A 57,671-nucleotide genomic window follows, 5' to 3' on the forward strand; every position below is an offset into this window, starting at 1 on the left:
TCGCCCATAAAATTCTGCTGTAGATTTGTTGCTGTGTTTACAGAGTTTTGTAGAGAAACATTTCGTTCCAGCATTTCATCTGATGTGGCACCACGGATAAACTGGTATTGGTAAAAGCCATCTGATTTACGTGTATTGCTGGAATAGATGGTTTGCGAGGTCCATTGATCTGATATCTTATAAGTAATTTGTCCCCTTACATTTACAGTTGGGTTCTTCATGACGATGTCATTGGCGGTGAACGAGCGATTCCAGTCGAAGTTCAATTCTTTGGGGGTGGTAGCTATAAATCCACGTACGCGATTTAAGAAAATTGAAGGGGAACTGGTACCTTCTAATTCGTAAAAGCTGGCATTCAAACTCAGTGTCAATTTCTCATTTGCCCTGTATTCAAATGAAGGGGCTGCAATGATTGACTTTCTAAAGCCCGCATCCTGAAAACTATTCTGATTCTGATAAGCTGCATTCATCCGGAATAATAGCTTTTTGCTTTTATTAACCGGGCCGTATACATCTGCAGAAAGACGGTTCAATCCATAACTGCCGGTGGTATAATTCAGCTCACCACCCAGCGTATCTACCGGTTTTTTTGTGACGATATTGATCAGACCGCCAAAGGAAACTACTGCACCACCAAAGAGGGTACCAGAAGGTCCTTTAACCAGTTCTACACGTTCTATATTTACAGGATCAATTTCACCATTGGTTTGAGAAGGTACACCATCCATCAATGCTGCTTCTGTTCTGAAACCGCGCATGCTGTAAAAAGAAGCACCATCAGCATTGATTCCTCTGCTGCCCTGGATTTTGTATACACCCGGAGAGTTTTTAAGTGCCATGCTAAACTCTGTGACCATCTGTTCCGTCAGCAAAGTTTTAGGAATGGTAGTATAGATTTGCGGGTTCTCCAGGTTGCCCAATGGCATTTTCGCTGATGTAGTAGTTCTCTTTACTGCAAACTTATTGGTGCTGCCACCATTGATCACCACTTCTTCCAGCTGCTCATTGTTTTCTACCAAAACAAAATCAACAGAAATCGTTTCTCCTGCAATTACTGTAACCTGCTTTTGCTGAACACCAAGTCCAATAAAACTTGCAATAAGTGTGTATGTTCCAGGTTCAAGGTCTTTAATCAGGTAATTTCCACGGGCATCAACCTGTGCGCTTTTCTTGCCTTTAATACCTATGGTAACAAACTCGGCAGGTTTACCATCACTGGTTTTTACAGTACCTTTAATACTGCCTTTATCGGCAAGAATCCGGGTTATAAATTTTTCTTCCAGACGGCTCTCCCCAGCTGCATAGCTGCTAAAGGCAAGCAACAAAATGGCACCTGTTGAAAGCAGGGAATTCAGAATTTGTCTTGTGTGAGTAAGTTTTTTGTACATGCAAATAAATTTGCGGCAAAGCTAATTAATTACTTGGAATCAATCTAAATAAACGCAATTTATTTTATCAGGAGGTATTAGCTTGATAACTACCGGTTTGAGTTTATTCTGCAAGTTATTAAGTCTTCAGGACGAAATGATATTACATAAAAAAGGAGAGACCTCTTGAACTATTCTCAAGAGATCTCCCATAAAGCCAGTACCAAACCGGCAAATTATTTAGTTAGACAAATCAAATCTGTCGGCATTCATTACTTTATTCCAGACTGCGACAAAGTCGTTCACAAATTTGTCCTGGGCATCGGTACTGCCATAAACTTCAGCGATTGCCCTCAATTCTGAGTTCGAACCGAATACAAGATCCGCACGGGTAGCTGTCCACTTTACCGCTCCGGTGCTGCGATCAGTACCTTCATATAGCTCCTTGTCATCAGATACTGCTTTCCAGGCGGTACTCATGTCGAGCAGATTTACGAAGAAATCGTTGGTCAGCTGCCCGGTACGTGAAGTGAAAATACCGTGTTTAGAACCATCGAAATTTGTATTCAAAACACGCATCCCACCCAGCAAAACAGTCAACTCAGGAGCAGTAAGGTTTAGTAAGTGTGCTTTATCAATCAGCAATTCCTCTGTAGATACAGGGATTTTTGATTTACGGTAATTGCGGAACCCGTCGGCAATAGGTTCCAGGTAACCTACCGACTCCACATCAGTTTGTTCCTGCGAAGCATCTGTACGTCCCGGGGTAAAAGGAACAGTCGTCGATTTTCCTGCATCCTGTGCGGCTTTTTCAATACCTGCGCAACCGGCAAGCACAATCAGATCTGCTATAGAAACTTTTTTGCCTTCTGACTGCGAAGCGTTAAAATCTTTCTGAATACTTTCCAGAATATCCAGCACCTTTTGCAATTGTGTGGAGTTATTTACCTGCCAATATCTTTGAGGAGCAAGGCGGATACGGGCACCGTTGGCGCCTCCGCGCTTGTCTGAACCACGGAAGGTAGAAGCTGAAGCCCATGCGGTAGAAACCAGTTCTGATACTGTAAGTCCTGATGACAATACCTTTGCCTTCAATGCACTGATATCATTCTCGTCTATTAATTTGTGATCCACTGCAGGAACTGGATCTTGCCAGATCAATTCTTCGGAGGGAACATCAGCACCTAAATAGCGGGCACGCGGACCCATGTCACGATGTGTCAATTTAAACCAGGCTCGTGCAAATGCATCAGCAAAGGCATCTGGGTTTTCCAGAAAACGTCTCGATATCTTTTCATAAGCAGGGTCAAATCTTAAAGCAAGATCTGTAGTCAGCATGGTTGGCAAATGTTTTTTTGAATTGTCAAATGCATCTGGAATGATATCTCCTGCATTTTTTGCTACCCATTGGTGTGCTCCGGCCGGACTTTTAGAAAGCTGCCATTCAAATCCAAATAGGTTTTCAAAGAAGTTATTGCTCCATTGTGTGGGTGTTTTCGTCCAGATTACCTCTAGTCCGCTGGTGATCGTGTCTGCACCTTTACCGGAACCGTAACTGTTTTTCCAGCCAAAGCCCTGCATTTCCAGGTCGACAGCCTCAGGCTCTTTGCCTACATGATCTGAAGAGGCCGCTCCATGTGTCTTACCAAAACTGTGTCCGCCTGCGATAAGCGCTACTGTTTCTTCATCGTCCATTGCCATCCTGCCAAAGGTATCGCGAATGTCTTTAGCAGCAGCAATAGGGTCAGGATTGCCATCCGGACCTTCGGGGTTTACATAGATCAGCCCCATTTGAACTGCGGCAAGTGGTTTCTCTAATTTGCGGGAGTGCATGTCACCATCTGCATTATCATCAGACACCAGTACAGCATGTTTGGCTACGCCTTCTGAACCATGTGCATAACGAAGGTCGCCACCCAGCCATTTGGTTTCTGAACCCCAGTATACTGATTCATCCGCTTCCCATACATCTGCACGTCCGCCGGCAAAACCAAAAGTTTTAAAACCCATTGATTCAAGTGCGATATTTCCGGTAAGGATCATCAGATCGGCCCATGAAATCTTGCGTCCATATTTTTGTTTAATGGGCCAAAGCAACCTGCGTGCCTTATCCAGACTCACGTTATCAGGCCAGCTGTTCAGCGGAGCAAAACGCTGCAATCCGGCGCCTGCACCACCACGGCCATCGCCTACACGATAGGTGCCTGCACTGTGCCAGGCCATACGGATAAACAAAGGACCGTAATGCCCGAAATCTGCCGGCCACCAGTCCTGTGAGTCGGTCATCAGTGCATGAAGGTCTCTTTTTACCGCTTCCAGGTCCAGGCTTTTAAAAGCTTCAGCATAATCGAAATCTTCGCCCATAGGATTTGATAATGAGGAATGCTGACGCAGGATGCCTAGTTTTAGCTGGTTTGGCCACCAGTCGTTATTTCTGGTACCGCCACCACCGGTATTGTGTTTCATACTGCCATTGTGAAAAGGGCATTTACTGATATCGTTTGATTCTTTTTCCATATTATAAATACATAAGGTTAAACTTGGCTGTCAGTGCTGTACTAACTTTTATAAATTTAAGGTATTTGAAGAACTAATCACAATCACTTAATTCTATGTTTCCATAGTTATAATCTATTTAGTTTTTCTAAGGATTTATCACAGGATAGTCCACCAAATTAGTTGTATTATCCATTTTTAATGGAACTCAATTGCCGTATTTTATGCTAGATAATAAGGTTGTGTGATAAAGAATAATTTGCCTTTTTTAATAACCAGCCTAAAAAAACCAAATATTGTTGTATGCATCGTAAACTATTTTGTTTATCGCTGGGGTTAGCGGCTATCGTATATGCAATACAGGCATGTAATAGTTCCTCTAAGACCGCTGTTTCCGAAGAGAAATTACCGGACAGCATCAGCTATAATTTTCACGTAAGGCCGATCCTGTCTGATAAGTGTTTCATCTGTCATGGTCCTGATGCCAACAAACGTGAGGCAGATTTGCGGTTAGATATTGCGGAGGAAGCTTATAAAGCATTAAAAGAACATCCTTCAGCCCACGCTATAGTGCCATTTAAGCCAAATGCTTCCGAAGTATTTTTACGTATTTCCTCGCAGGATTCTGCAGTGATGATGCCTCCTAAATCTTCTAACCTGAAACTGACGGCAAATGAGATTTCAATTATCGAAAAATGGATTAAACAGGGGGGTAAATATGAAAAACACTGGGCATTTATTCCACCAAAAAAACCGGAATTACCAAAAGTAGAACATTCAGCCTGGGTTAAAAATGAGATTGATTATTTCATTTTGAATAAGCTGGAACAAAAAGGATTGGAGCCAAACGAAGAGGCGGATAAGGAAAGGTTATTGAAAAGAGCCAGTCTGGACATTACAGGTCTGCCTCCTGATCTTCAAATGATGGACAGGTTTATGGCAGATAAAAGTAGCAATGCCTATGGAAAGATGCTGGAGTCTTTGCTTCAGAGTAAGGCATATGGCGAAAAGATGGCTTTGCACTGGCTGGATGTAGCGCGATATGCAGATTCGCATGGCTATCAGGATGACAATTACCGGTCACAGTGGCCATGGCGCGATTGGGTAATCCACGCTTTTAACGAAAATATGCCTTATAATCAGTTTATTTCCTGGCAACTCGCCGGTGATCTGATGCCAAACGCAACCAAAGAACAGTTGCTGGCAACCGGCTTCAATAGAAATCATAAGATTACTGAAGAGGGAGGAGTGATTGATGAAGAATACAGGGTAGAATATGTGACCGACCGTACCAATACCTTTGGAAAGGCACTAATCGGGGTTACTTTAGAATGTGCACACTGTCACGACCATAAATATGACCCTTTTTCACAGAAAGAATATTACCAGGTTTTTGCCTTCTTTAATAACGTAAAAGAGGTGGGATTGGAATCTTCAGTTGGCGGTCCAGAGACCTATGCCAAGAAGCCTCTGATGGAGATCAGCAATAAAGATGTAAAAGAGATACTCAAATTTGTAAACAAACAGGATACCGGTAAACTGATCGTATCGGTGATGGGGGATGCCGACACGCTTAGAAAAACATATATACTCAACCGTGGGGTCTATGATTCGCATGGTACAGAAGTCGAGGCAGGAACTCCAAAATCAATCCTGTCATTTGCTGATGGTTATCCGAAAAACAGATTGGGATTAACGCAGTGGCTGTTCAATAAACAAAACCCGCTCACCGCCAGGGTTTTCGTAAATCAGGTTTGGCAGGAATTTTTCGGACGGGGTATTGTTAAAACCTCCGGAGATTTTGGAATGCAGGGTGAGCTCCCTTCTCATCCTGAATTGCTGGACTGGCTGGCTGTGGATTTTATGGAACATGGCTGGAACATCAAACGACTGGTTAAACAGATCGTATCGTCTGCTACTTACAGGCAATCGGCTGTCATTAGTAAGGAAAAACTGAAGACGGATCCAGAGAATGTGCTGCTTGCCCGTGCGCCGAGGTACCGTATCCCGGCAGAAATGGTCAGGGATGTGGTAATGGCCAGCAGTGGCCTGCTGGTTAAAACCATAGGCGGTCCAAGCGTAAAACCTTACCAGCCGGCAGGGCTGTGGGAGAGTGCTACCTCAGGGAGGGGCATACTGGCCAGCTACAAGCAGGATCATAAAGAGAGCCTTTACAGACGGGGCATGTACACTTTTATTAAACGTACGGTTCCCCCACCGGCAATGGGCATTTTTGATGCGAGTAATCGTGACCAGTGCGAAGTAAAGCGTTTAAAAACGAATACACCGCTTCAGGCATTGGTGATGATGAATGATCCTTCAGTATTGGAAGCTTCACGCGTTTTGGCGGCCCGTTTACTTGGTGGAAATGGAACAGTGGAAGAAAAGGTAACCAAGGCTTTCAGGCTGATTGTATGCAGAAAGCCGACGGATAAGGAGGTTAAGCTGCTGAGTGCTTACTACAGCGATCAGCAGAAGGTATTTAAAAAAGAGTCGGACGCACTTAAAGTACTCAGCGTGGGTGAATACCCGCTGGCGGCTAACATCAATAAGATCAATATGGCGGCATTGATGGGGACTATTACGATCATTTATAATTTAGAAGAAACCATCACAAAATCTTGAGAAATGGAAAAGGATTTTTTAGAGCACGGTTTAAATTTTAACAGGCGCCGCTTTTTATCAAAGCTAAGCCTCGGGCTCGGAAGTGTTGCATTGGGCTCTCTGTTGATTCCCGACTTGTTTACCGGCGGATCGGGCGATGAGGCCGGACTTCCTCCGGGCATTCCTGATTTTGCACCTAAAGCAAAGCGGGTGATTTACTTGTTTCAGAACGGCGCACCATCACAACTGGAGTCCTTTGATTATAAGCCTAAACTTAGGGAAATGATGGGGCAGGAGCTCCCTCCTTCTATAAGAGCAGGGCAGCGCCTTACAGGAATGACAGCCAATCAGGCTTCTTTTCCTTTAGTCGGATCTTATTACGATTTTAAGCAGTACGGTAATTCACAGGCATGGATCAGCGACCTGTTTCCGCATACAGCTAAAGTGGTGGACGATATTTGTATCATCAAATCAATGTACACTGAAGCCATCAACCATGATCCGGCGCTGACGTTTTTTCAGACTGGTGCGCAACAAGGCAACCGTCCAAGTATGGGCGCCTGGTTGAGCTATGGCCTGGGTAGTGAAAATAAAAACCTGCCGGCCTATACTGTATTGCTTTCCAGGGGAAAGGGGAATGGACAGGGGGTGTATTCCAAACTGTGGACGAATGGATTCCTGGATTCTACACACCAGGGGGTGCAGTTTAGCAGTGGCGAAGACCCGGTACTTTACCTCAAAGATCCTGATGGACTCAACAGATTTGAAAGAAGGAAAATGCTGGATAAACTTGCAGAGATGAATGACATCTCTTATAAGGAATTTGGTGATCCGGAGATCAATGCCAAGATTCAGCAGTATGAAATGGCCTATAGAATGCAAACTGCAGTTCCGGAAATCACAGATCTTTCTAAGGAACCGGACGATATTATAAAATTGTATGGGCCAGATTGTCTTGTTCCGGGGACTTTTGCCGCCAATTGCCTGCTCGCCCGTAAACTGAGCGAGAATGGTGTCCGTTTTGTACAACTGTACCATCAGGGCTGGGACCAGCATGGCGAGTTGCCTAGGGAAATGGCAGGACAGGCAAAGGACGTAGATCAGGCTTCTGCAGCGCTGATCACCGACCTGAAGCAAAGGGGCTTACTGGACGAAACCCTCGTGATTTGGGGAGGTGAGTTTGGGAGAACAAATTATAGTCAGGGTAAAATGACTGTAGACAATTACGGGCGCGACCATCATCCAAGATGTTTTAGCATCTGGATGGCCGGCGGAGGCGTAAAACCAGGGATAGTATATGGAGAATCAGACGAGTTTGGCTATAACATCGTAAAAGACCCTGTGCATGTTCATGATTTTCAGGCAACGGTGTTACACCAGTTGGGCCTCAATCATGAGAAACTGATATTCAAGCATCTTGGACGGCGTTACAGGCTGACCGATGTTTCCGGTAAAGTAGTAAAAGACATTTTAATTTAACATTTCAATAACCAACGCTGCTTCTGGCAGTTAAAAACAAAATATACAGATGAACCGAAGTACATTTTTAAAACATACAGCAATTGTCTCCGCAAGTTTTTTTATCACCAAAGACCTGCTGGCCAAACCCAAAGGTCCTGTTTACGGACATAATAAAATGAAATATACCCTGGATACCAAATGGGGGCAACTTAACCCGGAAAAAAATCCGGTAAATGATTGTCATGAAATGGTACAGGATGCAAAGGGAAGGATTTTATTGCTGACCAATGAAACTAAAAACAATGTGCTGATCTATAATAAATCAGGTAAGCTGCTGGACAGCTGGGGACATGAATTTCCCGGAGCACATGGGCTTACACTTGCCAATGAAAACAACAAACAGTTTCTCTTCATCACAGACACAAACAGGCACCAGGTATACAAAACTACTTTGGACGGGAAGGTCTTAATGACCATCGATTGTCCGATGGAAACCGGCCTGTATAAAAAGAAAGAAGAATTTGTACCTACTGAAGTCGCAGTAGCTGATGACGGAAGCTTTTTCATAGCGGATGGTTACGGACTGCAGTACGTACTTCACTACGATCATAAAGGTAAATTGCTGTCATACTTTGGTGGAAGGGGCACGGAAACGAAACACCTGGACAATGCGCATGGTGTATGCATAGACAGGCGACACGGCAGTCCTACGTTGCTGGTCACCGACCGCACGAGGAACTGCTTCAAGCGATTTGACCTGCAGGGAAATTTAAAAGAGGTAATACAATTGCCGGGAGCATGTGTATGCCGACCTGTGATTCACAAAGACTACTTGTACGCCGCGGTATTGCGCTCTCCGAATCTGGATAAAGAAGGAAGTGGTTTTGCGACGATCTTGGATAAGAACAATAAAGTAGTATCCAATATTGGAGGCACGGCGCCGGTATATCTTGATGGAATACTGCAACCTATGGCACAGGCCGAAAAGATTTTGCTGAATCCGCACGATGTGTGTATAGACGACGATGAAAATCTATATGTTGCGCAATGGGCGTCAGGTAAAGTTTATCCCTATAAATTTACCCGCGTATAATTGAAGTTTATGAAATTTACCCTTAAAGGTTTTGCCGGGAATTTACTTTTTGCTGCAAATGTCTTTATCCTGTTTATGTTGTTATTTGGGAAGGAGATCATCGTTCCCTATTGGCTGCAACCTATAGGAAGACTGCATCCTATGGTATTGCATTTTCCTATTGTGATACTGATGCTGGCCATGTTGCTGGAGTTTTTCCGCTTTAAGGAAAATTATGCAACAGAACGGTTTTACCAGAACTTTGTTTCCTGGTTATTGCTGGTTGGTGCGCTTTTCTCAGCCGTAACGGTAATCATGGGTTTGTTTCTTTCGAAGGAAGAAGGATATACAGGATCTGTATTGCAATGGCACAAGTGGACGGGCGTTAGTATTGTATTTATTGCTTCATTGATCTACTGGTGCCGGGATTTTTCCTGGTACAAACTTGGGGTATCCAGGGTGGGTGCGATTGTGATCGTATCGTGCCTGTTGGCCACCGGTCATTTTGGGGCTACATTGACACACGGAGAAAACTTTGTACTCGGACCTGTAACTTCTGCCGAGGAGACTGTAAAAGTTCCTGTAGAACAAGCCCTGGTTTTTAAGGATGTGGTGATGCCCATATTTACCCAGAAATGCCTGAACTGTCATAATCTGGAAAAGGCAAAAGGAAGCCTGATCATGACGGATTCCGCAGGGCTGTTTAAAGGAGGGAAAAGCGGAAAGCTGTTCGTGCCGGGCAAACCGGAAATTAGTCTGTTGTTGGAACGCATACACTTGCCAGAGGATGAAAAGAAACACATGCCGCCAAAAGGAAAACCGCAGTTAACTGCTGAAGAAGTGGCCATCCTTAAGCTTTGGGTTAAAGGAAATGCTAAGCTGAAAGGTAAAGTAACCGAGCTTGCACAAGGCGATTCTTTAAGAGTGCTCGCCACTGCATTTTTAGCCCCCGAACAATCTGCGGAGGAGAAATTTGATTTCGCCATGGCTGATGAACAGGCTGTCAGCAAATTGAACAACAATTACCGCGTAGTGTATCCAATTGCGAAGGAATCTCCGGCATTAGCCGTAAATATTTATAATAAGGACTTGTATAAACCTGAAATGCTGAAAGAACTGACTTCAGTGAAGCAGCAAATCATTTCTTTAAACCTGAACGGATTGCCGGTAAAAGATGCCGACTTGAAGATCATCGGCCAGTTTACAAACTTGCGTAAACTGAATCTGAATTTTACAGCATTGAATGGAGAAGGGCTGAAAGAGCTTAAACCACTCAAACATTTAAGTGGACTATCTCTTTCGGGTACATCGGTGAACTATGCTGCTGTCAAACAAATTGCAACTATGCCTGAACTTAAACAACTGGCGCTTTGGAATACACAGATAACACCGGCTGAAATAGAACAATTGCAAAAACTAAATGGCAACCTGGAGGTTATAAAAGGTTTTAAAGATGATGGTAAGAGTCCGGCTAAATTAAACCTACCCCGGATAGGCAATGAAAAATCTGTTTTTAGTAAATCTATAAATCTGGATATCAAACATGCAATTAATGGAGTCCAGATCAGGTATACTACAGATGGTTCTGAACCCGACAGTATTAAATCTTTGCTTTATAAAAAAGGGGTAGTCATCACACAAAATACTACAATAAAAGCAAAAGCTTATAAGAAGGGCTGGTTTGGTAGTGATGCTGTCAGCTTTACTTTTTACAGAAGTACTTTTAAGCCTGATAGCATTGTCTTTTTAACCTCGGCCAACGAGAAGTACAGGGCAAGTGGCCCGGAAGCATTGACCGACAGTCAAATGGGAACTTATGACATCAATGCAGGAAGCTGGATTGGTTTCCGTGAGCACAATATGGAGGCATTAATGTTTTTTAACCAGCCTGTAAATATTAGCGCAGTAAGCTTAAACGTCATGCAGCAATTGCCGGTTTATGTACTTCCTCCGGAAGAAGTTGAAATTTGGGGAGGCCCTGATAAAAACAAGTTGGTATTATTGGGTAAAACGAGAAGCAGACCGCCACTGCCTGCGGATGAGAAAGCCCTGCTGAATGTAGAAACAAAGTTTAGTCCGCAAAAGATTAGCTGCTTAAAGATTGTCGCCAAAAACCTGAAGAAACTACCGAAATGGCATCCGGGTAAGGGTGAGCCTGCATGGATTTTTATTGATGAGGTGTTTTTGAATTAAGTACTGGGATTCACTTTAGTTAAAGTTCAGTGATTCTGAAGTTTCTAAAGTGAATCTCTGCTCCTTCAGATTCCAGGCATAGATAACCTTTTTTTACGCTAGACTTACTGATGCCATTTACAAATTTTCCATTTACTGATAACTTGATGGTTCCATCCACACAAATCACCTCATAATAGTTCCATTCCCCTTTTCCCTTGCATCGGTTTTCTACCGATTTACTTCTTTCGCCTCTGGGGTTGTCCGGAATAGTGGTTACCCCTCCAACTCCGAAAAGTTCTCCGTGGACATAGGCTATAGGAGGTGTTACACCATTGGTAATATTTTGGTTTACCCAATCCAGCTCGAGCATCTGCACTTCTACGCCGCCTGGCAGACGGTTTTTCTCTCCTGGTTTGGCATCACTCCATACAAAGACCCCAGAATTGCCGCCGGCTTCCATATGTTTCCACTCGACCTGTAAGATGAAATTCTCATACATTTTTTCTGAGCGCATCACGCCAATCGGCTTACCTGAACAGATCAATAGATCTTTGCTTCTTTTCCAGGTATCCGGATCTGTATTTACATTGATCCAGTTAATGGCCTTACCCTTCGATTTTTGAGAAATTTCATTCAGCGTCCTTTCTGTTCCAAATTGAAGGGGTTTAACCTGCCCCCGGGCGGTCGAAATGTAAACAGATATGGCCAGACAAGCCATACCAATCTTTAGCGCTTTTTTCATAAGATCAACCCGCATTTCCAGGGTAAGCTTTAAATAGATCCAGTAAATGACTTTTCTGCTGTTCAAATTTTGCATCGTCGAATAGATTGACACGTTCTGAAGGATCCCATGATACATTGAAAAGTTCATAGAGGGATTCTTTATCTTTTTTAGTTACCCGTAGCTTCCAGTCCCCGTCTTTAACACCCTCCAAAACATAGTTATAATAATATATAGGTTTGTGCGGTTTACGATAGTCGTTATTGGTCAGCCAGCCCGTCATGGATTCCCCATCCAGCACCCTGTCAGGTAAGCTGGTCTTTGTCCAGTCTGCAAGCGTAGGCAAGATGTCTATATTGGCCAGAGGCGATGTAATTACTTTGTTTTTTAAGGTGTGGCCTTTCCAGTAAATGATGAACGGGACGCGGTGCCCACCTTCGTATGAAACAGCTTTTGAACCCCTGAATATCCCTGCTGATCCCACATGATAAGGTCTTGTAAAGCCATCTTCATACATGCGTTTTGGCGCATTGGTCCAGGGACCATTATCACTGGTAAATATAAATATGGTGTTATTTTCTTCGCCGGCTTTAACAACGGCTTCCCATACTTTAGCCAATCCTTTATCCAGGTCTTCAATCACGTCTCCCAGTTCGCCCCCCGCAGAGGTAGTGCTTCTACTCTTTTTTGCAGCAAAAGCTATAGGCAAATGCGGCATGTTGTGTGCAAGATATAGGAAAAATGGTTGTTTTGCTTTAGCTGATTTTTTGATGAACTCAATGGATTCATGCGTATAGTTTGTATTTAAAATACTGTCATTTGGCTGATAAATTTCAGGTTTGGTATTTCTGAAGATCTTAATTACCGTATCTGTTTTGACATAGGGGAACCTATAGTCATGACTATACAACATGCCGTAAAAAGAATCAAAACCCTGTTTATTTGGCAAGCCGGTTCCGTAATCACCGATGTGCCATTTGCCCACACAGGCAGTTGAATAGCCATTGGTTTTAAGCATCTCAGCAATGGTTACCTCTTCATTGGGAATTGCTGTTTTATCGCCGGGACTGAGTACATAATTTAAATTAGAGCGACTGCAGTACCTGCCTGTCAGTAAGGACACTCTTGAGGGGGAGCAGGTAGGAGAGGTAGTCACGAAATTTGTTCCCATAACCCCTGCATGTGCCATTCTATCTAAAAATTCAGTTCTGATCAGCGGATTGCCAAAACAGGAAATGTCGCTATAGCCCATGTCATCTGTCAATACCAGGATGATGTTTGGTTTTTTCTGGGCATAACTAAAGCTGGAACAAATTAGAGATAAGAGCAGAAGAACTGAAGTCTTTTTTATTAGGTTCATTTAGTCACTGAATTTGAGATATTGATGTATATGGTTTACAGTTACTAAAAGTATAAATTATTTGGATGATTTTTTACGACACTGTTGGTTTACACGCAGAAAATGGATTATGCACCGTCTATCAGTCTGAAAAGTATTATTTAGAATAATTCAAAATAATTTGTTGGTATCAGAATTAATACATTCTTTTGCATCAAATTAGAATTAATCTAAATAACAGATGAAAAGAACTCTACAAACTCAATTATTAATGCTGCTCTGCTTATTGACAAGTACTTTTGCTTATGCTCAGCAAAATGGGACTATCAAAGGGAAAGTATTAACTTCGGATGGCAATCCTGCCGCTTTTATCTCCATCGTATTATCCGGTACCAATCAGGGAGCGATAACCAATAACAAAGGGGAATATAAAATCAATAATGTAAAACAGGGCAGTTATACCCTCAGAGCCACAGCAGTAGGCGCTTCTCAGCAAGAGGAATCTGTCACTGTAAAAACAGGTGAAACTGTAACAGCCAATTTCAGCATCAGTTACAATTCCGCAGAACTTGATGTGGTAAATATCAGGGCAGGACATACCAATAAGTTTGTGGTGAAGAAAACAGATGCTTCAGCAAAAATGCCGCTCGGTCATTTGGAAAACCCACAGAATATATCTGTCATTTCCGGGAACCTGCTCGCAGAACAGCAGATATTTAAAGTAGATGATGCTTTGAAAAATGCGCCTGGAATTCAAAAAATGTGGGAAGCAGTAGGAAGAGCGGGAATAGGAGGAGCTATCTACAATTTAAGAGGATTCGTTACCAATGTAAAGGCACGTAATGGCATTTCCGGAAATGTAGCCTCCACTATTGACGCTGCAAATATAGAGCGTATTGAAGTTCTTAAAGGCCCTTCTGGGACACTATTTGGCAATGCGATTACTTCTTATGGTGGTTTGATCAACAGGGTAATGAAAACTCCTTATGACAGTGTTGGCGGCCGCGTAGATTACAGTGCTGGAAGTTACGGCCTAAACCGTCTGTCGGCGGATGTAAATACACCTCTAAATGCCGATAAAACTGTTTTGCTGAGAATCAATACTGCTTACACTACACAAAGTTCTTTCCGTGATGCAGGGTTTAGTAAAACTTTTGTTTTCGCACCAAGTATAAGTTACAGAGCCAGTGATAAACTGACCTTAAATGTCGACGCAGAGATTTTGGCCGGGAAAGCAAATGATTTCATGGGTGTGTTTTTCTATGGGAATACGGTAGCAAATCTGGGTACGGACAGGATTGATAAAATCAATATCGATTACAAAAAGGCATTCATCAGCAATAGCTTATACAATACCTCACAAAACGTGAATGTATATGGCGGAATGAATTACCAAATCAATGATGAATGGAAATTACAGACAAATGTTTCTGTAAGCAATAGCTTCTCGGATGGCAGAACACCTTATTTCTATTTGTTGCCAAATGCGGCATTGGGCATCGCTACTCCGGGAGCGAATAACCTGGCGAGAATGGTTTGGTCTCCGAATGGAAGTGATAATGCGATAGAAGTCCAGCCTTTGCTACAGGGTGATTTCAAAATTGGCTCGATGAGGAACAGGCTGACCGTAGGTCTTGATTATTTCAAATATAAGAGTAACATCTCCTATGAGCGTTTTGTAAACAACTTTGGGGCTACACCAACAACTGACTTCTTTGACATTGTTCCTGCTTTTGGTCCTGCACCTGGTTATAATAACTTTACGGAAGACAAGGTGTCGACACTTTATGGCACCAAGCCATCTTCACCTTATGAGCCTAAGTCCAACACAAATACTTACAGCGCTTTTGTATTTGATGCATTGAATATTACAGATGAATTGATTGCCCTGGCTGGTGTGAGAATAGATCGTTTCTTTAACAAAGGTATCTACAGTGCGATCACGAATACCACGAGTCCGGGTTATGCGCAGACTGCTTATTCCCCTAAATTTGGTTTGGTATACCAGATCGTAAAAGACCAGGTATCATTATTTGGAAACTATCAGAATGGCTTTACCAATAAAACGGGAGTAGATTTTGAAGGGAAGACTTTTAAACCGGAACAAGCTAATCAAATTGAAGGTGGTGTAAAACTGGATGCTTTCAGCGGCAAGCTGGCGGCTACCCTAAGCTATTATGACATTACTGTTAAGGACATTGTCCGTCCATATGGTGCGGCAAATATGAGCATCCAGGATGGTACTCAGGTAAGCAAAGGTTTTGAAGCTGAATTGATGGCTAACCCCGTTAATGGATTGAATATCATATTTGGATATGCTTACAATGAAAGTAAATATGAAAAAATAGATGCTGATGGAACAAGTGGTGGTTTAAATGGCTTGAGACCAACTACAGCAGGACCTGTACATGCCGCTAATTTATACCTGAGCTACCGTGTTCCCTTTGGATTGGTTGAAGGATTAGGTATTAGCGTTGGGGGAAATTACGCCGGTAAAAACTACCTGATCAATTCAGTCGCTGCTGGAAAAATTTATGCACCTGCTTATACCGTAGTCAATTCATCGCTCTTCTATGATGTGAATAAATTCAGGATTACGTTCTCAGCGAATAATATCGGAAATGAAAAATACTGGACAGGTTATTCTACGTTCAACTCACAAATGCCACGCAACTTTATTATAGGCGCAGGTTTCAAATTTTAATCATAGAAAACATGAATCTTCAATTTAGAATTGCTTTTATCTGGTTCAGCATGCTGCGGGTCTTGCTTACCATATACCTAAGTAGTAAAGGATATCGATTATTCCTGTTCATGTGGGCTATCATCCTGCTTTTGCTAAATCTGGTGCATGTAGGAGAAACTATTTATAAGGAAGCCAGTGATCTCTCACAAGTTGGTTTGCTTAGTTTCGTTGCGGTCGCCAATATACTTTTGGTGTTGGATATCAGGAAGTGGAGATCAATTGAAGTCTAATTAACTCGTCTAAATAAACACTCCGGCATCAGGGCATTTTGTCCTGATGCTTTTTTCATTAAATACATATGTCACTAAAATTGAAAAGAGCCTGGAAGTGGGCGAAACATCAGAAGCGCTGGTTTGGCAAATGGCACACCTACCTGGGCATTATAGCTGGCGCTATTCTGGCTTTTGTTGGCGTAACCGGAAGCATCCTGGTTTTTCAGGACGAGATAGACAGAGCGCTAAATAAAGAGCTGTTTGAGGTGATGGCGCAGCAGAAGAAACTTTCTTTTGATGAGCTTGTTCCCCTGGTTAAGAAAAACTATCCCAGACTAAAATTTGACTATATGATGGCCGGTAAAGGGGATAGCCCTGCTGAAGCCTATAGTATTTTCAATTTTAAAACGGAAGAGCAGTATTTTATCAATCCCTATAATGGCAAGCTGAGCGGAAAAAGAATCATCTCCAGTTCATTTATCCGTGTGGTGATGGACCTGCACCGAACTTTGCTGATCCCTGCGGCTGGCCGCTACATTGTAGGATTTGCCTCATTATGTTTGATGATCCTGACCATTTCGGGTGTGCGCCTTTGGTTGCCTAAGAAATGGAAACAGCTAAAATCTGTACTTACCGTAAAGTTTAATGGCAAATTCAAAAGACAGAACTATGATTGGCACAATGTGCTGGGATTTTATTCCTCCCCTGTAGTTTTTATGCTAAGCCTTACGGGCTTCTGTATCACCTTCTCAACGCTGGTCATCCCGCTATTATTTGTCTTTAGCGGCAAAAATCCTGCTGGTCTGCAGCAGGTATTTGGCGCTAAATCGGCTTACCAGAAAAATGTGGTACAAATGCCCATGAAAGAAATTATAGAAAGGGTAAGTCAACAGATGCCTGACGCACGAATCGGAGGATTGGCACTTCCTGCAGATAAATTTGGTGTATACCGCTTTGATATGGTTTCAGGAAATCTCCCCAGGGAAGGTAAGCGTGAGATGATTTCAGTAGATCAATATACAGGTAAGATCCTGTTGAACAGCCGCAGAGATTTTCCTAACGTAGGAGATGCCTACCTGAGCTGGCTTACGCCAATCCATTATGGCAGCTTTGGGGGCTTACCCACACAAATTTTAGCCCTGATTGGCGGGTTAATCCCTCTCTTTTTGTTCATAACAGGTTTTATCATCTGGTGGCCACGTTTTAAAAAGCAACGAGAGAAGAACGCTAAACCAAAGGAAGGTTTAACGAATGTACCTAAGAAAGAAAAAGAGGTGAAAGAAAAGATTCGTCTTTGGGCATACTTTAAGACGAATCTGACAAGCGGATTTAAATATGCGGCGATTGTATGGCCGCTTACTGCAGTTGCAGGGGGAATTTACGGACTTATTTCTGGCATTGTGATCCAGCCAGCTGTTTTTGCAATTGCTTTTACCTGCGTTTTGGTTAGCCTCAATTTTGTTTGTGCGCTACTTGCAGAAATTTTTAACCTGCTGTTCCTGCTGCCGTTTAAAAAGGGAAGTTTGAAAATAACCCGTTATTTCTCCCTTTCCCTCTCATTTTTTGTGGTATTTATCATTGGATATATCCTGGTGCTGAATACCGGTTTAAAGGTTTTTTAGGATACGTTCACCATCGTTCTGCTAAAGCGATCGTCATCCTGAGTTTATTTCAGGATGACGATACGCATAATCAAATAACCTTAACTATTATTTAGCCCCATTTACGAAATCAACAGTCTCACCTTTTTTCATATTAAGTGAAGTAACTCCATTAACAGTAGAAGCCTTGATAGTAACTCCTTTCTGATTTTTAGCAATCAGATTTTTAAATGGCAACCTGATGTTGAGTTTGCCGCCTTGTTCTGAAGTAACTTTAACTTTTTGAGGTGTTCCGTTTGTTTTAGATGCACTGATCAAAAATGCGCCTTCAGTACGCAGGTTACTGAATGAAACATCTTTCCAGCTCTCCGGTACGGCAGGAAAAACCTGTACATAATCAGCTCTGCTTTGTAAAAGCAACTCATTCACACCCTGAGCAAAAGCAAAGTTCCCTTCCAAGGTAAATGGTCTGTAAGTAAAGCCTGAATACTGTCCGCCTTTCTGATCCCCATTTAGGTGGAAGCTGTTTGGCGAGCAAAAATTCGATGCAAAGATCTGCAATTGTTTTACAGCTTTGTCAGCCTCATAAGCACGTGCATATAAGGAAGCCATCCAGCTGAAAGAATACCCGCACCAGGCCCTTGTTCCTTTTTCTTCAAGTCGTTTAAAGGAATTATCTATCACAACCTTGTCTTCGGATTTATTCACGTCAAGTATAGCAAGAGGATAAATGGCCATATATTGCGACATGTGTCGGTGGGAGTCATTTAAATCCTGACCAGGAGCAATGGTTAATCCAGCCCCATTGCTTTCCAGTTCGGGTAGTTGTTTGTATAACCCCAACCAGTGTTGCTGCTCTGTTTTCAGGCCCTTGGCCAAACTGACTTCTGCTGCTGCTTTGAAAAGGAACTTTGCCAGACCCAGATCAAAATTACTCCAGTCTAAAAACCAGGCATTGATGCTGTTGTCGTTATATTCCGGACTGGAGCTTAAAGGTAATTTACGAACTCCTTTTTCCATCCTGGTGATGTTCTCCAAAAACAAAGCACTTTGTGTAATGTAAGGATAAGCCCTTTCATCCAGGAATTTTTTATCCATGCTGTATTTCCATTGCCAGTAAAAATGCTGTGCACACCATGCATTAACAGTAGGAGACATAGCGTATTGAATCCAGCCCCCCATAGGATGGCCGCTTACTGTAACTACGCCAGGTACGTTCAAACCTTCTACTCCAAAATAACTTTTAGTGTATTTCTTGCTTTCGCTTTTGATTTTCCAAAGCCAGTCGGTAAAAGTTTCTCCTTCCGCAAGGTGGTTTGAAGTATATGTTGGCCAGTAACTCAACTGCGTATTTAAATCGTTGTGAAAATCTCCTTTCCAGGGTGGCAGACTGCCGTTATCTGCTGTCCAGACTGCCTGTAATGTGATGGCAGGAGCTCCCTTACGGGCCACAGAACCCAACTTGTACTGTTCCAGATAATACTGTTTCTGAATGATTTGATCAGGTACAGACACAGCAGATTGCTTCCAAAAATTAGCCCACCAGTTTACGTGACTTTTTAGCAGAATACTTTCCTGTGCGGCAGAAACAACAGGCAAAGTTGCCGGCTGATCATTGCTGACGGTCCAGATACCAGAAATTTTATTTCCTGTTTTTGTCCATTTGATCATGATCTCGTAATAATGACCATTGAAAGTCGGCTGTTTATATCGGATAACATTTGAATCTTTAGTAACCGTTCCCCTGGCATAGCCCAGCTTTTGTAAGCCTCCGCCAGCATGGCTATTGTCGCCAGCTACATTTTCACTTCCCGCATAGTTATGTACAATCAACTCCGGTATTACTGATGAGTTTTTCAAATTTTCAAAACTGAATATACCCTGGTTCTGCTTTGCATGAATATAGCACTTAAACAAGGTGCCATCTTCAAATTTCACAGTGTTGATGGCTGTTTTTATATCCAGAACGTTGGAGGTGACCTTACCAAAAGAAGCAATATTGAATTCCATGGCGCCTGCAGGCAGCTTGGTAGGGTAGGTTTCCCGGTCATAAGGCTGATCTAATGTCCGCTGCACGATACCATAATTTTTCTGAAGTTTCTGCTGTTCTACCCATTTAAAATTAAATTGAGTCAGATCAGGCAATGCATTGCGTTCATCCCATAGGTCGGCCCTGTCCAGTGAAAGCCGCAAATTGCCTTTCTTTTGCCATACCAATGCACCAAGCATTCCATTGCCCAACGGCATAGCTTCGTCCCATTTTGAAGCCAGCGAAGGAAAAGAAAGATTGTACTCAGCCGAAACCTGAGCCGTAACCCGGCCAATGGAGGCAATGAGTAAAATTAAGACGATTATTTTTTTCATTTGTGTGTGTTTATAAATGGTTTAGGAAAGCTAAAGGTCATCTACATTGGATGGTATTACTAAGGGTATATTCACCAGTATTTACTTTATATTAGCATAATTCTTTTATCAATAGCAATATTATGGGAGAGTAGAGTAATAATCTTAATTGTAAGCGATGTAATGAAAGCAATCAGAACAAGTATTTTAGAGGAATATGAGAATAAGATCTACACAACAAAGACTATCAACAGACCTTTCTTTTCAACTGATTTTCATTTTCATGAAGAATGCCAGCTCGTTTACGTTATAGAAAGTGAAGGGAAGCGGATCGTAGGGGATAGCGTAGAACATTTTGAAAGCGGCGAACTTATATTTTTAGGACCCAACATCCCGCATGTCTGGCATAATGAAAAAGGACTGCTGACTAAAGATATTGCAGAGGTAAACGCCAGGTCCATCTCTGTGTTTTTTAACCCTCAAAGGCTGAATGATCTGCTGACGCAATTTGGCGATTTCAAGAAATTTGAAGAGATCGTTGTAAAGGCACGTAGGGGTATCAAGTTTTATGGAAATACCAAAACGGATCTAATAGATCTGGTTTATAAGATTACGGAAGAAAAGGATGATTTCTCCAGGATGGTCCTCCTGATCAATATTTTAAAGATGCTGTCAAAAACCAGTGAATATGAATTCCTGGCTACTTCCGGATATGTCAACAATTACAAATTAAAGGACCGCGACAGAATGGATAAGGTATTTAAGTATGTGTTCGACAATTTTTCAAAAGAAATGAATTTGGAGACCGTATCCAATCTGATTGGCATGAATAAACAGGCTTTTTGCAGGTTCTTCAAAGAGCGGACTCAAAAGACTTTTATTGAATTTGTCAATGAAGTTAAAATTGCCCAGGCTTGTAAGTTAATTGCCAATAAGGACATGCTGATTGGCAATGTGGCCCTTGAATGTGGGTTTTATACCATCTCCAATTTCAACAAATTCTTTAAACTGATGATGGGGATCACACCCAGGCAATATAGGCAGCAACTATTGTAAGTTTCGCTGAAAACCTTTAATCGCTATCTAGTATTTAATTACAATCTTCCCTATGGTTGACCCGGCTTCCAGCTGCTGATGGGCCTTTTTCAGATTCTCCGCCGTTAAACCATCCAACGTTTGTTTTAGCGTTGTTTTCAACACACCCTCGTCCAGAAGATCAGCTACGTTATTTAATATATTGTGCTGTTCAATCATGTCATCAGTCTGGTAAGTAGACCTGGTGTACATAAATTCCCAGGAGAAGCTCACACTTTTGCTTTTTAGTTTGTTGATGGCGACCGGATTGGAGGCGCCCGTAATAGAAGCGATACGACCTTGTGGTTTTATAAGTTCAGCCATGGTATCCCAGTACAGTCCGGTGTCCACAAAATCCAGGATAAAATCTACATACTGAAAACCTGCTGCGCGTACCTCATTGATCAGTTCTTTATGGTTTACCACATGATCAGCGCCTTGTTGCTCGCACCAGGCCACAGTTTCAGGTCGTGATGCAGTTGCAATTACTTTAAGGCCTGCTACCTTTTTCGCAATTTGAATAGCAATAGAGCCCATGCCACCGGCGCCACCAATAATTAAAACAGTTTTGCCTTTATCTTTTTCATTGATGCGCATGCGGTCAAACAAGATTTCCCAGGCTGTAAGTGCTGTAAGAGGAATCGCAGCCGCCGCTTCCACGCTCAGCGATTTTGGTTTTTTACCGGTGATGCGCTCGTCTATCAACTGGTATTCGGCATTACATCCATCCCGTGTAATGTCACCGGCGTAATATACCTCATCACCAACCTTAAACAGGCTTACTTCTTCACCAACAGCTTCTACGATGCCTACAGCATCCCATCCAATGATCTTTGGTGTCTCTAAAGAAACATCTTTGGCACTGTTTTGCCGTATCTTGAAATCAACGGGGTTTACAGATATCGCCGCTATTTTTACCAACAAGTCTCTGCCTGACGGACTAGGCTTCTCCGCCTCAAATTCGATTAGACTGTCTGCTGCTGTTATGGGTAGTGATGTTCTGAATCCTATTGCTTTCATTTTTTCTGAATTAAAAAACCTGAACAAATATATCAGCCAAGCCATAAACAGAGGCGCTGTTTTTTATGGTTTTTTTGTAAAGTTTTTCTGAGGAACTGATAAGGAGCTCAGGAAGTACCAAAACTGCACTTTCGGATCTTCCTGTTTCATTGAAAAAAATACTTGTATCTTTAGCATGATGAAACAGAAACGTAAAAGTTTAATAGTCTTCTTTTTAGCACTGTCCCTTTTCAGTGTTTATGGGTCTGCTGGACTGACGTCTTTTCAACTGCAGAAGACCGGCACGGAATTGCTGTGGCCTGGTAGTAAGCAAACAGTTTCATCGGCTAAGACATTTTATGATAATTTACCTAAAGCATCGATAATTGCTTGTGCTGCGGTGCAAGAACATCAGAAAGGTGCTTTGCTATTTTACAATCGTATAGTCATGGTCAAATTCAGCTGGCAAACCCAGCAATTTGAAATCATCAAAGCCAGCCTGCTGGACAATTATCATTTCCTGAAGTCTCCTGCCTCGCAAGTGGAGCCGTCGATAAGCTGATTTACTCCATGGTCTATACCAGACCTGTTTCAGCGTATTAATCACCGGGGGCCTTTTCAGGCACCTGTTTCGTCGTTAATTAATCATTAAAAAAAATGCAAAGTTTAAAAAAGGCTTTCAGGATATTGTGCCTGTCAGTGCTTATACTGTTAGCTTCATTTGGAGTTGGCTTGAGCGGGGGCATAGTTATGCCTGCGTCAAGAAAAAGAGAAGATAATCCCGTTCTTATTGAATTGGTAGAAACAAATAAAGAAAATAAAGATGGAGAGTTGAAAGAAGCGGATCAGGTTTAAATAGGTAGGGCTAACTACTCGACTGGTAGTAGACTGATCCGTAACTGATAGGAGATTGCTTCGGAAAACAGGTACCCTTTTCCGAAGCAATCCCGAAGCAGGCCTTAATCTGTTACGAAGCTGGTAAGTTGAGGAGTCATTGTATATGTCTGTTAGGATTACATCTCTTTTCTGGGGAGAAAAAATTATATCGCATTTGGCTTTTTCGAAATTTCTGAATGAACTTGGCAAAGTAGATTTGTTTTGTGTTCACTAATTAGATAACTTTGTTGTGGGAAGAGAATTTATAAGAAATATATATTATTATAAGAATTACTATTTGAACTTTTTTAATAGACTAAAGCCTGAGGTTCAAAAGAAGTTTAACTGGACATTGCAGTTGATTGCGAGTCTGGATCAGATTCCGGAAAAATATTTTAAACATTTAGCGGGATCAAATGGACTTTATGAAATTCGGGTTGAAGTGGGTTCGAATATTTATAGGGTCTTTAGTTTCTTTGATAAAGGGAGGGTAATAATTCTTATAAATGGTTTTCAAAAGAAAACACAAAAGACACCGAGAAAGGAATTGGAATTAGCAGAAGCATTAAAAAAGAGATATTTTGATGAAAACACAAAATGAGAATCTAAAATCGTTTACATCGCACCTGGACGAGCAATATGGAGTTAAAGGAACTTTAGAGAGAGAAAACTATGAGGAAGAGTTCGAAACGTTTAAATTGGGTGTGATGATCCAGGAACTTCGGAAAGCCCAGGGACTTACTCAGGGACAGCTTGCAGAGAAATGTGGGACTACCAAGACATATATATCACGTATTGAAAATGATGCGAGTGACATACGGTTATCTACATTAATGCGTATTATTCATGATGGATTAGGTAAACATCTGAAACTGAATGTGGTTTAGCAGAAATTATAAACAGGCTCCTGAAATTTTCAGGAGCCTGTTTAACTAAACACTATTGAAGTTTAGCTTCCAATAATTTATCAAGCTCTTCCTGGCTTTTCAGTCCGCTGCCCACAAGGCGCTTAATGATGCGGCCATCTTTGTCGATCAAAACTTTCGTAGGAAATGCAGATACGCTATACTTGCTCAGTACACCATCTGCTTTGTCGCCTTTGCTCTTATCGTTCAGCACATTTACCCATTCCATTTTGTCCTCATCCATTGCCGTAACCCACTTTTTGTAATTTTCATCCTGGTTATTGCTCAGCTCATTGGAAACACCGAAAATCTCGAACCCTTTGGACTTATATTCCGCATAGAGTTTTTTCAGATGTGGATGTGTAGCCCTGCATGGACCACACCAGCTTCCCCAGAAGTCGAGGAGGATCAATTTACCTTTCATAGAAGAAAGACTGATTTCTTTGCCATTCTTGTCTTTCAATGTAAAATCCGGTGCTGCAGCACCCAGGGCTGTTGCCTTAGATTGCTCAATGCGTTTCGCATAAGCCTGACCTTCTGTGGAAGCCTTGATAGCCGGCTGCACCTTGCTGAAAAACGGTTCTATTTCAGTTGGTTCCAATATCGTACGGGTATATTCCTGAAGCAATTCCATTACCGTTCCAGACTGCACGTGACTAAACAGGTATGCTTTTTTAACAGAATCTATATGGTCCTGAATTTTATAGCTCTTTTTAGTATAATTTGCTATTGCCACGCTATCCTTGTTCTTATATGCAGGAGAACCCTCTTCTTTATAGATCTTATTGCTAGTCGCATAGTATGGTGCCAGTTTCGCGGACAGTTCCTGTCTGTCATCATCCGCTTTAGAGCCCTTAACAACCGTGCTGTTTAGTTTCTCAGGTGCACTGGCAATAAGCTTTCCTTTATCGATATAGAATTCGTGCGCATAATCCTTAAGAATGCGCGTGCTCGCATGATATTTTTCTACGCTATCCGCAACTTTCAGTTGAATGATGGCTTTAACAGGGTAGGAGATCTGGCCTTTAAATGTGTAAGTGCCATTTACCAATTTAGTACTGTCTTTAATCTCTTTGCCATTTTGTTTAAATTTCAGGTAGATGGTATTGTCTACCACACGCTGGTAATCCGCAACCTTTCCGGTTAGTGTAAAAGGATTGCCAGCCTGTGCTGCTCCCAATAATGGAGCAAGCACAAGTGCAATAGAGAGCATATTTCTGATTTTCATAGGTTATCTTTTTTCTTTGTAGAACATACTTGTTATTTTTCCGAAGCCGCCGTAAGTTTTTACCGGACTGCCCAGATCGCCTGTAGGGGCAACATCGAATTCCTTGATTTTTCCTTCCGTTCCGTTATAGGTTGCGATATAGATTTTGTCCAGTGTGCGCTGTACCCTGTATTCGGTCTCATAGGCGGGCACACGGCCTACAGCAAATTTCACATCTGTAATTTGTTCGCCTGCAGCAAATGTGTAGACCAGCCTGGAAACGTCAGCAGTGTAATCGTAAAGGTATACGCGGTTGTCCGCCACATAATAGATCTGCGGAAGTTTCGTCGAACCGGCAAAGATGGTTGCCTGATTCATCTCCGGAGCAGATTTGATTTCCTGGTAAAGTGTTGCGGCTTTCTGTGTAGATATCGGGAACATCTGGTAGAAATACATTTTGCCGGCAGCGTCTTTCATCATCCAGTTGTAGTAGGCATATTGGTTGGAATAATATCCATATACACACTGTTTTTTGATATTGTTCGGGTCAAATGCACCCTGGTTTGTCATATCGGTACTGTAGGTGTTGAATGAGCCGACATTAAAACCAGCGAACCATAGAAAACGTCCGTTTTTCTGATCGTATGTAATCAGATAGGTCTGCGAAGGGATGTTTTGTCTGCCCCCGTTTGTGGTGGTGATGATGTAAGGTGCCAGTTCATAATCGCCAAGCAATGCACCCTGGAACAAGGGAGTTGAAGTTCCCCCGGTACTAAACTGAAGTTTGCCGTTTACGATCGCATAAACCGGATCGCCGCTTGACATCCCAGTAATGTCTGAAAGTTGTACAGCACCCTGTGGAGGTGTTGCCAGCAAATTGGAGAAAGGCCCGATTTCTTTGTAGGTTTCAGGATCTAATTCTACTGTGCTTTTTCCCGGCGAGGAAATAAAAATAGAAACAGGTTTCTGTATGTCCAGTCCGCGCTTATAGAAAAATCCAACCAGTTTACTTGCCGGCGTAGTGATGTGACTGCCACCATTGGCTTCGCTGTATAGGTTTTTAAAGATCTCTCCGTTCAATGAAATATGGCTAATGTCTCCACCAGCAGCTTTTTCATCCAGTACAAGCAAACCGCTTGAGTATTTAGAGGTAATGGTCATGTGGCGCTGCTGTGTGGATGTGATGCCTGTTGCGGCATCAGTCACGACATACATCAGTGTGTATCCACCTATCGGTGCAGTGATTTTTATATCCAGGTCTTTTTTGTCTGAAAGTTCAATTGCCGGTGTGTAATTGTCTCCATACATGTACCAGCGGTATTTGAATGTTCCGTTCGTTACATTCTCCTGCTTCACCGCTGGTGTGAGTTTTAACACATCACCGCTTAGAATCTCGATTTCTTTGCCGTCATTTAGCGGATCAACTATAATTTCATTGATAGGTTTCAAATCGTAATTTCCTTTGTCTTTGGTGCAGCTGGAAAGCGTCAGGCAAATGACAAAAATGTACGATATAACTTTTATATATGTTTTCATCGGTTTTAAATTTTAGGGAAGGTTACCTGATTGCCTGTCTCATCTATCATCGGCCCATTTATTTTCTCGTATTCGTACAAAGCTGTGATCACCTTGGTGTAGTAGATTTGCATTTGCGCAGATGTCGGGGCATCAGCTCCGTATCTGGCCCTGTCACCCCAAACCGTTCTACCGGTTACTTCGATGATGAACTTAAATTTCACTGCACTGTAAGCTCCGAAATAATACTTAAACCAGCTTCCAGAACCGTCCCAGGTATCGGGCTTTAAAATCTGATCCGTCAGCTTAATCAAATAACCCGGATTGTAAGTGGCGGATGCTTCTCCGTTGAATGTGCTGTTTGTTTTTGTATTCGCAATTATCAGCGGGAACTCCGCATTGGGTACAATTTCCAGGAAAATCCGGAGCTGATTGGTTTTTAAATCTGGCGTTCTTTTCAACAGCACAGCCGCCCTTGCCGTTAATTCATTTGCTTTAACTACAGTTGGCAGGATCTGATAATGCGTTCCTGCTGTAGCGTTTGTTTTTGCTGCGTTTGCCGTCAGTGGTACGATACGGTCTGTACCCGATAACTCTCCTGAAATTTTTACAGGAATATAAATCGTATCCAGCATTAAAGTCGCAGATTTTTCAGCGAAAGAATATGCTGTACTATCTCTGGCAGTCAGTTTTTCTTTATCAATATAAATTCCCGGCATGTTTTTATAAACCAGTTCTTTACTGCAGGATGTGATGCCAATAACCAGTGTGGCAAGGCACAGCAGGCAATTGATTTTATGACTTTTAATTATAGTTTTCATCTACAAATAATTTAGATTTTAATAATTAGGGGAATTTTACCTGTTGCCAAATTCGATTTCATTATCAGGCAATGGGAATACATAAGTCTGTGCCGTCATAGCTACTGCTGATCTCGGGACAGGAAGTACCGACAATCGTTTGTAGTAGAAAAACAATTGTCCCTCGGCATAAAATTCTTTATTGTATTCCTTCGCAATTTCCTGCATGCGCGTGATCTCCGTAAGCGGGGTTATAATCGTCGCAAGTGCCCTTTGGGTCCTTATTTTATTCAGCAATTCCAGCGCCTCGTTCAGGTCTGGCGTTGCTTCTGCAGCGATGTAGTACATCTCAGAAAGCCTGATCAAAGGCACCTGATTGCTGAGCTGCAGATTGGTGAGGCCATCCTGCCAGAACTTAGAACTGTAGGAATATCCGTTGGATGTTTTGATATTATACAGGTAGCGGTAATCGGTAGATCCTCCTGTAGCCACTTCAAACAGCGTATTCATAGTCGCACTGGTCAGGTAAAAGGTCTGGGTCTGGAAAGCAGTGTTCCCATCCAGACGGAACCGTATGTCAACGAGCGCCTTTGTTAAAGGTAAATTCAGGGCAAATACGTGTTCAGTAGAGAAAGTGCGGTCCTGGTTTGAACTCAGGTTGAACGTGGCGCGGTCTACAAAAGGGAACTTACCTGATCCAATTACTTCTTTGGCATACTGATAAGCTTTTGCTTTATTTCCTGCATACAGGTAAATTCTTGCTTTCAGTGCTTTTACAGCCCAGTAGTTGAAATGATTGCGCGTGTAATTGGTGAATTCATCTACGCCATCGCCTGTGTTGTAAGCGATATCTTTATATACTGAAAGCAGTTGCTCTGCTTCATCCAGATCTTTTAAACAAAGTTCTATTACCTGAGTGGTGGTACTCAGCGGGGTCACCTGCTTGTCGAAAGTCTTGATGTAAGGAATTGTATTTACCGATCCGTTATTTGCCGGTACAGGACCAAACATACGAAGCAAATCAAAATGCATATATGCCCTCAATCCCAATGCTTCGCCTTTTACCAGGTTGTAGTGGTTTTTAAGAAATACCCCTTTCGCCTGATCTACATGAGTAAGTATGTTATTTACACCACCTATGGCTTTGTACATATTGCTCCATATCGTTGCAATGCTTGCTTTTACCGTCGGCGCAGCATAGTTGTATTTGGCATGTTCCAGTAGGGGATGACCGGTAGAGGTGGTCTGATAATTCTGTCCCATGGCACTAATTGTAGTCATGGTCATGTTGTCAGCATAAAGTCCTGTACCCATTTGGAGGTAAGAACCCAGCAATGCCTGGTTAAAGCCGGCTTCTGTACTGAACATTTCATCCTGCAGTACCTGGGTTCCGGGTTTTACATCCAGCCATTTCTTGCAGGAAGAGATTCCCGAAGCAAGGAGGCAGATGAATAAAATATATAAAGGCTTTTTCATAAAGCTATAGTTTTAATTAGAATATACTTGTAGATATGTTGAACGTGAAACTGTGGGCGAAAGGATAGTCCAGTCCGCGCTCTCTTCTAATGGTAGAGACCTGGAAAGGATTGGCGACATATAACTCCAGTCTAGTATTGGAAAGTCGTGCCTGTTTCAGCCATTTCAAACTTTCCGGGAACTGGTAAGTAAAGGATACTCTGGAGGCTTCCAGCATGTATTCTTTTTGTACAAACCTTGAAGTTGCCAGCGTACTTTCCACTACAGCCTTGCCGTCCGCACTACCAATAATACCTTTAAAGAAAGTCTGGTCTCCCGGTTTTTTCCACCTGTCGCTGGATACCCTGCGGTCTACATTAAAAGTAATGTCCGCATTTTCTATGCGGTCTACCAAAGTCTGGTTGTACAGATCGGCACCCAAACGGTATGACATGTAAATGTTGAACCCGAAACCTTTGTAATCCACACCTGTACTTATGGTACCCGAAACTCTTGCCCTGGTATCGCCAACCGCAACCTTATCATTGGAATTCCAAACATAAGTAGAGTTGCCGTTTCTGTCGATGAAGATCTCCTGTCCGTTTGCCGGATCAATACCTAAACTTTTTACGACATATAAGGCTGTCAGCGACTGACCTTCCTGGTAGTAGCTCTTTGGTTTTTTCCTGTTTGGATCATTTACCGTCTGATCAATTGTATTTGCGGCATCATTCAGCTTGCGCAGGGAGTTGGAGATTTTGGTAATGGTATTTGTATTTCCATAAGCCGATAGTCCCGCTCTCCAGTAAAAGTTTTCTTTAGGTTTTTGGATGAGGTTTACGTTTACACTTCCCTGCCATCCGATATTTCTCAATGCACCAGCGTTTTCTTTATAGCTGCTGAAACCTAGTGAAGGAGGAGTAGTGATGTCCAGGATCAGGTCGTTCGTTGTGTTGTAATAAAAATCTCCGGTTACGCTAATTCTATTGTTCCATAACGTAGCATCAACTCCGGCACCGCGCTTTAAGCTTTTTTGCCATCCCAATGCCGAATTACCATACCCAACAAGGTATGCGCTCAACTGGTTCAGGTAAAACTGGTCGGAATAGTAGTTATAAGTACTTAAGGCCATGTAAGGAGGGAAGTTCTGGTCGCCCGTAGTACCCACAGAACCGCGGATCTTAAGGAAGCTCACAAACTTCACATCCTCCATAAATTTTTCCCTGTGGATATTCCAGCCCATACCCGCCGACCAGAATGGCGCGACACTTCTGTCTTTACCGAACTGCGAAGAGGCATCAAGACTGACAGAAAAATCGAGCAGGTATTTATTGTCGTACGCATAGTTGGCATTCATCCTTCCGCTAATCAGGCGGCTGATGCCCTGGCTTCCCGAAGGTCTGGTTGTCGTCGGGTCGTATTTGCTGGCAAAGATGAGCTCAGCTACTTTTTCATTCGGAAAACCGATTACAGAAGTATTGTAAGTTTGTTCCTTACCCTGATTGGCATTCATGCTACCTGTCACGAAAACCAGGTTTTTATTCCATGTTTTGCGGATGTCAAATCCGAAGTTGGCATCTATCAGGTCAGTTTTACCCGTGCTTTTATTATACTTTCCGCGTTCGGTGATAGGTAGTGATTCAAAAGCCGTGTTTCTGGCCGATAAATAATAATCTGAAGAGGTATTGTTGTGCGTGTAACCAACACCACCCATAAAACGCAGCCAGTTCAATACCGACCATTCAAATCTGAAGTTGTTGGTAAAGCCCAGTTGCTCATTGAAATTTTTGCTTGGCAATACTGCATTGTAAAGCGGGTTTCCGTAATAAGCATACAGCACCCCGGTATTGTTTCTCCTTGGATCACCCAGGAACCTGGCAAACTGTCCGTTTTCATCATATGGCGACCAATATTGGTTGAGCTTAGTATAATCGCCAAAACTGCCATAAGGGCTATTTGTCCCTTTTACATTGTTGATGCTCAGGTCATTTGCAAACAGCAATTTAGAGTTGCGATAAGTAAGCGTTACGCCTCCGCTGGTGCGGTCACGTCCCGAACCTTTCATGACTGCCACATCGTTCTGGCTGCTCAGATTTATCGCATACCTAACTACCTGGTCACCACCTTCAAGGTAAAGGGAATGGTTATTTCCATAGCCGGTTTGCAAAGGCTGAGATAACCAATAGGTATCTACTCCGCTGGTCACTGCCTTCAATCGCTCATTGTATTCTGCATCACGCACAGTTTGCAGGTACGGCCATGTACCACTATCCTTATAAAAGCCAACTTCCTTTTCAAATGCCAGCTTTTCAGAAGCGTTTAGCAGGTCGTAGCTGCTTAGGTCAGGTGCGGTTACGGTAATACCACCTCTGTATGATATTCTTACTGAACCTTCTTTAGGCTGACGCGTATCTATAACCACCACACCATTACTGGCCCTTGAACCATAAATAGAAGTTGCCGCAGCATCTTTCAGGATGGTAATGCGCTCTACTCTGTTCATGTCCAGGTCAAAGATCCTTTGCAGGGTCACCTGAAATCCATCCAGTACAAATAAAGGGGCATTGGGTTTATCTCCATATACATTTCTCAGCGTTGCAGAAGAGTTTGCAGATGCATTCTGGTCAGGAAAATTATTCTGGCCTCTCAGTTCTATATCCGGTAATCTGTTTGGATCAGATCCCAGGTTGATGTCTTCCGGAAGCCTGAACGAAGGATCAAGGATACTGATCGCCGCAAGGATATTGTTTGGTGCCACTCTCTTTAGTTCTTCTGCAGTAATGGTTTTTGCAGATCCTGTAAAGTTCTCAACAGGTCTTTTGTAGATACCTGTGCGCACTACCACTTCATCCAGGGAATTATTCTGTAAGGTGAGTCTGATGACAATTTTCTTTGTTTTTGCATCTATTTTATAGTCCCTGGAATCGTAGCCTACATAATTGATCCGCAATACTTTTACCGATTCAGGAACATTGATGGAGAACTTTCCATTCTGGTCTGTATAGGCTTTGATATCGGTGCCCACAGCCACAATTGTCGCATTTGCCAAAGGGATCTCCCCATCATCTGAAATTACAGTTCCTTCAATTGCCCATGCACGTTGTGAAACAATCTGTGCGCTCGGAACGATATTCTTTATGATGATCGTCTTCTCCTCCACGGTGTAGGTGAGGGGTTGGTTGCCAAAGCATATCCTTAGCACTTCATTGATCGAAGCTTTGTTTACACGTATGGTCACCGGGTCAGCCGATCGGATTAGCTTGGTATTGCCAATGAAATCATATCCCGTCTGATCCCTGATCGCTTTAATGATCTTTTCCAGCGGGGCAGCTTTTTCATTCAGGGTAATGGTCTGTGCATTGGTAGCGGCACTTACCTGAAGTAGGAATAAGGTAATTATGAGTACGGTTAATTTCATAATACGCAATAATTGGTTGTTTATATAGCTACCGTATTTCGGCCTATATAGATAGTAAAATTTCATACATTTGTTTAGTTGGGTTTGTTGAATCTTGTTTGCACATTATTTAATAGGACAATCCAATATTTGCCGGTTTTCGATGGCTGTCGAAAACTGGCTTTTTTTTGTGATTGTCATTTTGAAAGTAAAGGTCTATTTCATCACGACAATCCTCCTTCCTTGTATTTTAAAGTGAACTTCTCCTGATTCTTCGAGTATGTTGATTAAGGCGGATAAATTTTTTGAACGAGATAGTGCTCCAAGGAATGATACACGAGGCAGCTTGTCCTGATAAACCACCTCTACATCATACCATCTCGATACTTTACGCATGATGCTTTCCAGGCTTTCATCATTAAAGATAAATAAGCCATTTTTCCAGGCCACCACATCTTCAGTGTCTACAGTCTGAACTTTGATATTACCGTTGGTAGTTACCATAGATTGTTGATTGGGGCGCAGCATTATGCTATTTGTCATCCCGAGTTCCGAGGGATCTGGATCCTTCGCATTCGCTCTGGATGACAAAAGAGAAATCACACGCACTGATCCTTCCAGCAATGTAGTTCTTACTACTCCCTCATCAGCATAGCTGTTAATATTGAAATGCGTTCCGAGTACTTTTACTTCCTGTCCATTGGTTTTGACAACAAATGGATGGGCTTTGTCCTTGGATATTTCAAAGTAGGCTTCGCCGCTCAGCTCAACTTTCCTTTCCTGAAATGAAGAGAAAGTTGTGGGGAATTTAAGGCTTGAAGCAGCGTTAAGCACTACTATGGAACCATCCGGTAAGTTTACAATATGCTGGCCTCCACGCGGAGTTTCTATTGTGTTGTATTCTGGTTTGGTCTCATGGCCCGTATTTTCTACGGTATAGACCAATTGTCCGTCTTTTGTTTTTGTGATGCGTACGCCTGCTTGTTTCGCAAGTTCTCCGTTAACGGCATCTGTAAGAACAATACGCCTTCCATCAGCAAGGGTGAGCAAAGCCTTATTGCCTCCAGCTTTGACATCATTGACCAATACCGGATTTTCTGACTTGATTTTTGCAGGCTGACTGGTGGTGTTGAAGAAATAAACACCAAGCAAGATGATGGCTACTGCCGCAGCAATGGCTATCCTGAATGTTCCTGAAGACCATAGTTTCGCTTTCCTAACCGGAGTTTCCACCACACGTTCCTGCTGAATGGACTTCCAGATGAGCTGTCTGTCTTCTTCAAGCTCTGCTTCAGTCATCTCAAAACGGTGTTCTTTATTGTATTGCAGATACCAGCTTTCCAGAAATGCGATATCTTCAGCGCTTGCTCCGCCTTTTTGATATCTATCCAGTAATTCGTGTAATGCTTTATTTTCCATGCTATTGTCTGAGTCCATTTGTGCTCATTAATAGTAAGGAAAGTAACTAAGCCCTAACAGGTAGAAGAAAACGAAAATAATTTTTATTGGTTCATGATGAACCACAAATAGACAACAACCCCGAGCTTTGTTTTTAGGATTTTTATGGCATTGGTGACCTGCTTGCTGACTGTTTGTTCAGATATATCCAGCTTTTCAGCAATTTCTTTATGGCTAAGGTTCTCTTTGCGGCTCATTTCAAAAACCTGGCGCATTTTCGGGGGAAGTAATGCAATCTCCTGTTCTATAAATTCCCGGAGTTGTTTTTCCCTGATCAGGTGATCCGTAACTACTTCACCCTGTAGGGAAAAGTCTTTTATGGAGTCGAAATATTTTTCCTGTACCTGTTTGTGTACCACCCGGTTCAGTATAGCATTACGTACCGCTCCGTAGAGGTATCCCGACAGGCTGCTGGTAAAAGTAATCGTCTCTTTTTTTTGCCACAAGTAAGTAAAAACTTCCTGGATGATGTCTCTGGCTTCCTCTCTGTCACGAAGTTTATTTACTGCATGACTATGAAGAATGTAATTGTATCTGGCAAAGATCTCAGTGTATGCAACTTCATCACCCTGCTTTAGAAAAGCAGCCAGTTCCTGATCCGTATACATGCTGTAATCAGCCATTTCCATTTATCCCCTTGAATGTAAAGTTAGTGTTTTTTACAAAACAAACTTATGTATTATTTTGCAATGTGCTGTATCCCGATGAGATAGGCTTCTGGCCGCTATGTGCTTGTATCTTCTAGGGTATTGCTCCGTATCTTCTCCGTTGTTGCTTCGATTGGGATCGAAGCAACAACGGAGGAGCAGCGCAGAAGCACCGGAGTTGATACGGACGCATACCAAACACAGGACAAACGGAGGAGTTGACGATCAGTAATGTCACTTGTCTTAAAAATTTTAATTAGTTTAGCTGTTGTAAACTTTTAAATAATGACAAGACGATTTTTAACTATTTTCAGCCTACTTACACTATTCATCTGCGGGTATGGCACGGCGCAGCAGAAGGAATACAAATCATGGAATCCGGCAAAAGATACATTGAATGTGATACAGGGGAGGGGTTGGTCCAGCGGTTTTAAAAGCGCTTATGACCGTTTGCCTGCGGCGGCTGAAAAAACAGTAAGAAAGGCGGTATGGAACTTAGCTGAGAATGGTTCCGGGTTGTATCTGCAATTCCGGACTAATGCTGAAGAGATTGTCGTTAGATTTAAGGTGACGGGTGGAATGTCAATGCCTCATATGCCGGCGACGGGGGTGAGCGGAGCAGACCTGTATTCAAAAAATATTGACGGGAAGTGGCTTTGGTGTGCAGGCAGTTATTCCTTTGGCGATACTGTCAGCTACAGGTTTACCAATATTGCTGGCAAAGACCAGCACGTGGCCGACAGGGAATATCGGTTATACCTTCCTCTATACAATACGGTTAAATGGATGGAAGTAACTGTTCCAAAGGAAGCTACATTTAAACCGCTTCCGGTAGGCAGAGAAAAACCTATTGTAGTATACGGGACTTCCATAGCTCAGGGTGCTTGTGCCTCAAGACCGGGAATGGCCTGGACATCAATCCTGGGAAGGAAATTGGACAGGTCGATGGTTAATCTCGGTTTCTCTGGTAACGGAAAACTTGAGCCTGAGGTGCTTGATTTTGTTACTCAGATAGATGCTAAACTATTTGTCGTGGACTGTCTGCCTAACCTGACGGGAGGGATTGGAGATGCGGTTCTGAACAGGAAAATTGTTGATGCCGTGAAACAAATCCAGACAAAGAGACCTGGGACGCCGATTTTATTGGTTGAGCACGACGGCTATACTGATGGCGAAATGCAACCTCGCAGAAAGAAAGATTACGAAAATGTAAATCGGGTAATGAAGCTGGCAGTTGACTCGCTGACAAAAGCAGGGGTTAAAGGATTATACTTACTTTCTAAAGAAGAAATAGGGCACGATATTGAAAGTATGGTAGATGGTACACATCCAAATGATCTTGGAATGATGCGGTACGCAGAAGCTTATGAGAAAAAGATCAAATCTATTTTTAATGAACCTCAGGGGAATATTTCAACAACGATTCCGGTAACTCAAAGACGGGACGCAAGTAGCTACGACTGGGAAACAAGGCATCAACAGGTGTTGGATTATGGGAAAGCAAACCAGCCCGAACTTGTTTTGATAGGCAACTCTATCCTTCATTACTGGGGTGGAGAACCTGCTTCCTCGAGAGCGAAAGGACAGGATGCCTGGACTAAATATTTTGGTGGTGGAAAGGCCATGAACATGAGCTTTGGCTGGGATAGGATAGAAAATGTATTGTGGAGAATTTATCATGGCGAACTGGATGAGATCTCTCCGAAGAAGATCGTACTCATGATCGGGACTAATAACCTGGATTATAATACCGACGAGGAAATAGTGCAGGGATTGAAGTTCTTAATAGACGCGATTAAAATAAGAAAGCCTTCCGCTGATGTAATCTTGATGGGGATTTTGCCACGCCGTAAAATGGAGCAGAGAATCGCTGGACTCAATAAAAAGATAGCTGTAATTGCAATAGGCAACAGATTAAAATATGCCGACGCTGGGAAACTTTTCCTGAAGCCGACTAAGGAGATTGATGAATCCCTGTTTTCTGATGGCTTGCATCCAAATGCTGTGGGTTATGAGAAACTTGGTAATTTCATTAATCAACAGATTAAAAAGTATTGATAAAATATTTGATCTCTTCTTGTGATTACAAATAATTAAATGCAACTTTGATGCAATTGTGAAAGATAGCATCAAATATTCATTTCTGTTGGCGCATAGGGTAATCTCTGTATTCCTTGTACTGATCTTCCTATCGCTATCAGCTATCCAGGTATTCCATCACCATGATGGTCATGGGTTGTTGCAGGAGAAAGGAAAAAGCCAGTTCCACGCTTCTGAGAAATGTGATATTTGTGATTATTTTGTCCGCCACCATGGCAAGGTCATCCATGCTTTTACGCCCATTGTGCTACTTGTAGCGCTGGCTGAAGCAATCACAATTGATACTCCCGTTGATGCAGGCATATGTAAGTTTGCCTTACCTGGTTTTAGCAATAGAGGGCCACCTTACTTCGCTTAGACCAGCTTTTACGCTTTATTCTTATTCACGGGTATCATTTCTTTATTGAAAATGATGGCTCCGTGTATGTGCATCATTACTTCTTCATACATTATGAAATTTATTTCTATTCTATTTTTTTGCCTTTTTGTCTGCGACAAATTGAATGCCCAGGTATACCCCTTGACCGGCCTGGTGCTTGATAATGAAGGGGCTGGACTGAAGGGAGCTTTAGTCTCCATTTCAGGATATGAAAATACATTGCACACGGATAAAGAAGGAAAGTTTTTTGTCGATGGACTTCAAATAGGTAATCACCAGGTAATGGTGTCTCTTGAGGGGTACTACGCACAAAAATTACTGGTCAATATTCAAAATCGGCAGACTTCTATAAAGGTGGTTATGAAAACCTCGGATCAGCAATTAAAAGAGGTGGTGGTAGAACATAGCCTCATAGCAGCCCGGCGACAGGAAGAATCCATGAACATAGAGGTGGTCGGGATTGAGTTCATACAACGGAACCTGGGGGGAAGTTTGATGAAAACGCTGGAGCGCTTGCCTGGTATCAAAACGATAGGTATTGGCTCGGGACAGTCGAAGCCCCTGATACGGGGATTGGGGTTTAACCGGGTCGTGGTGGTAGATAAAGGTGTGAAGCATGAAGGCCAGCAATGGGGAGCCGATCATGGACTGGAGATAGACCAGTTTGCAGCATCCGAAGTGGAACTGGTAAAAGGCGCGGCTTCTTTTATCTATGGTTCGGACGCTATAGGCGGTGTAATCAATGTAAAGCCTGCCAATGCACCGCAAAAAAACACCTTGGGTGGCTCAATAGACCTGATTGGCAAAAGTAACAACAACCTGTATGGAACTTCTGTCAATTTATTTGGCCGAAAGGAACATTGGTTTTTCGATACCCGCGCCACTTATCAGAATTATGGAGATTATAGTGTGCCTACGGATACGGTATTTGTATATGATTACGCTGTCAGGTTGCACAACAGGCAATTGCGGAATACCGCAGGCAGGGAAACAGGGTTACATCTGACCACGGGCTACGCAAAGGAAAATTTCAGGTCTGTATTTTACTTCAGTAACATTTACAATAAAAGCGGCTTTTTTGCCAATGCGCATGGTCTGGAGCCCAGAAGGGTAAATACTGAAATGCACGATGCATCAGCCCGGGATATTCAGATGCCCAATCAGCAGGTGAACCATTTTAAAGTAGTCAACCGCAGTGACTATAGGGTCGGGATACATCAATTGGAAATGCAGCTGGGGTACCAGCGGAATTTTCGGCAGGAATTCAGTCAGTACGTAAATCATGGATATATGCCGCCTGTTTACCCTGACGGTTTATCGGCATCGCCAGAGTTGGAAAGGGAATTTGACAAACGGGTTTATAGTATAAATCTGAAGGACATGATCTCTCTGGGAAATCATCAGTTTACCGCAGGCTTCAATTCGGAATATCAAGACAATGTCATTGATGGCTGGACTTTTTTAGTGCCTTCTTTTAAACAAGCCACCGCGGGCATATTTTTATATGATAAGTATAAGATCGCTGAGAGAGTTTTGTTGCACGGCGCGCTGCGGTATGATCATGGACAGATCAAGATGTTTAAATATACGGACTGGTTTAATTCTGAGCTTACAGTCGATGGTACGACAACCTCGGAGCAGCTGATCAGGGCAAATGATTTGAAGCGTAGTTTTAACAGCCTGGTATGGTCGCTGGGTTTAAATTATAACCATGAGCAGTTTCTGCTGAAGGCCAATGTGGGTAAAAGTTTCAGGATGCCTATTGCCAAAGAACTGGGCGCAAATGGGGTCAACTATCATTATTTTAGTTATGAGAAAGGCGACCCAACATTATCACCTGAGCAGTCGTACCAACTGGACCTGAGCTTGGGCTGGAATGAAGACCGCTGGTCGGTACTGATCAGCCCATTTTACAACTACTTTCCAAACTATATTTACCTGAACCCCACAGCAAACCATGACTTTTACTATGGTGCTGGCAACCAGATTTTCCAATATGCCCAAAGCGAGGTAATCAGATATGGCGGGGAACTGCAGCTAAAATACAAGATATGGAAAAGCCTGAATGCTGAATTTTTAGGTGAATACTTGTTTGCCAGACAGATTTCGGGAGATAAGAAAGGCTATACGCTCCCTTTCTCGCCTCCGGCCTCTGCTTTGTTTAACCTGACCTGGTCGCCGGAGTCTGTGCTTAGGCATTCTTATTTGTCTGTTGACTACCGGCTTACCGCAAGGCAGAATAACATTGTGCCGCCAGAAAAGAAAACATCAGGTTACGGACTGATTAACCTTCAGGCCGGTGCTAAACTCAACATTTCCGGGCAACAGCTGGCGCTCAGTTTTCAGGTGCAAAACCTGTTGAACACCCGTTACCTGAACCATACCAGTTTCTACAGGCTGATTGAGCTGCCTGAGCAAGGCAGGAATATGGTCTTGTCTTTAAAGATCCCCTTTAACATTTCATTAAAACAAACAGAAAAATAAAACTCATTAATACATCAACAAATGAACACAAGTAAAATTTCAAACAAAAACACATCATTGGCAATTAAGACAATGAAGATCGTTACTGCGCTATTGGTTGTCGTGACTACTTTCCATGCCTGCAAAAAGGATAAAGAAGCTGAACCGGAAAAGCCGATCCCAACAGCAACGAATTTAGAGATTGGATCGGGCAACAAACTGGCTCTGAGAGGAAGGGATTTCCATTTTAATGCAGATGTAGTTGCCGCCACCAAAATAAAAGATGTTCAGGTAAAGATATTGCAGAAAAGCGGTGAAAAATACACTGCAACCTGGAAATTTGAACTGAGCTGGGCAGAATACCAGAGTGCTAAAAACACCAATGTACACAAACATTTCACTATTCCTGCAGAGGCACCGGAAGGCAAATATGACTTCTACTTTATTGTACTTGATGAAAACGGAACGAAACTGGAAATTAAAGAAGATCTGAGCATCATTGATCCTGCAAATGTACCGGTTGATCCTAAAATCGGTCGTGACATCATCTCCCGAAATGGTACGATGATCTATTATACAAATACCTTTGTAGAACCAGAACTGATCGTGAAAAAAGGTGATGAACTGACACTCCATGCACAGGTAAGTGACATCAAAGGCGATGGTATTTTATACTCGGTGCTCATTAAGAAAAGTGCCAACTATAATCCGGAAAGTATAGACAACCTTAATTTGAGCAAAGTCATTGTGGTGACTAAAGTAACGCACGCAGGTCTTGCCGCTGCTTCGAAAATCAGCACCCTGAAACAGGTAAATGGGGTATATGGTGGTGAGTCAATTATCATTGGTGCGGATAAAGACAACAATGAACCGGCTGTGAATCCGGTAAGCGGAGAGAAAGCCTGGGAATCGGGTAAATACAATTGGATGATCCTGTACAAAAACACGACGCACAACATCAGTTCTTATAAGGTAATACCCATCACAATCGATTATAAATAATGAAGAAACTTGGTTTATTGAGCATCTGCCTGCTATCCTTGCTGGTGCTGAGCAATTGCAGTAAAAATACTGCCGGGCCGATAGATACGGCTTATCCGGAGATCAATACGATCTCAAATGATGCATTTCCGAAACAGTGCAGTGTAGTCAAAAGAGGAGAGAAGTTTGTATTCAAAGCATCACTAAGTGATAATGTGCAGCTGGGCTCATTAAACTTGGATATCCATCATAATTTTGACCATCATACACACAGTACGGAACTGGAAGAATGTGACCTTTCGCCGGTTAAACAACCGGTGAAGCCATTCTTACTGATTCAGAATGTCGTTATTCCTGCCGGACAAAAATCTTATCAGGCAAGTGCTGAGATTCAGGTGCCGGCAGATATCGATCCGGGTGATTATCATTTTATGATCAGGTTAACGGATAAGGAAGGCTGGCAGACAATCAAGGGCTTAAGCATTAAGATTCAATAGAATTGTTACCCTCGTTATTAAATTTCTTTATTCTAAAATTTTATCTTTGGTGACATCTAATAATCTATTCCTATGAAAAAAATATATCTGCTCATGAGTTTTTTGCTTTTCTTATTTGCATGTAAGAAAAGCAATGACTCAAAATTTGTTGAGGTTGAAACTGTTTTTGATGATCCTGATTGGATCAGATTAAAAGTGCCGGCAGGAGGGGAGGTTCATTCTGTAGCGGGAAGTATAGACGATACCCTGCTGGTGACTACATTGGCAAAGGCGTATTTTACTGCAGACGGAGGGAAAACATGGAAAGAATCTAAAAATTTTTCAGGTTCTGTACCAGGTTTGCTGACTTCTAAGGATACTATATTTGCTTTTATTGCTTCAAGTTTTGATCCTGCAACAGGAAGGAAATATGCGGGTTCGCCGACTTCATACACGTTAAATAAGGGACTCACCTGGCAATCTTATCATGATGGCGCAAGGTTCATTCAAACAGGCGTAGCTACTTCAAAGAAGGACCTGACAACCTACCGATTGAAGTATAGTTCGGGTGCAGATACTGATGGGAATGGTACAAACTGGGTTTTAAGAACCACCATTGACCGGATCAAAAGAAATGGGGATATTAGTCAGTTTGAACATCCGGTTAAGGATCATCAACCATTGAACCTGCACATGGATAGCCAGGATAAACTTTACATTTCAACCGGAGGAAGTTTCTCTAAAACAGGTGTATATGTTGGGGCTTCTGTAGTTAGTCCTGCCTATGTATATGTGTCTAAAACCGCATTATAATATATTGATCATGAAAACACTGATTGTAGTTCTGTCTTTTATTTTAATATCCTTTACTGGTAGGTCGCAGTCTACGTTTGTGCGCTTCGAAACCAATAAGGGAAATGTCACGGTGATGCTGTACGACAAAACTCCGAGACATAGAGATATGTTTTTAAAATCCGTTAAACAAGGGCTGTATAAAAATGCTGAGTTTAACAGGGTGATTAAAGCTTTTGTCAGTCAGGGCGGTGAACTGGATGATACCATTCTGAACAGAGAAAAGCGTCACCCGGAATTGGGAGCTAAGCGTTTTCCTGTGGAAATTAAACCGGGGATTTTTCACAAAAAGGGGACACTCGGTGCAGGCAGGGATGACAATCCTGAGAAGGCATCTTATTTCTCGCAGCTTTATTTTGTGGTGGGAAAGGTACAGACGGATGCACAGCTTGACGCGGTAGAATTGAAGAAAAAGAAAAAGTTTTCAGCAGCTGAAAGGGAGATTTATAAAACGATAGGAGGTACTCCTCATCTGGATGGTGACTATACCATATTTGGTGAAATTGTAGCAGGAATGGATGTGGCAGATGCGATTAATGGAGTAGCGACAAATAAAGATGACGTTCCGTTGAGTCCGGTAGTTTTTAATGTAGTAGTACTTTCTAAAAAAGAAAGGTAGGTCAATAATTCGCCCATGTTAAGCATTTAAAGTAAAATAGTTATATATTTGCACGCTCAAAAGTAACCTCTGCAGAGGCAGTGGACTTTTTAACTTTAAAGACAACCCGAATGCTTAATTTTGTTCTCTTTGGCCCACCGGGTGCAGGCAAAGGCACCCAATCAGAAAAATTGATCGAAAAATATCAATTGATTCACATTTCTACAGGCGATCTTTTTAGAGCGCATATTAAAAATCAATCTCCACTGGGACAGAAAGTAAGCGAATTAATTGCTGATGGACAATTGGTTCCTGATGCGATTACGATTGCAATGCTGGAGGAAGAAGTAGATCAGAACCCCCAGGCAAAAGGGTTTATTTTCGATGGCTTTCCACGTACTGTACCACAGGCGCAGGCTTTGGATGAATTTCTTACAGGTAAAGGAAGTTCAATCGCGGGTGTGATCGCTTTGGATGTAGATCAGGAAGAGCTGACCAAACGTATTGCTCAGCGTCAGCTTGAGACCGGCCGTTTGGATGATCAGGCTGATAAGCTGCAAAAACGTATTGAAGAATATTTCAGCAAAACCATTCACGTTTTGCCATATTATGAAGCACAGAATAAGTTGAGTAAGGTAAATGGTATCGGTAAAATCGATGATATCTTTGCTGAACTGAGCGCTGTGATTGATAAATACTAGTATTATAAAATTACTGATAGCGGGACGGAATTTAAGTACTTCTCCCGCTATTTTTATTTAAAAAAAACACAATTATGTCGCAAGGTTCCAATTTTGTAGATTATGTTAAAATATGCTGTCGCTCCGGAAAAGGGGGGGCAGGTTCTGCACATTTGCACCGCGACGTAAGAACAGCGACCGGTGGTCCTGATGGTGGAGATGGCGGACGCGGTGGACACATTATCCTCAGGGGAAATTCCCAGTTCTGGACACTCTTACACTTGAAATACCGTAAGCACATCATCGCTCCTGATGGTCAGCCTGGTTCAAGCGCAACATCAACTGGTAAATCCGGTAAAGATGAAATCCTGGATGTTCCTTTGGGCACTATTGCCAAGGATGCTGAAACGGGACAGGTTTTATTTGAGATCACACAGGAAGGAGAGACAAAAATCTTAACTCCGGGTGGAAGAGGGGGGCTTGGTAACTGGCACTTTAAAACACCTACCAATCAAACCCCGCGTTTTGCGCAACCCGGTGAAGCCGGCAAGGAGGAGTGGATGGTACTGGAACTAAAAGTGCTTGCTGACGTTGGGTTGGTAGGTTTTCCTAATGCAGGAAAATCAACACTTTTGTCTGTCGTATCTGCAGCTAAGCCAGAGATTGCAGATTATCCTTTTACAACCATCGTACCTAATTTAGGTATTGTATCTTATCGTGACAGCAAATCTTTTGTAATGGCAGATATTCCGGGGATTATCGAAGGAGCATCTAAGGGTAAAGGCTTGGGATTCAGGTTTCTGCGCCACATAGAGCGCAACTCTGTATTGCTGTTTATGGTTCCTGCCGATACCCACAGGTCTATAGCGGAAGAGTACGAAATCCTTAAATCCGAACTGAAAGATTACAATCCAGAGCTAATGCAGAAACCACATATTTTGGCAGTTACCAAATCAGATATGCTGGATGAGGAACTTGTAGCTGAAATGAAGCAGGATCTGCCTAAAAATATTCCTTCCATATTTATTTCATCTGTGGCACAAAAGGGGCTGCTGCAGCTAAAGGATATGCTTTGGGAATCTATAAATCAACAAGTATAAACGGCGTTATACTGTCTTCTTTTCTTTACTCAGTACCCTGTACGTAATAAAAATACTCATGATCATGCATGCTGCACCGATAAGGAAGTGAATTCCGGGGAGGTGAAACGGTGCTTTGTCGCTGGTAAAATAGCTAAAGGTGCTGTTCATGATCAGTGGCCCGAATATCGTTGTAAGGCTCATTAGACTAGTTAATGCCCCTTGAAGTTCCCCTTGCTGGTTGGATTCTACATGACCTGATATGATGGATTGTAATGAAGGACCGCATATTCCACCAAGGCAGTACGGTATCAGAAATGCGAACATCATCCAGCCTTCAGTAGCGAAAGCAAAAAGAATCAGCCCGAGCGCATAGAGAGATAGACCGAGGTAAATACTTTTTTCATTTCCGATTTTTGGATTGATGACCCGGGTTAGTCCGGCTTGTACCGCACCCACCAGCACACCTACTACTGCAAGTGATATGCCGACCATTTTCTCACTCCAGTTGAAACGATAGATGGTGAAGAAATTCCAGTTGCCCTGTACTGCTTGTGCACCCAGATAGATGAGGAAAAAGCCAAGTGCCAATCCTCCAATTTCAGGATGTTTGGTCAGGAATTTTAATGAGCCAAATGGGTTTGCCCTTTTCCATTCAAAAGGCCTGCGATTTTCTTTATTTAAAGATTCGGGAAGAAAGAAATAACCGAAGATACAGTTGAGTAAACAAAGCGCAGCAGCAGCATAAAAAGGTGCTCTGATACCCCAGGTAGCAAGTAATGCACCTAAAGCAGGGCCCAGAACAAAACCCAATCCGAAGGCGGCGCCGATGAGACCGAAATTCTTGGCCCTGGATGTTTCATCTGTACTTACATCGGCGATGTAAGCGGTGGCTGTAGTGAAACTGGCACCGGTAATCCCGGCAATTATCCGTCCGATAAACAACCAGCCGTAAGTGGGTGCTAATGCCAATATAATATAATCGATCCCAAAGCCCAATAATGACGATAATAACACTGGCCGGCGGCCGAATCTGTCACTGAGATTTCCAATAACCGGGGAAAAAATGAATTGGGTAATTGCGAATACTGAAAGCAATAGTGCGCCGTAAGTGCTTGCCTGATTTACCGGGATGCCCTTTAGCTGGGAAATCAAATCTGCCATAACAGGAATGATCAGCCCCCAGCCCATCACATCAATTAATAAAGTGATAAAGATGAAGCCTAAAGCGGCCTTTTGGGATTTTGCCATAAAGTGAAATGATTTTAGTCCCGCAAGTTATAGAAAATTATTCTTTCTCGAGATATTCCTTCAACGAAGTGCCTATGATATAGGTCCAGCCGTCAGCAAAGCTTTGCTTGGAAAAAGCGGGGTCGTCTTTTGAAGGGAAAGAGCCCAGTCCGGTATGTGTAAGTTTAACCCTTGTTTTACCGTCACCGGCATCAAACAGTTCAAATGTTACCCATGACTGTCCTTCATAGTTGTCGTATTGCCATGAATACGTTAGTTTACTGCCCTCCCTCACTTCAGTAACTTTGCAGATGTGGAGATATTTTTTTTGTTCGCTGCCTGCCAGGAACTGAAATTTAAAGCCTGCCTCAGGTTTGAAATCTTCCAGGTCAAAGTACCATTCTTTCATTTGACCGGGATCGGTGATGGCTTGCCAAACGGCCGGTATTGGTGCGGTAAAAGTTCTTTCAATTACAAAAGGATCTGTTTTCATAAGCTTATGTTTTTATAGCAGTATTTTATTTAACTGCAATCCAGGTGAAATGGTTTTTTAAATAAAATTATAATTCTTTTGAATATTATGGTAATTGACGTACCTAAGTTTCTGATTGTGCATTGCAGCTTACTGGCTGTGGCGGACCATCCACGTCTGTAAAATAACGAAAACAGTGTAAAAAAATTGAACGTAAGGAAAATACGGTACGGATATTGCTTATTGAAAAATTCAGCGTGGTTTGCGGTCATATGATTCCTGAATAATGCTCATATCAGGTTTTTAGTGGCTTTTTGTCTGCTTTTATTCAATTTGTTCAGTTGATTAAAAATTGCTTATTTTTCTGCTTAAAATGAATGGGTGTGTAAAAATATTTCCTCATGGTAGGTAATTATTTCCTCGATTATCTCGCCTGATAAATTGAAATATTGCTTTATTTGGTTATTTCGGAGGTTTTTGCGTTGGCACCGCCTTTGCCCGTTTATGGTAAATAACCAAACAAACGATTAAAATGAAAAAAATTATCCTTTCGGTAGCTGTGCTGGTGGCATTACTATCAACCAACAAATCTTTTGGACAGACAACCGGAACTGCAAATTTGAACATTACTTTGTCAAGTGTGCTTTCTTTAACTGTTTCTCAGCCTGCATCACTGAACGTAAATTTTAATGACGTGACGAAATATACCAATGGTATTGTTGCAGATGCAGATGATCACCTGACTGTAGTGAGTTCAAGCGGTTATACGATCAAAGCAATTTCCGGAGCGATAACCGGCCCGTCTTCTTTAACGGCTGCGAGTGTTAAAATAACCACTTCAATAGGTACTAGTAACCTTGGAAATACTACTGGTCTTGCCAGTGGATATGTAACAGACCTGGTATTGCCAGCTGTAGGTGGTACTGCATTGGCTGTGGTAACTGCACCAAACACTTCATGGTTAGGAGTCAACTCATCAAATAAATTTAAAGTATCATATAATATTGGTTCTGGCAGTCAGTATGTAAACAAAGCCTACGGAGCCAACGTAATTCCGGTAATATATACCATTACGCAACCATAGGTCTAAACCACCAAACTGTTTATATACTATAAAGGGCTTGAATCAAAGCCCTTTATAGTATACACCAAATTTTTAGAATTATTCGTTCGTCTCCCTGTTAATTAACCTTCCATGAAACGTATCTGTTTTAGCTGTTTTAGTGGTTTGCTGTTGTTTTGCGGCCAATTGTTTGCTCAGGCTGGCATGACAGTAAGCCCGGGTAAGATGTACTTTACACTTGCCCCAGGTGCCACTTCTACTCAAAAAGTATCGGTAAGCAACCCCAATAGCAAAGACCTGGAAGTAGGCGTTTCACTGAACGATTGGGATTACGACAATGATGGAAATAATCAGACCCATGAAGCAGGGACTTTGAAAACTTCCTGTGCAGATTGGGTACAAATATTGCCTGGTTCTTATTTCACACTACGCCCCGGAGAGCAAAAGGAACTGACCATCATATTAACTGTTCCCGCTGATGCAAAAACAGACATACCGGTTCATACCGCTATGCTTTTCCTTACTCAGTTAAATCCGGGGGATTCTAAAAGTCAGAATGGCTCGCCAATTAAGGTGAGTGTAAGGATGGGAGTAAAGCTATATCATTCATTTACCCAGAATGCAGAAAAGAGTCTGGAGGTCTTGAATTTTATCGATAAGAACGATGCTAAAGCGAAAGAACTATCCGGAGTACTGGAATTGGAAGTAAGAAATAACGGCAAGAGCTGGCTGGAAAGTAAAATCAAATGGGAACTATTGAATACCCAGACTGGAGAAAAGCAAAAACTCCCGGATCAGGAATCATATTCCCTGCCCGGCGATAAGCGGTTTATCAGGCAGCAATTGCCGCCGAATATGAAAAAAGGGCGTTACAATGCCACTGCTATCATCAATTATGGCAATAAAGACGAGCTTAAAATTGTAGAATTGGAATTTGAACGTTGATCAAAAAAGATTATGAAAGGCAGTTGCACTATACTTCACGCATTTTGTTTGGCAATTTTACTTTTGGTATTTTGTGAAATACGTGTAAGTGCACAGTGTAATGGAATTAGTTTGAACGGAGGTATAGGTGGAGCTGTATGGAACTCGTTCGATACTTATTCAGACATCCTTGCTGGCGAAACCTTTAATGAATTTATTACCATACAGTATAACCTAAGTGCACCTGTGAATTGTCCGGGGTGGAAGCTGAAGGTAAAAGCGCTGAGCAACTTTTCGAATGGTAGTGTAACCATTAATCCCCAATATGTCTCCCTAAGGTTTAACAGAGTTGATGCGGGTGATCTGACGGCGAGTGCGATGGGAGTGACAAATGCCTACGTACCTTTAAGTACTAGTGATGTAACGCTGATTAACTCAAATGCAGCATTTGCTACACCACCTACTTATTATGCTGCACACAAGTTTGACATGATGGTGCAGGGTGGCAATCACCTGCTGGTGGGGTCTGGTACTTATACCGCGACATTGAGGTTTACGCTATATAACGGCAGTGATCAGGCTGTATCATCCAAAGATTTACAAGCGAGTTTTAATGTAGTATATAGTAATTCCTGCGCTGGAGCGGCGATTAGTTTTTATCAAAGTGCTCAAAATTCCTTCACTAGTTATGCCCAGCAGATGAGCGGTACGACAGTTACCGATGCCATTAATCTTCAATATGCGCCAAGTGGTGCTACATGTCGCGGGTGGACATTGAAAGTAAGGGCGTCCGGAAATTTTGTAAACGGCGCAAACACTGTTTCTCCTAATTTCTTTTCATTGAGATTTAACAGAGTGGTTTCCGGTAGTCCTTCAGCTGCAAACATTGGTGTGTCCAACACCACTGTGGTTCCGTTGAGTACTGCCGATGCGGTGCTGATCAACTCTTCGGGAGACTCATTCAATGGAAGCAATACAGTTCACCGGTTTGATATGCTCATACAGGGAGGCAATCACTTACTTGTGCCAAACGGTACTTACACAACCAATTTGATATTTTCACTCTATAACCAGGCTAATCAACTAATTTCTACAACGACAAATACAGTTGTTTTTCAGGTAAATTCGAGTATAAGCTCCTTTACCGTAGTGTTGCAAAACTCAGCAAATACCGTCGACATGATCTTTACACCCGCTTTATACATAAGTGGGGCTTCTGTATCGAAGCTAAGGGGGCTTAAAGTAACAGGTTATAACGGCCACCAGATCTTAGTTAAAACGAGTACGGCCAACCTTACCTCGGGTGCAAATACCATTCCGGTAAGTGCAGTAAATTTGGAAACTACCAAGTACACAAGTACTGCGGCTGGCATAGTTTGCTACACCCGAAGTTTGTCGGCAGCAGATCAGATTATCGTCAATAATCCTGTAAGTGATCATACGCAACAGGTGGTAGAATATGACCTAAGATATTATACTGCTCCGGGAGACAGCCGGTTCTCCTCCCAATCGGGCGTATTCACCACAAGCGTGATTTTTGTAGCTATACCAAATTGATCTGATCATGCGACTGCTGCTTGTGATATTGCTGTTTGCTCACGCTGCATTAAAAGCCCAGACGCCTGGAAATGGGATTGTTTTTCAATCTTCAAAGAAAGAATTGTCAGTGTCGGATGGCGAACTAAGTGACCTGACTATAAAAGTCGTAAATAATACCCAAAGTGTATTAAACGCAACTTTTAGCGTTGATTTGCCTAAAGGACTCGACCTGGTATCCCGAAATAACATTAATCTTTCTGTAAAATCTGGAGACAGTTTATATATCCCGGTCAAAATATTTGTCACTCAAAAAGTAAATGCCGGAACAGTAAATCAGATCTATCTTAAACTCCTTGATTCAGAAAAAAAAGTAATTGCAAGCGATGATTGCAACCTGCAGGTTGCAATTAAGAAAAATATGACTTTATTTTCAATGGTATCCAATATTCTGCTCGAGAGGAATATCGATTCTATCCGCATTCCGGTCCGGATCAGCAACATGGGAAATACTGTTCAGAAGGTCACCTTAGTTAACCGCTATGCTTCTTCAGTCGAAAATGGCAATTTTCATTATTCTGTACAGTTGACCATTATGCCTCAAAAAGACACCCTGGTTACTTTTGTTAAGCCAGTGAATAGCAAGATGTTTAACCAGGAAGCATTTGATGTGAATATTACCGGACTCTATGCAAATGGAGAGTTATTTGGTGCGGAATATATTAAGATACAAAGTGCGCGCAGCAATCGTACATACAGGGATCAGTCTTTGGACGACAGTTATGACAACAATAGCATTTCATTAAGCAGTCAGGGTTTATTTAGGCAAAATCAGGTTTATCTGCTTCAGGGTAGGGGAATTGTAGAACTTCCCGGTAGTAAAGTTGCATACAATCTGGATTACACCACCTATAGAAACACCGATTACTCTCCTTCAATGCTAAGAAATACTTACCTGGGCTTTGAAACCCATAATATGGGGCTTAGGGCGGGAAATATTAATAGAAACCTGGATATCAACCTGAGCGGTAAGGGCGGTATGTTTTATGTAAATGATACAGCAAGGAATAGCCGATACGAAGGTGGTTATATCAGCTCCAGTTCTAATTTGTTCGGAAATGGAAATTTTACCCTTTTTCCGGTAGGAGAAGCGGCCTGGGGTTCCTTTACGCGCGACGAAAAAAAATGGAGGCTTGCAAGTGCGGCAATTTACGAATTGAACCCAATGTTAAAATCCAGGAATATGGTCCTTACAAATGAATTCACCTGGACAGGGATAAAAAACTTTCGCATAACCGGAAGTTTAAATTCTGGCAATACGAGTGAATATGATAATAATGAAAGTGGAGAGTATGCCAATACGGGGAATAGTAAATTGAGCTTTGCTTCAGGACTGGATATATCGGGAAGTGTGAACCGATGGATTTTTAACAGTGTGAATTACATCAGTTCAGGATATTATCCTGGTACAAGAAGGGGGGCGCTTAATTTTTCTGAACGTGTGACACTAACGCGGTCATCCTCACAGATCTGGGTTAATGTGGATTACTATAAATACACACCAAAGTTTTTTTTAGATGAATTTCTATTTGAACCTTCTTTTAGTAATCTGAGAGCCGATATTGGCTGGTCTCAGAAGATTTTTGGCATCGTGACCCTATCTGTTGCCCCTTACTATGCAGTTGAACGCAACAATTCCTTTCAGTTTTTGGGGACAAACAGTTTGGTTCTTCGCTCCTGGAATGTGCTCACTACGCTGAATATCCCTATCTCGACTACCCGTTACATTTCCATAAATGCTGAGGGCGGGGTGTTTAACTCTTCACTTGAGGCTAAGTCGGGGTTGCGGTTTCGTACAAATTCGAATTACCGCCATGGTATATTTAATCTGATGGCCTCTGCACAGATCGGTACGTATTATCTTGGTGAAATTTTAAGCAGCTATTTGACAAAAGCAGGGTCTAATTATATTATCAATGTTTCACCAACGGTGCAAAAAACTTTCTTAAGAAATAAACTGAGGACTGAAATGGGTATTAACTATAGCAATATCAAAGCATCCGGCAGAAATTGGCAGTTAACAGGCAGAACCGAATATGATGTGATGTCTAAAACGACATTGTTTGCGAGCATGAACCATAGCCGCTATACTTTTTTTGGTAGTCTTTATACTTCAAGTATCCTTGAGGTTGGCATACGGAAAAATATGCGCTCAGCAAAGTTAGGTGCAAAGATCAATCCGCTGGAGGTTTTCGTATTTAAAGATATCAATCAAAACGGAGTTTACGATACAGGGGACTCTATAGCTACCAATCATCTGGTTTATATTAATGAAGAAGTCTTTGTGACAAAAGCCGATGGGACGGTGATTTATAAAAATCTTCCTCCTGGCGAATACCGTATTACTTTGCCACGGCTGAAGGGCTGGTCGGCTCCCGATCAGAAAATCAACTTTGAAAAGAAGGAGAGGATTGACATTCCATTGCAAAAGACAGGGACGCTGCGCGGCCATATCTCTTATGAATATGATGAATTTAGCTATGAAATAGGTCAGCAAAAAGAAGGCATGAAGATTACGGCTATAAGTGGAAATGGACAGAGTTATGTAACCAGAACTGTTACAGATGGCTCGTATACTTTCTTTATCCCTGCAGGTAAATATACCGTGCACATTAATGGCGAAAATTTACCTGCCGAAGTGGAGAATATTCAGGGGGACCAATATGTCGATATAGTGCCAGGAGAAGCAAGATCCGTTAACCTCATATTGACGGTTAAGAGAAGAAAAATAGAGACTAAAAAATTTGTATCTCCTTCGCTGAGAAGATAATTGATCATTATTTTGAGGTACTCGTAGGTCTTCTTCTGATCTCAATTGCCGGATTTCCCCGGTAAATGTATGATGCTTTCAGGTCTGAACTGGTTACTGATCCTGCGCACAACACAGCCTGACTGTGAGCGGTAACCCCGGGGCATACCATTGCATTGGCACAGATCCAAACCCCCTCTTCCAGAACGATCGGTTTAGTGATGAGGTCAAACAAGGCCTCTTTGTAATTATGGCTCCCAGTTAACAACATCGCATTTTGGGAAATACATACATTCCTGCCAATGGTTACTTTGTCTAAGTTTTCGATTTGACAAGCTCCAATCCATGAATGATCACCTATGCTAAGTTTCCATGGGTATTTGATGTTTACAAAGGGTTTGATGCGCACATCCTTGCCAATTTTAGCGCCATAAATCCTTAGCACAAGTACAAGAATATTGCTGAAAGGCACTAAGCCTGATTGAAACAAAAAAAGACTTGTGAGGTACCAGCAGGCTATTTTGAATTTTGAGGCACCTTCGGAAAACTTTCCTTTGTCAAATGCTTTTTTAAGCCGGGGAATTTTATCCATAAGTAAGTAATAAAAATTATGACAGTGTAGATGAGGTAATTATATAAGTCGTGATGGTCTGTTTTAAATGGCAGGAGGCAAGTGCGATAGTATATAGCGATCAATGTTAAACGAAGCAGGTTGATCAATTGAATCAGGGATAATCCTATGATGAGGAAGCAGATTTTTGATCTTGCGGGTTTTGGAAATGCAATGACAAAGGCAGCGAAGCAACTCATTATTCCGTATCCCAGACAGGAATAAATGAGCTTAAATCCGGAATGGTATTTTACAGATACTCCCTGTTCACTGACTTCAACAATGTATCCGAATAATCTCAATACAGAGGCGGTGGTGTGTATAGATGCGTTGCGCCAATGAGCAATATAGTTCAAGTGCTGATCCATCCACTCGATGTACAAGCCATCTGGTGTGGTAATGCCAATATAGAAGATATTGGTCAAGTAAAAAAATGCAAAGAGCATGAGGAAATTAAGCAGGAAAGTGATCGCGCTTTTTGACGGATCCTGCTTTTTAAGGTGCTCATCGATTTTAATGTCTACAAGAAGCCTAAACCAAAAGGCCTGAAGAAAATGGTAAATGATACCCGTTTTCCCGTCTAAAATACCCCTTTGTAAAATTATCCTGTACATGAAATACAATAATGGCCGAAGGTATCTGGGTAAACTCCACCATAACTTTTTGAACCATGCATTTTGTTCGTTAGGACTGCCGAATAGGCTGGGTTTAATAGATTGTTTAAACCTGTCTTTGATGCGCTGGACTTCCTCTTCAGCAAGAAGCGTACTATAGCGGTTGTGTTTGTCTACCCAAAAGCTGATGCTGTTTTCCTTTAAATTTTCTTCAATAATATGTCCAGTTTTCCAGATGCGTGTTTTTCCATGTACCTGAAATCTGTGGTCCATATTTTCAGTCAGATCCGACCAGCCTTTATCGTGTCTGAACATCTTCAGCAAGTATTTGGGGTAATATCCCCCATGCCTGATCCAGCGCCCTTTGAAGTAGTTTTTTCGGTTAAAATAAATCCCATCAATATCAAGGTGATCCCGGTTTCTAAAATCCAGAAGTAAAGCGATCAACTCCCGGGTTACAATCTGATCCGCATCCAGACAAATCACCCAGGGAGTGGTGATTTGGAAAGTTGAAAGCGCATGGTGCCACTGTGTTGGATGATTGCGAAAGCGAGCCTGAGCTACAGTGGTATGGTAATCATGGCATATGGCTATCGTATTGTCTTCGCTATACGAATCCAGAATATAGGTGTCTGCTTCTAATACCCGGATAGAATCTAATAAACGAGGCAGGTGCTGTTCTTCATTATATGTCAGAATAACAAAGGAGAATTCTGGGTTGCTCATGCTAGCTGATGATAAAAGTTGATGTATTGCTGTACGAGACCTGTAGCTGAAAAATGATTTCTGATCATGAGGGGAGCCGAGCTGTTTATGATTGCCCTTTGCATATCATTTTTATAAGCATCGGATAGTGCTGATGTAATAGAGTCGACGGTTAAGCACGATATCCAGCCTAGCTGATGCAAGTGTACATAGTCAGCTAATCCTACCCGATTTGAAATTGCAACCGGCGTGCCCATACTCAGGCTTTCCAGGACTACATTGGCAAAGTTTTCATTGTATGAAAACAATACAAGTAGATCATGACTGGCGATTAATGGGTACTTGTCAGTGTTGCTTATTTCTCCTAACCAGGCGATGGAACTTGATATGAAAAGACTATCCGATAAACTTTTCAGTAGTTTTATGTACCCGTATTTCCCATCGCCGGCAAGGGTGAGTGACCAGGGGAAATCCAGATGGGCCAATGCCCTGAACAACAACTCCAAACCCTTTTTTTTATCAATTCTCGATAGAAAAAGTATTTTAAAAGGCATTTTTTTTAAGGTCTTCCTAAGACTGCGTGTTTGTTTTTCAGGTAATTGGATCAAGTTGGGTATTGTACAGCTATTTCTTACTTGTTGCAACTTGAGTATGTCTTTTTTTTCCTGATTACTTGTGGCATGTATATGGCAATAATCAATGAGTTTTTTGCCAATGACCTTATGGACGATCTTTTTTAGAAAACTGTTGCCGGTAGAAAATGTGTAGCTGGAAAGCATCCCCCTCGGAGAAAGGACCACGCGTTTGTGATTTACTTTGGCAATTAAACAGGATAGCATTGACGTCATATTCCACCAGGAGTGAATGTGTATAATTGCTTTGCAGTCTTTGGAAGACGTGTTTTTATAAAGGTAGTATAACAACGCAGGAGAAAAATGTGAGTGGTCTTTGGTTATGCGTTTAAAATATCGGATAGTTACTCCGTCAACTGATATGGGGTCAGACGTCGCTATCTTTAGTTCCGTGTTCCCATTAGCGATGGTTGTAAGTACTTCAATTTGCTGGCCTGATGCAGTCAGTGCTTCGCATAGCAGAGATACAGATCTGGTGGGTCCGCCATAGCACCATGCTGGTTTATAGGAAGGGCTTATGTGTATGATCTTCATTTTGTTTTATGTTGACGGAGTAATGATTTGTAATTTTCTCATAATTAGGTAAATGAGGTGCATCAGGAGGTATCCATAAAATATATTATTGAGCAAAAACTCAAAAGTATTTCCACGCCATAAAGACTGAAATATGCTGTTGAAAATGATGATGCAGCCCATCTGATAACCACAGAAAAGCTGTTCAGCTTTATTGCATAAAAATTGTGTCAGCAGCCCATAAATGAACATGTAAACGAATACACCGATAAGACCTGCACTTAGATAACCATCTACTATAGGCCTTGTCTTGGCAGATACACTCGATGCCCTGTTGACTATCCCACATTCATAAACCCTTTCCATCGCGATTTTTTCTGTATTTGGTTTATCACTCCATACTATGCGTGGGACCAGATTGTAGAACGAATTGAAAATGATTTGGAATCCATAGTAGGGCCGTTGATCGGGTACTAGTTTTACGTATTTTGTAAACATGCCTATTTCACTCAGTCTATTGGTCAGAAACTCCTGATTGTTCATCGTGATCTGTTGCTGATCTTCTTCGTTAAAAAAGGTTTCATAAGCATTTGTCCTGGCTGTTTTTAAAGATTTGCCTGAAGTCCATGACTGTGCCCTGATGACTGTGGTGAAAGTAGGCAGCGTATAAAACAATAGATAAGTGACGGGTAGAGAGAACAGGATGATTGTTTTTTTAAAATATGGAAATGCGATAAAGCCGATTAAGATGGTGCAGATGATAATTGTTTCTTTATATCCGGAAAGTGTGGAATTCAGCAATTGAATGAAGAATACACATCCGCCAAAACCGAGCTTTAAGAGGTTTTTATCTGCTATTCCTTTAATCAGGGTGCAGGCTGCACAGCTGATAGAGATATTCAGGAGCGGGTATTTGATTTGAGTAAGTTCCGGGAGCGGGACGAAATCAATGATTAAAGTTGAAAAATAAGTAATTACTGTGAGTATCATCAGAAGGAAAGGATTTTCCATGATTTTGTGTTGAACAACCGGCATTGATTTCGTACTTATGATGATCCCCGTGACCATAGCGGCATGCGCTAGTAGTGAAATCCTTTGGCATCTGGCTATTAATTTGATTTGCTCCTGAACATCAGGCTGAAAGTGATTCAAATGGTTTAAGAAATAGAATATTGACGTGCAGCACATGAAGCCTGCGAAAATGATCTGGATCATTACCAACGGTCTCATGATCTGATATTGCAGCGGAAGATCTATACTTTGAAAGCGAAAAGGGGAGAGGATGGTTAAATAGAAAATAAAGAATGATCCCAGCCATGCAATCAAATAGGACAATTCTGCATAGTATGCTATAGACTCAGCCAAAAGCCATGGGAAATACAAAGGGATCAGGATTTTTATTTTGCGAGAAAGCTCATTTAAAAGCATACAGTATATTTTTTATTTGTGTACTGAAGTCCCATTTTGCTATTAGGGCTTTTGAGGCTAGTCCTCTTTTAATTAAATCGGATTTGCTCGTAGTTAATAGCGCTAGTTTTTTCTGAAGATCATTGATGTCACCTCTTTTGAAAGTTTTTCCATTACTTTCCCGGATCAGATCTATAGCACAACCAATATGATCTGACGCTAATATTGCTTTCCCGGCGGCCATTGCTTCATTGATCGCAAGACCCCAGGACTCATGGTTGGATGGCATGCAAAAAAGGTCACAAGCCTGATAAATGCCGGGCATGGAGTCCTGGTTCTGGAAAGGCAGAAAATGAATCTTTGAGTTTTGGTGCTCCCGGACTGTTTCTTTTAATTGGTGTTCCTGTATGCCACCGCCAACAAAAAGCAGTGTAAGATTTGCTGATTTTATCCTTAAGAATGCATTCAATAGTAATTGTGGGTTTTTATTGGGATTGAATTTTCCGGTAAACAGAATCAGAATGTGATCATCCTTCAATCCCAGTTTATCTCTTAAAGTTTGTTTTTCAGAGGAGGCGGATATTGCTGCGAATTTGTGATTGTCTATCGCATGTGGGGCAAAGAATAGCTGAGGCTCTTTGAGTCCATATTCTTTGAAATAGGTTTTGCTGTGGGTTCCGGTAAAGAATGCCTGGTCGATATGTTTATATACCCATCGGAGTACAATTCTTTTAAATAGGTTTTTTATGCCGGATGAGTTATTTAAAAGATTGGAATCTCCGCGGAAACTGATTTTTACTTTGTTTTTGAAATGCCTGATGATGCTAAGGTGACTGTAGTATGCCCAGCCATAAATTAACAAATGCTGAGGGTTGAATAGGGTTATGGCTTTTATCGCGTCTGGATTTTTAATCCTGAAAAAATGCAGGTAAGGATTTTGTCTGCCGGTATTGGTTAAAAACTGATGGTCATATCCTTGAAGCAGATCGGTGTCCCATTGTATGTTTTTTTGAAATCCATGGTCATAAAACTGCTCATCTCCTGCTGTGTAAAATACTTTCAACCTGATGCTTTTCGC

Annotated in this window: 45 protein-coding genes (2 of these 45 running past the window's edge); 25 read left to right on the top strand and 20 right to left on the bottom strand. The window is 42.1% G+C overall.

The window, feature by feature from the left end:
• Positions 1 to 1,388, bottom strand: partial view of a TonB-dependent receptor gene (locus R2Q78_RS11975; RefSeq protein WP_316792155.1) — the 5' portion only. 1,105 nt of this gene lie to the left of the window's left edge; only the first 1,388 of its 2,493 coding nucleotides appear in the window; the start codon lies at positions 1,386 to 1,388; the stop codon falls past the left edge of the window.
• Between the two features lie 219 nt (positions 1,389 to 1,607).
• A complete protein-coding gene (gene katG, locus R2Q78_RS11980) occupies positions 1,608 to 3,884 on the bottom strand; it encodes a catalase/peroxidase HPI (protein WP_316792157.1) in 2,277 nt (758 codons plus the stop codon).
• Between the two features lie 282 nt (positions 3,885 to 4,166).
• Between katG and R2Q78_RS11985 the strand changes: the two genes are divergently transcribed.
• From R2Q78_RS11985 to R2Q78_RS12000, 4 genes are read left to right on the top strand one after another with little or no spacing between them, the layout of a single operon-like run.
• Positions 4,167 to 6,488, top strand: a complete 2,322-nt coding sequence (locus R2Q78_RS11985; protein WP_316792160.1) for a PSD1 and planctomycete cytochrome C domain-containing protein — start codon at positions 4,167 to 4,169, stop codon at positions 6,486 to 6,488.
• Positions 6,489 to 6,491: 3 nt separating this feature from the next.
• Entirely contained in the window at positions 6,492 to 7,946 is a 1,455-nt protein-coding gene (locus tag R2Q78_RS11990) for a DUF1501 domain-containing protein (RefSeq protein ID WP_316792162.1), read from the top strand.
• Between the two features lie 49 nt (positions 7,947 to 7,995).
• Positions 7,996 to 9,021, top strand: coding sequence for a hypothetical protein (locus R2Q78_RS11995; protein WP_316792164.1), 1,026 nt, complete (start codon positions 7,996 to 7,998; stop codon positions 9,019 to 9,021).
• A 9-nt stretch (positions 9,022 to 9,030) separates the two neighbouring features.
• Positions 9,031 to 11,193 (top strand): FN3 associated domain-containing protein, encoded by a 2,163-nt coding sequence (locus tag R2Q78_RS12000; RefSeq protein WP_316792166.1) that lies wholly within the window; start codon positions 9,031 to 9,033, stop codon positions 11,191 to 11,193.
• Positions 11,194 to 11,212: 19 nt separating this feature from the next.
• Here R2Q78_RS12000 and R2Q78_RS12005 read toward each other — a convergent pair whose 3' ends face one another.
• Positions 11,213 to 11,917 carry a DUF1080 domain-containing protein gene (locus R2Q78_RS12005; RefSeq protein WP_316792168.1) on the bottom strand — a complete coding sequence of 235 codons (705 nt, stop codon included), beginning with the start codon at positions 11,915 to 11,917 and terminating at the stop codon, positions 11,213 to 11,215.
• A 4-nt stretch (positions 11,918 to 11,921) separates the two neighbouring features.
• Positions 11,922 to 13,256 carry a sulfatase-like hydrolase/transferase gene (locus R2Q78_RS12010; RefSeq protein ID WP_316792170.1) on the bottom strand — a complete coding sequence of 445 codons (1,335 nt, stop codon included), beginning with the start codon at positions 13,254 to 13,256 and terminating at the stop codon, positions 11,922 to 11,924.
• 220 nt (positions 13,257 to 13,476) lie between these two features.
• On the opposite strand from R2Q78_RS12010, the gene R2Q78_RS12015 reads away from it, so the two are divergent.
• The 3 genes from R2Q78_RS12015 to R2Q78_RS12025 all read left to right on the top strand — a co-directional run bounded on the left by R2Q78_RS12015 (position 13,477) and on the right by R2Q78_RS12025 (position 17,815).
• On the top strand, positions 13,477 to 15,939 hold the full coding sequence (locus R2Q78_RS12015; RefSeq protein WP_316792172.1) for a TonB-dependent receptor: 2,463 nt from the start codon (positions 13,477 to 13,479) through the stop codon (positions 15,937 to 15,939).
• 11 nt (positions 15,940 to 15,950) lie between these two features.
• Positions 15,951 to 16,211 (top strand): hypothetical protein, encoded by a 261-nt coding sequence (locus R2Q78_RS12020; RefSeq protein ID WP_316792174.1) that lies wholly within the window; start codon positions 15,951 to 15,953, stop codon positions 16,209 to 16,211.
• A 68-nt stretch (positions 16,212 to 16,279) separates the two neighbouring features.
• The gene (locus R2Q78_RS12025; protein ID WP_316792175.1) at positions 16,280 to 17,815 is read left to right on the top strand and encodes a PepSY-associated TM helix domain-containing protein; all 1,536 of its coding nucleotides are present in this window, start codon (positions 16,280 to 16,282) and stop codon (positions 17,813 to 17,815) included.
• Positions 17,816 to 17,902: 87 nt separating this feature from the next.
• Here the strand turns inward: R2Q78_RS12025 and R2Q78_RS12030 are convergent, their stop codons facing one another.
• Positions 17,903 to 20,158: a glycosyl hydrolase family 95 catalytic domain-containing protein gene (locus R2Q78_RS12030; protein ID WP_316792176.1), complete on the bottom strand. Its 2,256-nt coding sequence runs from the start codon at positions 20,156 to 20,158 to the stop codon at positions 17,903 to 17,905.
• 162 nt (positions 20,159 to 20,320) lie between these two features.
• Between R2Q78_RS12030 and R2Q78_RS12035 the strand changes: the two genes are divergently transcribed.
• Complete coding sequence (locus R2Q78_RS12035) at positions 20,321 to 21,193, top strand: AraC family transcriptional regulator (protein WP_316792178.1); 873 nt, start codon at positions 20,321 to 20,323, stop codon at positions 21,191 to 21,193.
• A 27-nt stretch (positions 21,194 to 21,220) separates the two neighbouring features.
• Here the strand turns inward: R2Q78_RS12035 and R2Q78_RS12040 are convergent, their stop codons facing one another.
• The gene (locus R2Q78_RS12040) at positions 21,221 to 22,231 is read right to left on the bottom strand and encodes a zinc-binding alcohol dehydrogenase family protein (protein ID WP_316792180.1); all 1,011 of its coding nucleotides are present in this window, start codon (positions 22,229 to 22,231) and stop codon (positions 21,221 to 21,223) included.
• 175 nt (positions 22,232 to 22,406) lie between these two features.
• Between R2Q78_RS12040 and R2Q78_RS12045 the strand changes: the two genes are divergently transcribed.
• The 4 genes from R2Q78_RS12045 to R2Q78_RS12060 all read left to right on the top strand — a co-directional run bounded on the left by R2Q78_RS12045 (position 22,407) and on the right by R2Q78_RS12060 (position 23,973).
• Complete coding sequence (locus R2Q78_RS12045; RefSeq protein WP_316792181.1) at positions 22,407 to 22,772, top strand: hypothetical protein; 366 nt, start codon at positions 22,407 to 22,409, stop codon at positions 22,770 to 22,772.
• Between the two features lie 95 nt (positions 22,773 to 22,867).
• Positions 22,868 to 23,065 carry a hypothetical protein gene (locus R2Q78_RS12050; protein ID WP_316792183.1) on the top strand — a complete coding sequence of 66 codons (198 nt, stop codon included), beginning with the start codon at positions 22,868 to 22,870 and terminating at the stop codon, positions 23,063 to 23,065.
• Positions 23,066 to 23,336: 271 nt separating this feature from the next.
• Positions 23,337 to 23,687: a type II toxin-antitoxin system RelE/ParE family toxin gene (locus R2Q78_RS12055; RefSeq protein ID WP_316792185.1), complete on the top strand. Its 351-nt coding sequence runs from the start codon at positions 23,337 to 23,339 to the stop codon at positions 23,685 to 23,687.
• Positions 23,671 to 23,973 carry a helix-turn-helix transcriptional regulator gene (locus tag R2Q78_RS12060; RefSeq protein ID WP_316792187.1) on the top strand — a complete coding sequence of 101 codons (303 nt, stop codon included), beginning with the start codon at positions 23,671 to 23,673 and terminating at the stop codon, positions 23,971 to 23,973. Before R2Q78_RS12055 ends, R2Q78_RS12060 begins: the two co-directional genes overlap by 17 nt.
• A gap of 52 nt (positions 23,974 to 24,025) precedes the next feature.
• On the opposite strand, the gene R2Q78_RS12065 is transcribed toward R2Q78_RS12060, so the two are convergent.
• The 7 genes from R2Q78_RS12065 to R2Q78_RS12095 all read right to left on the bottom strand — a co-directional run bounded on the left by R2Q78_RS12065 (position 24,026) and on the right by R2Q78_RS12095 (position 34,446).
• Positions 24,026 to 25,219: a TlpA disulfide reductase family protein gene (locus R2Q78_RS12065; RefSeq protein ID WP_316792189.1), complete on the bottom strand. Its 1,194-nt coding sequence runs from the start codon at positions 25,217 to 25,219 to the stop codon at positions 24,026 to 24,028.
• Between the two features lie 3 nt (positions 25,220 to 25,222).
• Positions 25,223 to 26,734 (bottom strand): PKD-like family lipoprotein, encoded by a 1,512-nt coding sequence (locus tag R2Q78_RS12070; protein ID WP_316792191.1) that lies wholly within the window; start codon positions 26,732 to 26,734, stop codon positions 25,223 to 25,225.
• 5 nt (positions 26,735 to 26,739) lie between these two features.
• Positions 26,740 to 27,534 carry a DUF4843 domain-containing protein gene (locus R2Q78_RS12075; protein WP_316792193.1) on the bottom strand — a complete coding sequence of 265 codons (795 nt, stop codon included), beginning with the start codon at positions 27,532 to 27,534 and terminating at the stop codon, positions 26,740 to 26,742.
• A 36-nt stretch (positions 27,535 to 27,570) separates the two neighbouring features.
• On the bottom strand, positions 27,571 to 28,989 hold the full coding sequence (locus R2Q78_RS12080) for a RagB/SusD family nutrient uptake outer membrane protein (protein WP_316792195.1): 1,419 nt from the start codon (positions 28,987 to 28,989) through the stop codon (positions 27,571 to 27,573).
• 16 nt (positions 28,990 to 29,005) lie between these two features.
• Positions 29,006 to 32,386, bottom strand: coding sequence for a SusC/RagA family TonB-linked outer membrane protein (locus R2Q78_RS12085; protein WP_316792198.1), 3,381 nt, complete (start codon positions 32,384 to 32,386; stop codon positions 29,006 to 29,008).
• Between the two features lie 195 nt (positions 32,387 to 32,581).
• Positions 32,582 to 33,802 (bottom strand): FecR family protein, encoded by a 1,221-nt coding sequence (locus R2Q78_RS12090; RefSeq protein WP_316792200.1) that lies wholly within the window; start codon positions 33,800 to 33,802, stop codon positions 32,582 to 32,584.
• A gap of 65 nt (positions 33,803 to 33,867) precedes the next feature.
• Positions 33,868 to 34,446 carry an RNA polymerase sigma-70 factor gene (locus tag R2Q78_RS12095; protein WP_316792202.1) on the bottom strand — a complete coding sequence of 193 codons (579 nt, stop codon included), beginning with the start codon at positions 34,444 to 34,446 and terminating at the stop codon, positions 33,868 to 33,870.
• A 309-nt stretch (positions 34,447 to 34,755) separates the two neighbouring features.
• On the opposite strand from R2Q78_RS12095, the gene R2Q78_RS12100 reads away from it, so the two are divergent.
• The 9 genes from R2Q78_RS12100 (at position 34,756) to obgE (ending at position 44,099) form a co-directional block, all read left to right on the top strand.
• Positions 34,756 to 36,528, top strand: a complete 1,773-nt coding sequence (locus R2Q78_RS12100; protein WP_316792204.1) for an SGNH/GDSL hydrolase family protein — start codon at positions 34,756 to 34,758, stop codon at positions 36,526 to 36,528.
• A gap of 58 nt (positions 36,529 to 36,586) precedes the next feature.
• Positions 36,587 to 36,928, top strand: coding sequence for a hypothetical protein (locus tag R2Q78_RS12105; protein ID WP_316792206.1), 342 nt, complete (start codon positions 36,587 to 36,589; stop codon positions 36,926 to 36,928).
• A 93-nt stretch (positions 36,929 to 37,021) separates the two neighbouring features.
• Positions 37,022 to 39,433: a TonB-dependent receptor gene (locus R2Q78_RS12110; RefSeq protein WP_316792208.1), complete on the top strand. Its 2,412-nt coding sequence runs from the start codon at positions 37,022 to 37,024 to the stop codon at positions 39,431 to 39,433.
• Between the two features lie 21 nt (positions 39,434 to 39,454).
• Positions 39,455 to 40,414 carry a DUF4625 domain-containing protein gene (locus tag R2Q78_RS12115; protein WP_316792210.1) on the top strand — a complete coding sequence of 320 codons (960 nt, stop codon included), beginning with the start codon at positions 39,455 to 39,457 and terminating at the stop codon, positions 40,412 to 40,414.
• Positions 40,414 to 40,890 carry a DUF4625 domain-containing protein gene (locus R2Q78_RS12120; RefSeq protein ID WP_316792213.1) on the top strand — a complete coding sequence of 159 codons (477 nt, stop codon included), beginning with the start codon at positions 40,414 to 40,416 and terminating at the stop codon, positions 40,888 to 40,890. Before R2Q78_RS12115 ends, R2Q78_RS12120 begins: the two co-directional genes overlap by 1 nt.
• A 72-nt stretch (positions 40,891 to 40,962) precedes the next feature.
• Positions 40,963 to 41,682: a hypothetical protein gene (locus R2Q78_RS12125; protein WP_316792215.1), complete on the top strand. Its 720-nt coding sequence runs from the start codon at positions 40,963 to 40,965 to the stop codon at positions 41,680 to 41,682.
• Positions 41,683 to 41,692: 10 nt separating this feature from the next.
• On the top strand, positions 41,693 to 42,340 hold the full coding sequence (locus R2Q78_RS12130) for a peptidylprolyl isomerase (RefSeq protein WP_316792217.1): 648 nt from the start codon (positions 41,693 to 41,695) through the stop codon (positions 42,338 to 42,340).
• 110 nt (positions 42,341 to 42,450) lie between these two features.
• Positions 42,451 to 43,020, top strand: a complete 570-nt coding sequence (locus tag R2Q78_RS12135; protein WP_316792219.1) for an adenylate kinase — start codon at positions 42,451 to 42,453, stop codon at positions 43,018 to 43,020.
• Between the two features lie 74 nt (positions 43,021 to 43,094).
• A complete protein-coding gene (gene obgE / locus R2Q78_RS12140; protein ID WP_316792221.1) occupies positions 43,095 to 44,099 on the top strand; it encodes a GTPase ObgE in 1,005 nt (334 codons plus the stop codon).
• Between the two features lie 6 nt (positions 44,100 to 44,105).
• Here the strand turns inward: obgE and R2Q78_RS12145 are convergent, their stop codons facing one another.
• Both R2Q78_RS12145 and R2Q78_RS12150 read right to left on the bottom strand, forming a co-directional pair.
• Positions 44,106 to 45,329, bottom strand: coding sequence for a TCR/Tet family MFS transporter (locus tag R2Q78_RS12145; protein ID WP_316792222.1), 1,224 nt, complete (start codon positions 45,327 to 45,329; stop codon positions 44,106 to 44,108).
• Between the two features lie 37 nt (positions 45,330 to 45,366).
• Positions 45,367 to 45,801 (bottom strand): SRPBCC domain-containing protein, encoded by a 435-nt coding sequence (locus R2Q78_RS12150; protein ID WP_316792224.1) that lies wholly within the window; start codon positions 45,799 to 45,801, stop codon positions 45,367 to 45,369.
• Between the two features lie 511 nt (positions 45,802 to 46,312).
• Here R2Q78_RS12150 and R2Q78_RS12155 point away from each other — a divergent pair.
• From R2Q78_RS12155 to R2Q78_RS12170, 4 genes are all read left to right on the top strand, one after another.
• The gene (locus R2Q78_RS12155) at positions 46,313 to 46,864 is read left to right on the top strand and encodes a hypothetical protein (RefSeq protein WP_316792226.1); all 552 of its coding nucleotides are present in this window, start codon (positions 46,313 to 46,315) and stop codon (positions 46,862 to 46,864) included.
• A gap of 111 nt (positions 46,865 to 46,975) precedes the next feature.
• The gene (locus tag R2Q78_RS12160) at positions 46,976 to 47,788 is read left to right on the top strand and encodes a hypothetical protein (protein ID WP_316792228.1); all 813 of its coding nucleotides are present in this window, start codon (positions 46,976 to 46,978) and stop codon (positions 47,786 to 47,788) included.
• A 12-nt stretch (positions 47,789 to 47,800) separates the two neighbouring features.
• Positions 47,801 to 49,324, top strand: a complete 1,524-nt coding sequence (locus tag R2Q78_RS12165; protein WP_316792230.1) for a hypothetical protein — start codon at positions 47,801 to 47,803, stop codon at positions 49,322 to 49,324.
• Positions 49,325 to 49,331: 7 nt separating this feature from the next.
• Entirely contained in the window at positions 49,332 to 52,133 is a 2,802-nt protein-coding gene (locus R2Q78_RS12170) for a hypothetical protein (RefSeq protein ID WP_316792231.1), read from the top strand.
• Between the two features lie 7 nt (positions 52,134 to 52,140).
• Here the strand turns inward: R2Q78_RS12170 and R2Q78_RS12175 are convergent, their stop codons facing one another.
• The 5 genes in view from R2Q78_RS12175 to R2Q78_RS12195 are tightly spaced (at most 6 nt apart) and all read right to left on the bottom strand, a layout consistent with a single transcriptional unit that may run on beyond the window.
• A complete protein-coding gene (locus R2Q78_RS12175) occupies positions 52,141 to 52,704 on the bottom strand; it encodes a WcaF family extracellular polysaccharide biosynthesis acetyltransferase (protein ID WP_316792233.1) in 564 nt (187 codons plus the stop codon).
• The gene (gene xrtY, locus R2Q78_RS12180; RefSeq protein WP_316792234.1) at positions 52,629 to 54,062 is read right to left on the bottom strand and encodes an exosortase Y; all 1,434 of its coding nucleotides are present in this window, start codon (positions 54,060 to 54,062) and stop codon (positions 52,629 to 52,631) included. Before xrtY ends, R2Q78_RS12175 begins: the two co-directional genes overlap by 76 nt.
• On the bottom strand, positions 54,059 to 55,207 hold the full coding sequence (locus tag R2Q78_RS12185; RefSeq protein WP_316792235.1) for an XrtY-associated glycosyltransferase XYAG1: 1,149 nt from the start codon (positions 55,205 to 55,207) through the stop codon (positions 54,059 to 54,061). Before R2Q78_RS12185 ends, xrtY begins: the two co-directional genes overlap by 4 nt.
• Before the next feature lie 6 nt (positions 55,208 to 55,213).
• Complete coding sequence (locus R2Q78_RS12190; protein ID WP_316792237.1) at positions 55,214 to 56,614, bottom strand: exosortase Y-associated Wzy-like protein; 1,401 nt, start codon at positions 56,612 to 56,614, stop codon at positions 55,214 to 55,216.
• Positions 56,601 to 57,671 carry the 3' portion of a glycosyltransferase family 4 protein gene (locus R2Q78_RS12195; RefSeq protein WP_316792240.1) on the bottom strand. It continues 72 nt past the right edge of the window, so the window shows 1,071 of its 1,143 coding nt (coding positions 73-1,143); its start codon lies off the right edge, out of view; it ends in the stop codon at positions 56,601 to 56,603. The genes R2Q78_RS12190 and R2Q78_RS12195 overlap by 14 nt, the downstream gene beginning before the upstream one ends.

It is taken from the genome of Pedobacter frigoris, from assembly GCF_032678645.1.
In the GTDB taxonomy this organism is placed as follows: Bacteria; Bacteroidota; Bacteroidia; order Sphingobacteriales; family Sphingobacteriaceae; genus Pedobacter; species Pedobacter frigoris_A.

Bases quoted from the DNA above. Each gene is read 5' to 3' on its own strand.
- katG (WP_316792157.1), bottom strand. From the start codon at position 3,884: ATGGAAAAAGAATCAAACGATATCAGTAAATGCCCTTTTCACAATGGC.
- R2Q78_RS11985 (WP_316792160.1), top strand. From the start codon at position 4,167: ATGCATCGTAAACTATTTTGTTTATCGCTGGGGTTAGCGGCTATCGTA.
- R2Q78_RS11990 (WP_316792162.1), top strand. From the start codon at position 6,492: ATGGAAAAGGATTTTTTAGAGCACGGTTTAAATTTTAACAGGCGCCGC.
- R2Q78_RS11995 (WP_316792164.1), top strand. From the start codon at position 7,996: ATGAACCGAAGTACATTTTTAAAACATACAGCAATTGTCTCCGCAAGT.
- R2Q78_RS12000 (WP_316792166.1), top strand. From the start codon at position 9,031: ATGAAATTTACCCTTAAAGGTTTTGCCGGGAATTTACTTTTTGCTGCA.
- R2Q78_RS12005 (WP_316792168.1), bottom strand. From the start codon at position 11,917: ATGAAAAAAGCGCTAAAGATTGGTATGGCTTGTCTGGCCATATCTGTT.
- R2Q78_RS12010 (WP_316792170.1), bottom strand. From the start codon at position 13,256: ATGAACCTAATAAAAAAGACTTCAGTTCTTCTGCTCTTATCTCTAATT.
- R2Q78_RS12015 (WP_316792172.1), top strand. From the start codon at position 13,477: ATGAAAAGAACTCTACAAACTCAATTATTAATGCTGCTCTGCTTATTG.
- R2Q78_RS12020 (WP_316792174.1), top strand. From the start codon at position 15,951: ATGAATCTTCAATTTAGAATTGCTTTTATCTGGTTCAGCATGCTGCGG.
- R2Q78_RS12025 (WP_316792175.1), top strand. From the start codon at position 16,280: ATGTCACTAAAATTGAAAAGAGCCTGGAAGTGGGCGAAACATCAGAAG.
- R2Q78_RS12030 (WP_316792176.1), bottom strand. From the start codon at position 20,158: ATGAAAAAAATAATCGTCTTAATTTTACTCATTGCCTCCATTGGCCGG.
- R2Q78_RS12035 (WP_316792178.1), top strand. From the start codon at position 20,321: ATGAAAGCAATCAGAACAAGTATTTTAGAGGAATATGAGAATAAGATC.
- R2Q78_RS12040 (WP_316792180.1), bottom strand. From the start codon at position 22,231: ATGAAAGCAATAGGATTCAGAACATCACTACCCATAACAGCAGCAGAC.
- R2Q78_RS12045 (WP_316792181.1), top strand. From the start codon at position 22,407: ATGATGAAACAGAAACGTAAAAGTTTAATAGTCTTCTTTTTAGCACTG.
- R2Q78_RS12050 (WP_316792183.1), top strand. From the start codon at position 22,868: ATGCAAAGTTTAAAAAAGGCTTTCAGGATATTGTGCCTGTCAGTGCTT.
- R2Q78_RS12060 (WP_316792187.1), top strand. From the start codon at position 23,671: ATGAAAACACAAAATGAGAATCTAAAATCGTTTACATCGCACCTGGAC.
- R2Q78_RS12065 (WP_316792189.1), bottom strand. From the start codon at position 25,219: ATGAAAATCAGAAATATGCTCTCTATTGCACTTGTGCTTGCTCCATTA.
- R2Q78_RS12070 (WP_316792191.1), bottom strand. From the start codon at position 26,734: ATGAAAACATATATAAAAGTTATATCGTACATTTTTGTCATTTGCCTG.
- R2Q78_RS12075 (WP_316792193.1), bottom strand. From the start codon at position 27,534: ATGAAAACTATAATTAAAAGTCATAAAATCAATTGCCTGCTGTGCCTT.
- R2Q78_RS12080 (WP_316792195.1), bottom strand. From the start codon at position 28,989: ATGAAAAAGCCTTTATATATTTTATTCATCTGCCTCCTTGCTTCGGGA.
- R2Q78_RS12085 (WP_316792198.1), bottom strand. From the start codon at position 32,386: ATGAAATTAACCGTACTCATAATTACCTTATTCCTACTTCAGGTAAGT.
- R2Q78_RS12090 (WP_316792200.1), bottom strand. From the start codon at position 33,802: ATGGACTCAGACAATAGCATGGAAAATAAAGCATTACACGAATTACTG.
- R2Q78_RS12095 (WP_316792202.1), bottom strand. From the start codon at position 34,446: ATGGCTGATTACAGCATGTATACGGATCAGGAACTGGCTGCTTTTCTA.
- R2Q78_RS12100 (WP_316792204.1), top strand. From the start codon at position 34,756: ATGACAAGACGATTTTTAACTATTTTCAGCCTACTTACACTATTCATC.
- R2Q78_RS12110 (WP_316792208.1), top strand. From the start codon at position 37,022: ATGAAATTTATTTCTATTCTATTTTTTTGCCTTTTTGTCTGCGACAAA.
- R2Q78_RS12115 (WP_316792210.1), top strand. From the start codon at position 39,455: ATGAACACAAGTAAAATTTCAAACAAAAACACATCATTGGCAATTAAG.
- R2Q78_RS12120 (WP_316792213.1), top strand. From the start codon at position 40,414: ATGAAGAAACTTGGTTTATTGAGCATCTGCCTGCTATCCTTGCTGGTG.
- R2Q78_RS12125 (WP_316792215.1), top strand. From the start codon at position 40,963: ATGAAAAAAATATATCTGCTCATGAGTTTTTTGCTTTTCTTATTTGCA.
- R2Q78_RS12130 (WP_316792217.1), top strand. From the start codon at position 41,693: ATGAAAACACTGATTGTAGTTCTGTCTTTTATTTTAATATCCTTTACT.
- R2Q78_RS12135 (WP_316792219.1), top strand. From the start codon at position 42,451: ATGCTTAATTTTGTTCTCTTTGGCCCACCGGGTGCAGGCAAAGGCACC.
- obgE (WP_316792221.1), top strand. From the start codon at position 43,095: ATGTCGCAAGGTTCCAATTTTGTAGATTATGTTAAAATATGCTGTCGC.
- R2Q78_RS12145 (WP_316792222.1), bottom strand. From the start codon at position 45,329: ATGGCAAAATCCCAAAAGGCCGCTTTAGGCTTCATCTTTATCACTTTA.
- R2Q78_RS12150 (WP_316792224.1), bottom strand. From the start codon at position 45,801: ATGAAAACAGATCCTTTTGTAATTGAAAGAACTTTTACCGCACCAATA.
- R2Q78_RS12155 (WP_316792226.1), top strand. From the start codon at position 46,313: ATGAAAAAAATTATCCTTTCGGTAGCTGTGCTGGTGGCATTACTATCA.
- R2Q78_RS12160 (WP_316792228.1), top strand. From the start codon at position 46,976: ATGAAACGTATCTGTTTTAGCTGTTTTAGTGGTTTGCTGTTGTTTTGC.
- R2Q78_RS12165 (WP_316792230.1), top strand. From the start codon at position 47,801: ATGAAAGGCAGTTGCACTATACTTCACGCATTTTGTTTGGCAATTTTA.
- R2Q78_RS12170 (WP_316792231.1), top strand. From the start codon at position 49,332: ATGCGACTGCTGCTTGTGATATTGCTGTTTGCTCACGCTGCATTAAAA.
- R2Q78_RS12175 (WP_316792233.1), bottom strand. From the start codon at position 52,704: ATGGATAAAATTCCCCGGCTTAAAAAAGCATTTGACAAAGGAAAGTTT.
- xrtY (WP_316792234.1), bottom strand. From the start codon at position 54,062: ATGAGCAACCCAGAATTCTCCTTTGTTATTCTGACATATAATGAAGAA.
- R2Q78_RS12185 (WP_316792235.1), bottom strand. From the start codon at position 55,207: ATGAAGATCATACACATAAGCCCTTCCTATAAACCAGCATGGTGCTAT.
- R2Q78_RS12190 (WP_316792237.1), bottom strand. From the start codon at position 56,614: ATGCTTTTAAATGAGCTTTCTCGCAAAATAAAAATCCTGATCCCTTTG.